The sequence below is a fragment of the Enterobacter sp. RHBSTW-01064 genome (assembly GCF_014103035.1).
Classification (GTDB): Bacteria; Pseudomonadota; Gammaproteobacteria; order Enterobacterales; family Enterobacteriaceae; genus Enterobacter; species Enterobacter mori.
In genome coordinates this window covers 1-55,732 of the sequence record NZ_JABXOU010000011.1, presented here as the reverse complement: position 1 = coordinate 55,732, position 55,732 = coordinate 1, and the positions used below count along the sequence as shown (strand labels likewise).

Genomic DNA, 55,732 nt, shown 5'->3' with positions numbered 1-55,732 from the left:
TAGTTGATATCCATCGAGCGAGAGATATTGATGAGCGGTAACGCGTCCCGGTTTAACTGCAGATCATCAGGCTTTCTCCCTTGCCCTGCATTAGCCCGGCGGATAGCTTTAAGGCATTCTATTACGCTATCGAAGCGGCCCACGTAAATCCGTTCCGCAGCTGGACGTGATAGGAATGACTGAAAACGTTTTTCAACCGGGCGTGGTTCCACCAGCAGCACATTATCGAATGCTTTGCTGATCAGAGTGGCCAGGGCATCGTCTACCGCGTCAAATCCCGTGGTCTGCTGCTTACCTGTTTTGCTGACCTTCCACTCACCGGTTCTGGATAGGAGCTTGCTTTTATCACTCATTGGACGTGACCCCCATTTGTGCTGTCGAAATTGCGGGCCGGGATACAGTAATACAGCGATCCTACGTGCTGAGTGCCATAGCTGAAGATACGATGCACATACCACCAGCGCCGGGCGGTACCGTTGGCCATTTCCTCATTCCATTCCAGAATGGAGCCTACGGGCACGTTATTGGCTGCTATACGCAATACCAGAACGTCATCCGTTAATCCGTCCTGTTCACCATCACCATCAACTGCGCGGAAAGACTCGCGTCCATCCGGGTTATCCAGCACGTACACGATGTCAGGTTCTTGGTATGTCAGCGGCCGTTGGTTATTGTCGATTTCGGTGAAGGACTCAGTGCCGCTTTCGTCGTCTATGACGCCATACGTCCCAACATCAGGGCGATAAATAAGTGCCTGGAATGAGTCCGGACTGCTTTCAATAACCAGCATCCAGTCTGCACGGATCTGATCATTAAACTGCTTGTGACCATTGAATCGGGTCTTGAGTTTGGTATTTTGCTCACGAGCTGCCAGAGAAGCGGGAAGAGATGCTACATCAGGCTCATTGTCATCTGTTTCGCCATAACCACCAGCGAGATCACCATTATCATCAGGAGCAACACCCAAGGAGGAGGTGGACGCTTCCAGGTTGCTGAACGAGATGGAGTGCTCAGGATTTTCTTCTGAGACACTTCCCGTATTTTCTTCTGTCGGCGTTGTCGTTTCTGCCTGGGTGCTGTCATTTGCTGGTTCCTCCTGCTTCTGGCTTAACTCGTCGGTTAGCCACGCATCAAAACGGCCCATATGCCCTCAAGGTCCACTCTATTCAGGTTGAGTAGGGATTTTGGCGAGGTTGTGAAATGCAAAGGTAGCGTTCACATATTGTAAACGGTAAAGGTCGATGCTATGATGTTCACATAATGTAAACGGATGGAACGACCGCAAGATGCACGTAATTTCAAAAGAGCCTTTTGAGGAAGCGGCAAAGCGATATCCCAACGATTCGTTAGCCATTCGGGCGCTGTACCGCTTAGTGCGCGAGACGGACTTCTCTTCTCCAGCTGAGATGCGAACTCTGATACCGAGCCTGGATAATTTTAAGTACAGGAATAAGTGGTGGGTTTTGGATGTAGGGGGCAACAACTTGAGGGTTATCGCCTATATCAATTTCGTGAATAAGCGCTTCTACGTGAAGCACATCGCAACCCACGCTGATTACGACAAGTTGACCCGCTATTACAGGGAGAACAAAGAATGATTACCGACACTGCAAAAGCCATTGAAGCAACCAAACAACTCGTAGCGGCTGTCCCCTTCCTGGGGGGCAGTTCTTCCGAGAGCGATTACCGCGAAGCGATGGAGCTGGTGGATTATCTGATCGAGAACGACGACGAGAACCCACTTATTGACTTCCTGGCGAGTAAGATTGCCGATTATGAAGATAACAGCCCTCGTTTCGCTGAGTTCAACAAAGCTATCGCTGAAATGCCAGTCGGCGTTGCACTTCTGCGTACCCTGATTGACCAGCACAAGCTGTCTTATTCAGACCTTAAGGATGAGATCGGATCTAAATCATTGGTCAGCCAAATCCTGTCAGGGCAGCGCTCTTTGACCATCACTCACATAAAAGCGCTTTCCGCGCGCTTCGGTGTAAAACCTGAGTGGTTCCTATAACCGAAAGATATAACTAAATCACCATCTGGTGATTTAGTTATTGCTAGATTTCATTTGTAAGGAAGCTTCCATGTCAGACGAAGTAGCAAAGCCAGGGAATGAAGAGGCTCTTAGTCCAAACCAGTCTCTGTCAGAGGCAATAAAAGATAAAATTTTCAATAAAATATATTTTTATATTTTAATTTCTTTCCTGTTAGTAAATTGGCAGGAGATATTAATTCTATTCAAATCAAGTGAAGATATTTTTTATACATTGTCTATTATCTTCACAAGCCAAATGTGGTTCGGTTACATGCTTCCGCCTTGGTTTGCACATTTCGGCTTGCCAATCCTATTTGGCACCCTTGCTTCAGCTTTAACTCCTTTTGTAACATATTGGATTTCAAGGGTTACGGCTAAAAGGTTTGCTAAAATTAGGCGTGCAGATAGAAAAGCTGATCTTGAGGTTGAAGATGAATTTCAAGACTTGCGAATCAGGCTTGTTACAAAAACAAATAAGGCGGATAGTCTTTTAAATAGAATCAAGCTTTTAGAAATGCAAAACGCTACCTTATCGGAGAAAAACACTCAACTTCAGGAACATAGAAAGCAGTTGTTTTTTGGCATTAAAGCATTTGTTGATTATTATGAAACAAAGGGGGCGTTGAAAACGCCAGAAGATTTTGCGGAATTTTTTATGTTGGTTGAAAAAACTGATTTTTACAAAGATGTAACAATAGTAGGTAAGGTAAATAAACTTCTCGAAAACATTAAGGATATTTACTTTGAAGAGCCAGAAGGTGAAATAACTACGACTGCAAATGAATAAGAATATGTGGCGTATCATGCGCCACCTTTTTTAATATATTCCATAAACATCTTTTCCGCTTGCGCCGGTGCTGTTCCAGCCATTACCAGAGCGTCAATAAACGACTGTTTCTTTAACGCGAACTGATCTGCTAATTGCTGCTTGAGCATCTTGTTCTTTTCTTTCTCTTTCTGCAATGCTGCCTCCTTCTCGGCGGCACGCTTTTTCTGAGTATCAGAGAGTTTTCTGGCTTTGGTGAGCTGCGTCCGGAGCTTTTCTATCTTCCCAGAGCCCTTAGCAAGCTTCGAGCTCAGCGCGGCCTGGCGCTTTTGGTAGATATCCCATTCGCGCTTAGCCGCGGCAACGTTCGTTTTGGCGTTACGGTTACGGCTAAATTCTTTCTCATCTGTTTTGCTGAAGTGCTGTGTGGTGCGGCGCTTATCATCGCCAAAGGCAATCTGTGTCGCCGCTTTCTGCATGGCACGGGCAATACTCAGTTGCCAGCTGGACGACTGCAACCGCGTGAGTGAGTGGATAACATGCTTACACGCTACACCCTGTAACTTGGGGTTTTTAATTTTGGGGTAGGCGTACTCTTTCGGCGGTGCCAGCGCGAAATTACCCGCCGTAGCAATATAGCGATACCAATATTGGTGGCGGCCGCAATCGCAGTCGAACGACACTCGACCAGCGCAAAGAGCCTTCGTAACCTTGATCCCGGCCTTCTCGTCTTCTGCGATGTCCTCCACCAGCTGATCCCATTCCTCAAAACGGAACTTGACCAAGTGGTGCTGGTGGGCCGATTTATCAGAAGCCTCAACGCGGATATTGATCACGTTGTGCTTGAGAGACAGCGGAACCGCACGCTTAATGCCTGATCCGTCGTCTACAGCGTTATTGGCACGCTTAATATCTATGGCCTGGCTGGAAGCCACCAGCTGCGCATAAGTGATACCAGCGGTTTTATTATCGAACTTCTCCCGAGTCTTGCCACGCTGCTTTTCAAATCCCTTCAGGTCATCGAGTGTGAAAAACGTGCCTTCTTTCTTTTTCCCCAGCTTCAGGATGTCGTCAATAGACCGGTTCTTGAGCCTGCCAGGGGTTAATGTCCGATGGGCAGAGCGACGCTTGCGCGTCTGCTCCTTGCGTATCAGGTCGAATACCTTATTGAATGCCTTTGGTGATAGCCCATCAGTGATATAGCGGCCATTGTCATTTTTGAGGAATTCAGCCATTGCTCAACTCCGGCGCGTTGCCTGCGAAGTCACGGATGCGGTTACGTATCCATGCCTGATCGGGAAGAATGAGCGTTTTACCCGCAGGCATTTCTTCCATTTCAGATTCATGACCCACTAGCACGCGGAATACCCAGCGTAGGTCTGCATTTCCATAGGCACGGTAGGCTGCCAAATCAGATCGGTAGATTTCATCAATCTTTATCGTGTACTCAAAATTGTCAGATCGACGTTGGCTGACGCGGGCAATCAGCTCCTGGTGGAGTAGGGCGCGGAGAACGTCATCTTCAACATATCGGTCATCGAGTCGGCTATAGCTCACTTATCCCCCTGAATGCAAAAAGACCGCAGAATGCGGCCTAATTGTCAGTGGTCTGTGATTTATAGGATGTACGTATCGTCATCTATGCGTCGGCCGGCAAGTGATTTTGGCTGCGATGTGGCGGCCTTTTTCTGTTCATGGCCAATGAGGGATAAGAAGGAAGCGACCAGCCCAGGCTCTTCTTGTTCAATGGTTACACCTGTCATCTGACTTACGTAATCCGCGCTGGCCACGTTGTGATACACGGTCGCGAAGCAACAAAGGATCATCAGGATGTGTTCTGGACGGATATCTTGCCAGTTGACGCGATAGACCTCTTCCCCATTGCCATTAAATTCGATATCGACGATGGAATCAGGTATTTCAAATGAGCCTTTGAGTCCTTTTGGTAGCGAGAGCATGCGCTGAAGCTTCAACTCCCTGTAACGCTCCATGCCAACGATGATTGCCGCTCTTCCGTCTAAATGCCGTGTTTTAAGCGTTACCTGGCTGGCACCGGTGCCCGCAGAAACTGTGGGAGTGATTTCATCCACCAGCACCTTGAATCTTTTTTCTCTTAACTTACGTATCGCCGCAGGAATTTTTTCTTTCTGCTCGCGCGCTGAGATAGCCAACGGCTTTACTTCGTTAATCAGCAGCGCACCTTCTTTAAATACTGCCGTCATCAGCTGTGGTTTGCTGGTGGTAAGGCTGAATATCGCGATCTGTTCCATAAACCCCCCGGTATCAGACACAAAAAAAGCCGCTCTAAGGCGGCTTGTTTCGGCGCTAGGGCTCCCAACCGCGCTTCGGCAGAAAGTTAGTCGTCAAAAGAACCCTCAACGGGAACCTTAGCGCGGGTGAAGTATTGTTAGTTTGTGAAATAGATATCAAATACTTTCGTTAGAAAAATTGTTTTATGTGCTTTTCCTGTTTCAGTTACATATGCGCCAAGGTACTGATATAACAAGAAATATTAGGGTGGGTTTATCTCTTTTTCTGCAATTGAATTGATACTATGCAGCCTTACATACAACGATAAGGCTCTAATAATGAGAATAAAACTTCTTGTTGCGCTTTCTGCATCGGTGCTTTTTGGTGCATTTTCAGCTACCTCTTTTGCTCAAGCGTTACCGGCAAACCCGCACGCCGGGAGGCTGGTTCTCAACAAAATCCCCGGCGACTATACACAGCCCCAGATTCTGGAATTCTGTTCATCAAATAACGTTCCATTAAAGCCGGTAGGGCCGCTGCAGGGCGCTAAGGAATTCTGCGTGATGGCGTTCTCCGCTCACTTAACGGATCAGGCGATCACAGCGATCGGCTATTCCACTCAGGACACCATTTCAAAGATTGCTAAGGACTACGGTATCGCATACCAGCGCGCTGGCCTGGGTGATGTTCTTCTGCCATTCAGTGGACTGGCGTCGTTCCCGGAGGGGCAGGATTTTCTTGTTAGCCAGAGCATGATGCGTACTGGCGACAGGTCATTATTTAATAAAGCGGCAGTTAAGGAGGATCACGCCGCCGTTGGGAGGAGTGTTCAGACAGCTGCAAACTTGGCCGTTGAATGCGGTAAATTCAACATCAAAATATACCCTGGCGCCATCTTCCTAAACGGCAACAAAATGGACTATCCCAAGAAGCAAACTGAATCCGATGTAAGTAATTACTTCTTCCAAGAGTTCGCTGAAATGGGGGGAACCTATACGCTTTATTCCCTCGATATTCCTGCTCAGGGTGGAATGACACTATCTCACCAATGGCAAGATGCTGACGGCAACGCGTTGCGAGATGTTAAAACAGAGAAGTGCGGCACCTTTAAATCATTCTCCGGGCAGCAACCCAACAAGCAATCTTCCCTAGAGCGTCAACAAGCCGAGTAAATGGATGTAAAAAAGCCGCCAGAGATGGCGGCTTATTTCGATAGTAGGGCCAGCGTCAGGCGGTCTTTCTCTCCCGGGTAGGGCGCTGCGCTAATTTGCAGGCATAGGCCATAACTTTCTGCTTCACTTCATTCAGTGCGCCGGACACATGATCTTTGCCCAACGTAGCCGTCCAGTCGTAGCAGCCACCAGTGCTGTTCTTAATGTCGAACGTGAGATATCTAACAACCATCAGCTTAACTCCATATGAGCTGGTGGAGCGCCACCAGCAACAAAATCAGTGACGAATACAGCCAGCGAAAAAACAGATGTGAGTAGGGGCCAGCAAGCGGCGCGCTTCACGCTCAGTTTCAGCTTCGATATGAAAGGTCTGGGGCTTGATCTCTTTCTGCATGCGCGGCTGCGCGGCGAAGATCCATGTCGGTGGACGCTTGTCCGATTGGGTATTTGCGAAGATATTCATTGTGGCTCCTGTTGTTCCAGAAGTCACACCTAACGTTCCAGGGCTAAGTGTGACATGCTTAAGGCTGGAACACCGGGAAGCCTACAACCGGGGGCTTTCGCCTCCTTAACCACGTCACGGCGCACATGATACGCAAGTGAATGGTTATTGTCTTCCCGATGTTCCTAATTTATTGGCAAAAACTTTATTGCATCGCCAATGTGCACAATGTACACACATAAAATATACAGGTCAATATTTTATGTTAGAAAATTGCATTGTTTATAAACAATAGCCAGCAATGCAGCTTCAGAAGCATTAAGGCGGGTAAACTCACTCTTGCCGCCGGTAATCCCATCTGCATGAACCGGGACAAGCCAAGGGTGTTTGTGCCTCATCTCTATTGGCGCGGCGTACTGGTGATGCCAATTACATAGAGGGAGCACCTTCTTATGTGCGTCTGGCGCGGTACGACCATCAATATGGTGTAGGACAATAACTGGGCTATATACTCCGTGCAGCGCACATGCAGCACATGGAAGCTTTGCGATCGCTTCCTGGTAGCGCTTCTCCTCTGCTGTGGGCGATCGACCTTTCAGACCTCGCGAAGAAGAGCGACGCGGGGGCGATATAGCTTGCGTCTGAATGGACGCCTTTTCCCTAGCTTTCTCGCGTGCCTTGTCTTGCTGTAGCTGCAACTTCTCCCGACACTTATCCCTGTATTCCGGGCTGGCAATTTTCTCCCTGTGTCTCTTCAAAGCTCTATCTGCAGCGGCTCGCTTTTTTTCTTGTTGCTGTGCCTGCCAGGCAGGATCTGAAAGCTTGAGTTTCATTTTCGCGCGCTGCTTTTCTCTCTGTTTTCCCCACTGCGTTTGCTCTGCCATTCCTTATCCCGGTTATCAATATTCAGACCGATATGATGGATCAGAATCCAAATATTAAAAATAGATTTTCTAACATAAAAGATAATTTGATATGATTTAGATCCGATTCGAACAGAGGGTTAGCCATGCTCATAGCAATCCATGCCTTTCTAAACAGTCTCGCAGGAGCCTCGCTGTATCAGCTGGAGTTGATCTATAGCCTGTCTGCGGTAGAGGCGTGTTTTGAGCTGTATGTATTGGTTATGGCCGCTCTCGCAATTAAAGGAAAACTACGATGAACACCCAGCAAACAGTTTTAACCACGAACTTAGTTAGTCGCGTTGAAGGTGAGGTGGCTTGTATCTGCCCTCATTGCAAGCGACCGGCCTTCTTATCTGCCTCCCGACTCAATGATGTTCGCGGCGAGCAGTTCAAACATAAAGATGTGGTTAATCTCAGGACACGGGCACGTTGCAATGGGGTGTTTGAGGTTAGTAGCACGGCAAAATACGACGGTTCTCTCTTCAACGTTGCTTAATAGGAGACTCATATATGGCAGATTTCGCGTCGACTAAATACACAGCCACCTTTGATGAATGGCACGAACAACTGATGAATTACGCTGATTTACGTGGTGGAAGCGCGGCTGATGCAGATGCCTGGCGAGAAGACTATGAGGCAGGAAAAACACCGGTAGTGGCTTACTGTGATGAGTGGGGTGAAGATTAATGTCCGACCTCCAGTTAGCCGTTAAGGGGGTTTATTTTGACGCAATGCAAACTGGGGAGAAGGTGGAAGAATACCGCCTTGTTAGTCCTTACTGGATTAATCGGTTGATGTCGGGATTTAAACAACGCAACTATGACCGCCTGATCATTACCCGGGGCTACCCAAAGCGTGATGACCTCAGCAAGCGGATTGTTGTTCCGTATAACGGTTATGAAATTAAGTTCATCACACATGAGCATTTCGGCCCCGACCCGGTGAAAGTTTTTGCGATTAAGATAAACCTACAACCTTAACTATCCGCCTAACAACCATCCGGGAGCTCCGGATGGCTCCTCCTGCGCACGTCGTGCATATTTATTTTACCCCAACTATTGAAAGTGATTTTCTAACACATTATATTTTTAACCGGAACAAATTGAAGCCGAGTTAAATATGAGTGCAATCATCACCCCCTTCGTACAAAAAGAAACCGGCGTTGCTGTGTTCTCGGTGGACTCAGCCACCAGCAACATGATCAAGAGCGCTGAAAGGTTTCTGTTAACCCCATTGCCAAAAGAGCAGGTAAAAGACACTCCTGACGGGTTTGTCGATCTGAACTACTCGCTGGTGGCCAATGAAACGCTAAAGCCATTTTTTGAAAGTGAACGCGTATTCGACTCCCTTGGCGGTCAACCCTCTGTTATGGACTGGGTGCAACGCAGTGTGCATACCTGCCAGGCAGAAAGCCCGGAGGATTGTGATAACAAACTAACTACGCATTTTCACAACGGCTCTGCTGTGCGTTTGTGCTGGTATCACGACAATGAATATTTGATGCGGGGTTATAACCGCCTCAATGAAGTTTTGCAGCGAAATAGAGCCAACTGGATCATGTCATGGGCGAACAGCGAAATGAGGCTGGAGCCCGGCCGTGACATTAGTCTTATCGAACTAACGTTTTGGGCACTGCGTCGCGGATTCAAAGACCAGCTACCCCAAGAAGCTGGACGCATCGCCCTATGCAAGCCAGTAGAAGAGTTCCCGACAGGCACCATGCGTGAATCCGATATCGTTTGGACCTATGGAGTCAATGAGCTGGTGGAACAGCTGGCGGACAAGATTACAGAAATCGAAGTTGATGAAGATTCCGGCTTGCTCTACATGGCCAGACCAAAAATCCAGTTGGGAAAAAGCGCAGCCTATCGCCGGTTTATCGTCTCTCGCCCCTGTGTAGGTTGCTCTGGTGAGGTTAATCGCCCCTTCATGTACCGCGCACGCGGTTTAAACGAACACGATCGTTGGTGTGTGCCCCTTTGCGATAAATGCGCCCACGACGCCGCTAAGGACGTCAGGGGATGGGAAGCCGCACACGGCAAGCGTCTGTATGTTCTCGCTAACCAGATATTCGACTTTGCCATCGAGCATGGCGTGATCAACTTCAATAACTGAGGGATCAGTATGCAGCAGCGTTTTTACATGATGTGCTTGCGTGAAACTGTGGGCACGAATGCTTCATTCCATCGCAAAGATGGCCATGGCTACAGTAGCGATATCGATGCCGCCCATGTCTACACACTGAGCGAAGCGCAAAACAACTGGGAGAAAGGAAGGAGTATCGATCAGCCTATCTCAGCTGAGTGCGTAGATGCTCTGGCCGTTTGGCACGTAGACCACCAGCTAATTCCGCATGAGACGGTGGAAGAAGAAGGCTGTAGTCAATACGTGGCCTTCCTGAAAGGGGAATGGGACGGAAATGATGTGTATTGGCTCGCCGGTACCGAGCGCCCTACTACCGACTTCAGTAAAGCCTACATTCATCCGTTCCCGGTGAAGTCTAGCGAGGGCGTTGTATGGCTCCCATATCACCTCGTAGCTGCAGTCAAACGCCGTACCTTCAACATCCACCTCCTCGACCGTCGGAAGATGATCCAAGCGCCTGGGCTTCGTATGCCTAAGTGGCTGAAGCTTCAAAACCGCCGCCGTAGCGCTTCAGGTAAGGTTCGTTGGAATTGCCCCAGCTGCGGCCGTATCTCATGGCAACTAAATCCCTATGACTTTGACGGTTGCTCAAACCTCAGCTGCAGGGGGACGTGATGGCCAGCGCCAATCTTTGGGCGATCGTCCGGGCTATTCAACGCGACGGGGAGATCACCCCACGTAAGGTGTGCCGTTTGCTGGGTTGCTCAAGCAAAAAGGCAAGCCGCATGCTTGAGCACTTGGAGTCAGCTGGTGCTGTTAAGAACGTTGGCCAACGCGGTCACCCAGTATTCAGGATGCGGCCAGGCGGGGAAACAAGAATTAAGCCAATGCTGGTGGCGCGCGAGCTACCCAGCATCACCGAGATTTGCCGCAAGAACTGGCGCGGCTACCAAATTCACAAAATCATCGGGAGTACGAGAACATGACACCCAATATACAGGCGTACCGCGCTGACGGTGGCGATATTGGCACTGACCGCATTAAAGAAATAGCCAATAACCCATACGGTGACGAAGAGAAATGCTGGCTAGCTAAACGCGTGCTGGCACTGCTGGATGAACTGGAAGCCAAAGACAAAGCATGGTCAGCACAGGACAACCACATCAACCAGCAGGCTGATCGAATTGAATCGCTGGAGAAGAAGAATGGTGAGCTGGGCAGGGCGCTTGGAGCAGCAGAGAAGCTGATTGCTGAGCTGCAGGCGCGGGATATCACCATCAAACAGCATGCACAGGCTTTATTTGAGGCAATAGCAAACCCGTCTGACCATTACGTACCTGCATACGCTCGGTGTTTAAGAGAAGCGTTGAATGGCACTAGCACCGGTAAAGGAGAGTGAGCATGGTTAAGTTGACCAAAAAAGAACAGGCGTGGGTCGATGAATTGCAAGAGGTCCTCGACCGTTGCCCATCACCGAAAAAAATCGGTTTTTACACCATCGGCGATCCGAATATTCACCTTTATGACCTGCGCAAATACAAAGAAGTTGAAGAGGCGCTGGACACGGGAAAAGCGTCTGACTGGTCTCCGGCTTGCCGTGTGGCAGGGGCGCATATTGAAGGGACGATCGATTTCCCATCGCCAGTTGAAAGCACAGCAGGATGAGGGCTAACCCATGAGCACTATTACCAGCGAATTCACCACAGAGCAGATAAAGGAGCTAATTTCAGAGGCTGAAGAATGGGCTGAAATTTATGAACATCCGATTCACGATAAGCCTCAAAGGGATTTCTTCGAAGGCATGGCGCGAGCAATGACTGCTTATCTTGCGGTATTAACCACCGAGCCTGCGAAATGTGGGCATATCGATCTTGATTGCGATGACGGCAAGGCTGTTTGTCTGCATTGCGGCAAAACTTGGGAGGTCTAAATGGAATTCACCAAAGAGCAGTTACAGCAAATCGAAGCCGCAGCGAAAGAAGTCTTGTGGCCTGTCGTGTGGTCGGAAAAGAAAGCGCGTGAGCACTTCAACGGAAAGATAACTCCTGAGGTGGTTCTGGGGCTGGCGCGTATTGCAATGGCAGCAACAGTTGAGCCCCTGTATCAATACCGAATTCGAAATGGCTACAACGGACAGGTAACAGAGTGGCAAACCATTAGACGTGACCAGGTTGATTTTGTTTTGAAAGCTCAGCCGCATAATATTGAGTTTCAAATTATCGCCCCGCCAGCTCCGATTCCTGATGTTTCCGCCGTCGCCCGCGCGGCGTTGGATTACATCGATGCACTTCCGGACGAAGTGGTAGCCAAGCTTCCTGCAATGCCTGGTTTCGATCGAGATTGGGCTGAAGAGATTCTGTCCACGGTCGCCGCACCGGCGCAGAGAACGCTAGCCCTTGCGAACGAGACGATCGACTTTGAACGCCTGTGTGAAATCGCAGAAGAGGACAAAGGAAGCGACGTGGCGTTTGAATCTTCAATAATGGCGCGCATGCTAATTGGCGTGGCCATGAACAGCGAGCCGGTGGCGTATACTGATGCAGAGGAATTGCGTTTCCCGCATGCCACCAGCGACATGTGGCCCGCACCTCTTGGGCACGGTAGGGATGTTCCTCTATACACTGTACAGCAGCTTAACGATAGGGATAGGGCTGAACTCACGTCATATCGTTGGCTGGTGGAGCGCCTTGAGGCAGCGCTCCGGCCTGATTGTCCCGCTTTTGATGCTGCATGCCGCGCATTATGGGAACGTGAACCACACAGGATTTTGGAAAAGGCCGGTTATCCGATTGATTACGACTCTCAGCCACCAGCGATTAAAGCTGGCTTAAAGCGGCAGGTGTTAACGGTTTTAAGGACCGTGGAAAAGGAGGTGAGGGGTGAAGGCTGAAATATCCATCGTTCGTCCGGGCGCATGCGATGACCATGAGATCAGGTTGATTATCCGGCTGGCACGCGGGAAAACGATCACTGCCATCATGACGCCGGAAAACCTGGCATTAGCGCTGACAGGGAAATCAGATCTACCGGCAGAAATTTCCCTACGTAATGTGGATATAGTGGTGAAGTGACCCATGTGACACGAGGAAAGGCCCAATATCTGGGCCTTTTTTTATTTGACGTAATCACCGCTTGTTAATGTAGTCGATGATCGTCGTGATGATGGCCACCAGCGGTGGCAGTATCTTCAGCAACAAACTAACCATTTTCAGCCTCCTTGGGCTTCGGGGTTATCGGTCTTTCCAGTAACCCAGCAGCGTCATAATGATGACCGCTACCGGATGCGCGAGTTTTAAAAACAACAGCAGCATTTGCATGTTGAATCCTTACTTGATTTTCTCGCGCCTGGCTGCAAACACCCTTGGGCTTGCCTTTGCAGTTGCTGTATCGATAGTCGCCAGATACATTCAGCACGATTTCATGTTTGGGTGAGGCCTTCGAATCACCAAAAAACCTGCGCAGAAATTTCGCTTTTAAATCATGTCCTAAACCCTTCTTAACCGTTAGGGAACCTTCAGAACGGTTCCAGCTGGCTTGAAGAATGCAGATCATTTGTTTAAGCTAACTTCAGTCGCCAGATACATTTGGCACGGTAAGCGGAGTTCGCACCTCCAGTTACCGATTGGAAGACCCGGTCTAATCAGCCGGGTTTTTTCATTTCCGGCAGACATAAAAAATAAATGGAATAAATACTACATATAGGGATTTCAAAAATTATTTCCGCTATATGGTGAGTATTCTAGTATCGAATCTTTTCAGCACAAGGGTTGATTTTGACGTTAAATTGAGGTTGTGAAAGGGTAAAAAAGGCTAAGTCCTCGTACCGTAAGGCCTGGAAGACATGTCAATAATTAAGAAAAAAAATTCAAAATTTGATCGAGTGTTGATTTATCTTTTGGTAGGTCATAATTGCGCAACATGACGTCGCGCAATCCCCTCAGTTTCATACCGAATTTTCGCTTTTTTACCTTGTTGTTTGTTCCATACATTTCCGCCAGGCACTCCCCTCAACACCATTATCCACATACGTTGATATTGCATACGGAATACTCCTTATTTCGGTTGAAACGACTGCTCCATCACGAGCTGAGGTCGCGCGAGGTACTGAGGTCAACTTGTATTGACCGCTGATTCCTTTCGCTGCTTGAGCCTTCGATTCCGCCAGGATGGTCTTTGCGCATTGCTCCGCTGCTGCGAACTGCGGATCTTTCTCCGATTTATCCCCGCTGCAGGCTGAGAGGGTGATAACCAAAGCAGAGATGAATAATTTTCTATTTATCATTTTTTCGACCTAACGCTAATAAAAACAATAGACTACATCAAAATGCAGTGACGTAGAAGCGACCGCTGCGCTTTGTCGTTTGCTTACATCGCTCACTACACGATTTGGCTCAGTGCCTAGTATTGAATATACTGTACATATATACAGTTAATTAGCGTGAGGCCGTTATGGGTAAGGATCTGAAATATGAAGTTATTCCGCGAGGGACTCATATCCCTTACATCACACCGGGCAAATGGACCTTCATACAACGTAAGCGTGAATATGGGGGAGGCTGGTGGTTCGGGAGGGCTTATGACGATCACTTTCTGCTTGAGTTTGAGCGCCCAGCATCGCTGAGCGAAGGAATCGACTACATCAATGCTTACGAAAAGGTCAGCAAGTTGCCTGACTGGGACGATGATTTTAATTTGGAGGGGTAGATGGGGTTTCCTTCACCAGCGACTGACTATATAGAGTCCAGGTTAACCATAGACAGGATCTGTCAGATAGACGGTAATTGCGTTGTCATTGAGACTACGACCGGTTACGCAGTTGTTAACCGGTCAATGAAAGCAAAGCAGGGTGATATGGTACTGATCTCGATGTTCGGGCGAAACCTATTTGCCAGGGTCCATGGAGCGACCTTGCGAGAAAAGGACGGGAAAATAATCGCGGGCGAGGAACTCAATGAAGTGCATGTTGAGGGCGTAGTAACCTTCACAATTCACAGAACTCCAGGTACCCGCACTTAGTCCTTTTTGTGGGCGTAGCGTTGTTCTTGAAGGTTTTCAAACGATTCGGTTATTGACCAAGGGACCGATTTAAACCGCTCGATCGCCTTCAACACCTCTACAGCGGTCGCCGTTGGCTCGATGGCCCCCTGAAGCCACGGGAGAAGGGCATCAATAATGCGATCTTTCATGTTCTCACCGTCCGCAAGCAGCTGGGCTTGGTACGCTTGAATGTCGGCCACCAGCGCCGACTCAGCCAGGCGTTGAAAAGGTTCTCCCTCTCCCGGTTCGTCAAGCAATTCCAGACGCTCTTTAATGCGTTGCGTATCCCGTGTTATAGCGTCGGAGGGAGTTGTGGCCAACCAGAGCTGGCAAAGATGATCGGGAATAACGATCGTCGTTCGCGTACCGGTGCTCTTCCTCACATAGTTCACTTTCATGGATTGAACCTCTTTTTTCAGAAAGCAACATAATACCGATCATCCGTTTTTGAGTAAATATTTACTCAATCCCATTGACCTAACTCCATAAATGAGTAAATATTTACTCGTCAGATGAGTTAGATAAAAATAAGGATGAACGCGATGAAACCGATACTCAACAAAGAGATCACCACACTTGCCGAGCTGGTGGCCGCAACTGAAAATCTTGAGCCAACAGACCCGAAATTACTCGCGGCGATTAACGAAGTGCCTGCTGCGGCAAACACTGACATAACCTCTCCACTGCGGATTATTTCCGATTACATGCTGCGCTTCCTCAGCAACAACAAGGATGCAAAATTGTATGAGGCAAAAGATCGGCTCGAACACAAGATCATCCAGTTTACCTTTGATGGATACGATGAGCAGTGCTTACGACAAGCACTCTCCACCGCCACCAGCTGCCACACACGGGAAGCGTTCGCCAGCGCCCTCGAATTGGAGGTAATCCAATGACCGTATATCGCAACTATGCCACCCGCACGCAAGCCGTTACTGCGTTGAATAAGCTGCCGCTGGGAGAGTCCATTCTGTTAGTGCCGTACAACCCTGGCGCGTATCAGCAGGAGTCTGGAAGTCTTAAAGCTGTAGCTTGTAAGCAGCGTATTAAAATTGAGCTGAAAAAGGTGCTGCTGGTGGTTGAGGACGAAATGCCGCAGTCCTTCTTGCGTGTGAGGAAGGTCGCCGGGGAGCCAGTTCCGCTGACCGAAAAAGAGCAGCGCACCGCCCTGCGTGATGAAGCTGCCGCGCTGCTGGAGCAGGCTGAAGCGCTGTTAACTGAGCTAACCGACGGATACACCGAAGAGAAGGACGGCACATTCAGCGCCTGCCACCCGCATAATGGCTTTGCTAGCGTGATTCGTCAGATCTCCAGCCTGCGTAAACCACTGGCGAGGGCGAAGGTATGACACTTCTTAAGCCGATCACGCACGCACAGATCATGACGCTGCGCCGCCTGGGCTCTGGAGTGCGTTTCTCGCTCCGTGGTGATGGCAAGAAGGTGATAGAACGCCGGGGGCAAGCCTTGGCTCACCATGACCATATTAACGTCTCCAGCCTCATAATAATGGCTTGCTCGGCGACAAAGGGCAGGGAGGCGGCCCCGGCTATGGACCTCTATAAAGGAGTTATGTATTCAACATTCCGCGCGAACGTACCCGCAACACATCCTGCAATTGTCATCTTGTCGGCAAAGCACGGCTTCATTGAAGCTGACCGTGTTATCGAACCTTATGAACAGTGCATGACAGAAGCGCGTGCAGATGAAATGATTGCGAAGTTGCCTGATCTTGACTCAATAAGATGGCCAACTGGCGTTCACTCAATACTGCTGGCTGGTGGTAAAACCTATCAGCGAGTCATGCGAGCAGCGATTAAACGCCGTATTGAACTTGGCTTGCTGGATAACGGCATCATTATCGAACAAACGAGTGGTGGCATTGGCTATCAACGGGCGCAGCTAGGCGCTTATCTGCGTAGCCTGCCTAACTCCAACGTGAACCATGATAAAGTAACCGCGGACACTACAATACACATAAAGGGGAGGGCCATGAGTAACCAACTCGACGCTCCGGCAGAGCAGGACATAGCAGCTGAAGGCTGCAATCCCAAAGAGGGATTGATCATCAACGGCTTGGGCCAGAAACCTGGTAATGGTAAATCAGTACCGTTTCAGATGCAGGAAATGAGCGACCGGGCGACGGCTGAAGGACAGGAGTAATGTTAGATCTACGAAGTTACGAAAGCCAGCTAGATGATCCAGCCTGGCGCAAACTTCACATATCCGGGCCGGTCGATGAATTGAAAGCTGTGGCCAATGTTGCCCGATTAATTTTTATCGCCATACTGGAAGACTGCCAACCTGGGGTTAGCACTGAGGGGACTTGTGCTTACTCAACTGTCCTCGTGAAGATGATGCTGGAAAGCCGCACAGGATACAAAGTCACCCAGAAAGGCGGCGATGGGCAAGGCGACGGCGGTTATTTCGATGCTGCTGGTGGTCACGGCCATTACTGGCTTGAGGTTGATACGGCTGCAGGCGCATATGTTGTGGACATTACTGCAGATCAGTTTGGTGCCGATCCCGTGGTGGTAGTGCCCGCCAGCAACCCTCAATACGTACCAGGTGATCAGCAGCTGGTGGACGAGCAATTTATTGGATTCATCCAGGGCATTGTCAGTTGAACGGGCGGGCGAAATGCCCACCGCTCTTATCACTCAGTGTGAGCGATCGCCGCGAGACACTGTAAACGCGCTTTTTCAACGGCGGCCGCCTTAACATCCGGGGGGATTTTTTCCGCCGTGCCCAATGTGGCGTACATATCGAGCGAAGGGGCATGGAACAGGCTATGGCCAATGTATTCGGCAATCTCCCCCACCAGCTCAAAGTCACACGCCAGCAACTCTGCTTCTCCATCTGGGCCATTCGGGAACTGGATAAAAATCTGCTTACCTAACCCCATTACCCGGCAAGCTGTTGCATACACCGCATGCAGGAGGTTTGGCGATTCCGTGGCCACCGGCTGACTCACGCCGCTGAGTATGCCGTTACGCTCTTTATTAAGTGGGTCATAGGAAGATAAACGTTCTACACGCCAGCACCCAGCCAGTGAGCCCTTTTGGAAAATTATGGGGCTAATGTGAAGGTTCAGGGCATTGATAAGATCCTGAGCGATGCCATAGTCGGTCATTATACTCAACGATCTGCAGCCGAAAGATTGCGCGTGCTCGATCAGCTCTGCGTTCGTCATATCGTCTCTGCGAGCAGTAATGTAATTGCGCCCGCCGCCGCCCACTTCTGACCAGACGGCGACGCCATTCTCTTGATCTTCCTCTTCCCTGTAACCGAAATAGCTCATTACGGCGCGCTCAATAGTGATGAAAGGGAAGGACTTGTCTGCGCCTATTTCAACCAGTAACCCGTTGCGCAAAAGATAATGATTGGAGGTGTTTTCTTTCATGATTATCTCTCTTAAAAACCCAGCATGTTGGCTGGCCGTGTTTCAGGCATATCTATACCGGCGGCCTCCAGTTTCCGACGTAATCGGTAAATTGTGTGGGAATCCTCGCGGCGCAGCTTTTCCAGCTCGTTGATTTTGGTGGCCTGCTGGTGGTTCTCACGGAGATATGAGCGTTGCTCTTGCAAAAGAGCGTCCGGATCACCTACCCGATGAAGTAAATAAGACAGCAGCCCGCGCTCGGCATCCTTATCGGAATCATGCGCCCAGAAGCATGCCAGATCACGATTACCGCCCCAGCTATTACCAACCAGACAACAGATATGTCCTGCCATTAGTTTTACGTGCCCGCGCTTATTCACCCACAACAGCCCCCAGCGGTCAGGAAGGTCTGCGATGTTTATGATCCCCTCCGGGCACATGTAGTAGCGGTAATCACCCAGCCCGCCCGCTTGCCGATGGGGTTTGTGTTTGTCCCTGAGGAAATCAGAACGTGACACCTTCACTTCCACCAGCACGCTACCGCCATGGTATCCCCAGTGATAGCCCCATGCGTCAGCTCGCTCTGAATTACCGACGGCCCCCACCTCATTGAGAGCGATCTTACAGCCCGGGCCACGCCCTGATTCGGCTCGAAGAAGCCAGCGGCGCGCTATATCATTAAGCTCGTTATGTGTCATGCAACAACCACCCAATCGCAAGCCAATACATCCCCTACGGATGGTTGCCAGGGGACGACCATGTTTTGGGCGTTCAAAAGGGCAAAATGATCTTCATATGGAGAATCATCAGCTGCATGCACCATCCAGCAGTGTTGGCCACCAGCATTCCAGCCCTTACGAGAGACTTTTTTCCCTTCTTTAAGCCACATAAGGGCGTCTGAGAAATCGGCCGCTTCGAGATCAATTTCAGCAGCTACAGTTTCACCTACGCTGGGACCACTAAATATTGAGTTGCATATCGAGTCCATCTTTTCAGCACTGGTTAAAGTGTGGTTGATAGCGTATTGCGCCAGTTCACCCCAGCAGGGCTCCTGTTTAACCAGTGAATGACCGTCATGGAATCGTTTCGAGGGGCAATATGAAAGCGAGCCAGCCCGATCGGAAATAAGCCATCCTCCAGATTTTACGGATAGTAGCTCTATGAACTCTTTTTCTACGTCAACATACATCCCGGCAGGCTCAAGGAGCATGATTCGTGCAAGATCCGAGCTGGGACACGACAGAACGTCAATGATTTGCGAAGCGTGAACCACCTTAAGGCCAAGGAATTTGGGCATCTGAAAGAGCTTTTTCTTGCTTACAGTGACATTAACCATTCCGCTTCGCCTTCTCAGTGAAGGTGTATATCCGGCGCTTAATGTGCCCCACACGCGGAGCTGGCACCAAATCACTCTGTATGACTCCCTGAGCCACCAGCGCGCGTGCGGCGCGTAGAAACTGGGTAGCATCGGCCTTGCCTGCCAGTTGGAACTGACGAGCGTAAACAAATCCTTTATGGAGTATTTCGGCCATCATCAACCGCTGAGTAGCCGTTTCTTTGTAAGCAAAAATCGCCCGGGCTTCTTCAACGGGCATGGCCAGCTGATAGCCGCGCGCGTCCTTGCGCAAGATTCCTTGCTGGCAGAGGTTGCGTAACTCATTGCGGGCGCGAAACTCACCATCAGCCAAAAAGAAAGGGTAGATATTGCACGGAGGCACCCATTCACCAGAGGCATCAATGAAGAACGCCACCAACTGCTTAGATAGCTCTGGGTAAGAGGATGGGTAACAGTTGAGTGTTGGATAAATCACTTACACCCCCGGGAAGGGAATCGTCCCTTGTTGGTGTCCGGGGCAATAAAGCCGGTATGCTCGCGCGCAAAAACGCGGTTAACCTGTTCAGTCATAGCCTGGTAATGTTCCTGATAGTGGGCCAGGAATTTTTCGGCAGCTACGACAGACACATGCTGGACGTAATGGATCGCGCCTTCAATGGTCTGCCATTCTTTATCGAGAGAAAATACAGGGACCGCTTCAAGACCGGTATAAATGCCGAAAACGACTACGGGCTTTTGGCGTTTAATTCCGGCGGCGAATGTTACAACAACGCCGTCAACTTCGAAGCGGCTGGTGCTCTGAATTGAGTCCTGCAATTCACCCTCCTGTGGTTCGAGGGTAATTTACAGGAAAATACACTGCTTACAAGTTATTATTAGAAAATGCCACTTAGGAATCCATTAACTTGCTGTTTGCACTAACAGTCTTTGAAGATTTTCTTAAATAACGCATTAGAGTTTCCGGTTTACTCCAGGTGCCTTCGCGCATTATTTCGACGATAGAAACTTGTTTATCTGCCATATCCATTGCAGCACCGACACGTGCACTATGTCCGGTCCAGGTCCTATAACGACCTTTATTTGCCGCTACGTCACGCTTGCCCGCAAGTTGCCATGCGTCACTAAATATTTTTTCAAGCGCCGGTGCCGTCAAAGGCTTATCTGTTACTTTTGCCTTATTAGAGCGATGCACCGGCGGAAAGAGAACGGCATTGGGATGTTCGGTCAACCCAGAGGCTTTGAGCCAGTCTTCAAGAACGGACGTGGTACAGCGGGCCAAGCGCTTCTCTATGCCTGCAGCCGTAACACTCGTTTTGGTGTGGCCCACATGAACCGTTACAGTGTCACCTATCATTTCTAAATCACGCACCCGAATACGGGCCATTTCACTCATTCGCAGCAGTGAGTTATATGCTACGTAAAGAAAAGCTCGGTTGCGGAGGTCCACCAGCCGACCGGAACGGGAAAGTAAAACATCAAGCAGCCTGAGGTCATCCCAATGCAACGGTACCGCCTGGCCGGTTTGCTCATTGTTTTCCGTTACTGCTTCACGCCTGATCCTCCTCATCAGAAGTGATACGCTTTTGCTGGTGGCCAGAGACGGCTGGCCACACTGTGCAAGAAACATGTTGAGCATGGCGTAATGTTTGTCCGTTGTGGTCGAGGCGCGGCCGGAATTATAGAGCTGCAGTAGATATTCCCTCACAGCTTCTGGATCTATCGGGTACCAAGTCAACCCGCGCGCAGAGCACCAGCGCACCCATGCTTCAAAGACCAGGCGCAGATCGCGAAGCGTGTTCTTTGAGTAAGCTCCTTGGTCGCGCAGAAAATGAAGGAGATTTTGCGCTGCCTCTTTGTGCTGACTACCGACATTTCGGAGGAAGCCAGCGTTATCACTTTTTAGGATTAGATCACCCATGAAACTATTACCTTTCTATATACTGGTGACGCTACGTGAAAAATAGAAAAATGACAGGGTAGTTATAAGTAATTATAAAAATTGTAACGCCTCGTCTTTGAAGCGATTTCTGTCACGCGCATCAGGTTTGCTCATTTCCTCTACATTATAACCTAACTTTAAATAATGCTAATTATTTAAAGTTAGGAATTCCTCTAAGCGCCGGATATTTATACGGGTTTCAAAACACCCCGCATTTATTGGCTGATAGGCCATAACGATCAATAGCAATGTGATTGATCAGTGAGGGCGGTTGATATTTTCTAACGAATATACAGCTACATCCTATTTACGAATCTGAGCGAAGCGGATACATTTGCCGTTAATGATTTATATTAGAAAACCCCTACAACATTTTGAGGGCTTATGAAGAAAACTGCACTTGAAAAGGAATACCGAAATTTCATCGCCGTTGCTGAGCGCTGGCGGGCTATTTTGGCGGAGCATGAAGTGTTCCATGACACCAATGGTAATGGTGATGCCTTCCGTTTCATTGCTGTGACCTCAGACGGTGCGGTTCTGGACGAAGCGAAAGAGTGTTTACGGAAATGGCAGGAGTTTGCTGACTTATGCCAGGCAGAAGAGGGCGCAGCAACGCTCGCCATCCCTGAACCAACTTTCCTACCAGTACCATTTATTGTCGAGGATACAGCACAGGCCACCCAGATTTATCATCGCCGTGCGACGCCTTCTACTACACTTACGCGCGAGCAGATCCTGAAAAAGTACGATTCCATTATCAAAAAAGGACGTGCTTCTCCGGTGCTGGCACCAGTGATTCGCCCTATGCTTGCCGAGAGAAAAATCTTTGAAAATGAACCTGCTGGTTCAAAGTTTCGCGTTAGAAAAACTTCCTTTACCGAGGCGGTAATCGGCACTGCGAAATCTAAAGGTGGGGCTCTTACTCGTTACCGTGTCGGCTCCCACGGGGCGCTGATTTTTGCACAAATACCGGGCTTACACGTACCAGTAGTTGATCAATCGGAACGCCGTAGCGCAACAATGTACGATGACGTGTTGCCTGTACCATGCGCCCCACTTGGTGAATACAAGCTATACCGAGTCAGTGATCTCGATATGGCACAACGCACCAGCATGACCAGATCGTACATTCAGAAGTGCATCGAGGCCCGCACAGCTAAATTTTCTAAGCTGGAAGCCGAGCGTCTGCGCGATGCACCACCAGCGCTTAGACCTGTCATGGTGGCAAAGTTCAAGAATGCCCGCGTGATGCTTGAAAAGGTGAACACTATGGACGCTGAATTGATTGATGCCATTGCGGCCGCCGGTGATGATATTGGAAAAATCAAACTTCGCAGCGCCCGTGCCCTGTATGGAAAAGAGATAGAGGCGCGTCATGGCATCTCTTTCGAGAAGGCACAAGGCGAAGCGAAGGTTTACACCCCTCGCGCGGCCAAACTTAAAAAATAAACACTTATAAATTCCTGCGCTTGCAGGTAGAGATTTCTAAGCCATAACTATTCACAGCAAAAGGAATAAAAATGACGATTCAGCGTCGTGAAGTCTATCTGCTTGTAAAAGAAACGTACTCTGGCAAGGTCACATACGTTGAAGGATTGCAGAGTGTCAGCAATTACTTTTTCGATGGGCATGCACGAGTAAATGACGATCCTAATGGTAAAGCAACGCATGAAGAGTTCATGGACGGCATGCGGCCAGCTCAGGTTTTTTACGTGCCTAGCAATACCTCTGGAAAATGGCAGGCTGCTTTCCATAGTTTTGGCTGCTACCCGGAAATGGGCGCGCCTCAATTGGAATTCATCATTTTTGTAGGTGCATATTCTAACGACCACGATCGAACGTTGGAGCTTATGCGTGAAGGGATGGACCGTGCCTATGAAGTGATTGAAGGCACTCGCCAATTACGTGATGGTGAATTCACAGACTAATGCTAAGGCCCCAAGGAAGGGGCTTACAAATCCAGGTCTACCACATCCATACTGGATAGCGCTTCCTCCCTGAATGCTTCCATCTCTCCCCCAACATCTTCATCTGCAGGCACGTAATCCACGATAAAGGTGAAGCAGTAAGTGTCCCAGCGATCGGGGGATTTGATATTTAGCTTTTGGCGCATGTGCTCCTTACGCATCATCACAAGACGCCCTTCCTCGTTCATCATGTATGGGATTTTAGAGGCTTGCTCAGCTGTTTTCGGACTCGCGTCAATGCGCATTCTGCCTGACTTAATAGCGTCACGGGCCATAATATTCGCGTAGGCACGCTGGTTTACGAAGCGATCCTTATCTTTCTGCGCAAACATAGGCTTACCCCAGCGTATGCGCACAGGATTAGCGCCGCGGCGAACCAACTGAGCACACGTATCCGAACCGAAGCCGTCAGCATCTACGGCAATAGTTATGTTCGGGTATTTATCCGGTGTGCACTCATTGAAAATGAAGTCCCCAAATGCAAGCGGGTCCATAGTACCTGGCATCTCCAGTATCTTGAAGCTAACGACACGTCGTTTCTCCCGATGCCCGGATACCTTCTGTATGTTGAGGACAGATTTATCGCGTCCATTGCCGACGTCGGCGGTCGCCACCCATCCCCAACCTTTTTCCAGCAGAACGCGTCGGCGAGCAGCTCGATCGCACTCATCACGTCCCAGCAGATAACCAGCAATCTCGCGCGGGAACTGACCCAATACCTTAACCATGTATTCGAGAGAGTCACGCCCGCCGTACTCCAACAGCTTTTGCTTGATGAACTGTGTGGTAACGAAGGGAGATTCTTCGGAATTGAGGACAATGGATGTCCATATACCGTTTGGGTTATCCGGGTTTTTTGCGAGGGTATGGTGTGAATCGTAAAAATATCCGCTTGGACGTGTCGGCTGGGACAGCATCAGCATGCGGTTATCGAGCTCTGTCAGTGCACCGGTCATTACCCCGATCGCTTTGTCGGAGATACCAGAGGCTTCATCGAGAATTAGTAACAAGTGCGCTGCGTGCTCACCTGCCAGCGCTTCTTCGTTACCGAGGCGGTAGCCCTTGCAGAGGACTTCCCAGATACCTTTGCGCGAGCGTTCATAGAACATGGTATCCGACAAAACAAAGTAGTTTTGTAGCCATCCGTGACGTTTAATGGCATTGGCCCAATACGTTTTCACGTACTTGAATACGCCAGTTTTAACCTGTGCGATTTTGTTGGCCACGATAACCACACGGGCATCGGGGTACAGAATCATATAGATCAGTAGTAGCATAGCCGTAAGCGACGACTTACCCGTACCATGCCCGGATGTTACCGTTGTGCGGCTGCCGACGCCCTGAACGGATTCAATGATTTCCTGCTGCTGGGGTGATGGCATCATCCCGAAGAGCTCTACAACGGCGCGGGCATAGTCATAGCGGTACTTAACCGCCATATCGCGCCAGCGAGGGTCGGTAGTGACACACTTAAGCTTCCTTGCGCCGGACATTAAACCTCCTCCGGCGGGTCAATCGCTATCTCTTCATCATCGTCATACGCATCATTTGGAACATCATAAATGTCGCTGGTGGCCGACGGGTCCAGATCCAAATCTTCATCACCAGCGTCAAACTCACCGGCCTTGCGGTCGCCGGTGGCATCGATATCACCACAACCTAACTCTTCAACCACTTTCGCCACTTCAGCACGGCGGTTGGCTAGCCATTCTGGGTGCTCTCTCTGCTGCTGATGATATGCCTGTGCGTCTTTTTCAAGCTGCTCTTCATCTACAGTGTTATCGGCAACTGGTGGTTCAATAGCGGCAATAGCTCGTAAAGCCTGGGCGGCCAACATTGCCGGAACGGATACGCCTTGACGCTCAATATATTCAGCGACACCAATATCATCCAGTTCCTCGCGCTCACGCATACGTAGAGCTGTGGCGATGACCCGAGCCGCGCGTGCGTCTGCCCCTATGCGGTGCTCTAATTCCCTGCGCTTCATCTCCATCTGCTCACGAGCTAGCCCCAGCTTCTCTTGAGCTTCTGCCTCTTTGAATTGCTGTTGCCGCGCAGCCTGCCTGAGCTTCTCTGCACCCTGCTGTAGCTTACTTTCGCCCTGATAGATGGCGGCCAGGCGACTGGTGAAGTCATTCATGAAGTAAGCGGAATCTTCTAACAACCCACGCAACTTAATTGAGGGATGCACGCCCTCTATCTCATCACCAGGTTGAATATCATCTATTTCCTCCTGAAGCCTCGCTGCCTCCTGATCAACCGCTGCCCGGTATCGAAGCGCTGACTCGTTAGCCATCTCAATGACAAGGCGCAGATGGTGCTCTGGCCCCTGTTCGAGCATCTTTTTGGTAGCTTCGCTAGAAGGTAATGCAACGACGTTAGAACCAAGCAAGGGGATCATTTTCCCCTTTGTTGCTTTCGCCGTTTTCTTGATCCCTTTTTTAGCTGCCTTTTCGGGGATCATTTGCGGATCATTGGCATCGAGTGATCCGGCCCTTCTATCTCCTATCCTATTGTTTTTATTTGATTGTAACTTGGAATCAGATGTGCGCTTTTTTGGGGGTGCACGGAATGATTTATCACCCACCAATTTGTCAGCTTTTGTAAGTTTTGAGTTATTATTAGTCGTATTTTGTTTGTTATTTGCTCTTGTGTGGCGTGTTTTTTTTACCGCTTTCCCGGAATGATCCCCTAAATGATCTCCTGCCTGATCAGCATTCATTGCCGAGTTCTTTTTCAGGTTCAGGTGTTTTCTGGCCGTGTTGAAACTCAGGCCGTTTTGCTCGCTGTACTCTTTGATAGTAATGCCGGTGTCCGCACGTTGCGCCGCGAACCTTTCACGGTGCTCATCCCAGCTAATGCCGCTCATGCAGTGGCCTTACGTGAGCGAACGGCGCTGTTCCAGATACGGTTAGCCATATTGACCACTTCCCGGCGATTTCGCTCCGAGCTCTCCACCAGCGCTTTTGACGTGTTTTCCACCATTAGGCTGCCGTAATCAGGAATCCGGCCACGGACCTTGAACTGATAGCCATAAAGGCCGTGCAAACGGTAGCGATGCGGGTAGACCCCCTCCTCTCGCTCACATTGAGCGCGTTTGGAGCGAGCGAAGTGACGAATGATGTTAGTAACGCGATCGCGAGTGACTAATAGTGTGGGGTATTCAGATGCGGCAAGACGTGTAACTTCCGTCACCGTGAGAAAATCACCATGCCTTAACATGATGTCTGCTATTTCAGCGCTACTAATCTGGCCCATTCATCCCTCCGGGGAAAACTTCACGGGAGGGATGTTACGGGGTTAATGAATCGCAGGTAGACTAGCTAAATGTTGAAATTCGTTAGAAAATTAATGCGCGGATAATCACATTCGTGCATATCAGAAATTAGTTTTCGTTTTGTTTTTTGTAAACCGGTCATCAGAATGCCTCCCAATCAGTAGCCATGATGTCAACACCAATCGCGCACCAATCATATCGCGCCTGCTGTTCGCCATCAGTCATCACCAGTCGTGGCATCATTGGTAAGGACGTACCTGATACCACTTGGAATAATTCGTCCGGCATAAAGCTCGCTACGCTGCTTTGATCCCCCACCAGCCCCATGATCAGCGAGACATATTTCCCTTTCGGCCAGTTGGCCCGTCTTATATCCAATCCCCGGAGAAGCCAATGGTAAGCTGTGGCAAACGTAACGCTCTCTTTGGCCAGCTGAATATCCCCATTCGTGGTGGCTTCATGGAATCGTATCGTTCTCACTGCAGCTTCTGCCAATGCCTTAAATGGCTCTTCGTCTACAGCGGATAGAGTGAACCCAAATGCCGTAACTGACACCCTTGTGCGCGCTCCCTCAAACTGAGTGTCTACGCTGAACTTTTTACGCACCAGGGCTGTGTAAAAATCATGTTTTTGATTGCTCCAGTCCCAACGGCGACCAAGGAAATCACTGAGCACCTGATCCTGTTCCGATAGCACCATTTCTACAGCTTTTGCCACGTCATTCCCCTTACTGCAGATATGCCGAAAGCCGGTCATACCGGCTCGGCTTCATCACGTCTTACTTGAGTGGCCTATTGGCCGTGAAAGTCTTCGAATGGTTCAAAATGGGGAGGATGTTATTTGCTCGTCCAGGCAATGTTTCACCAACGCTATTCCGAGAGCAAGGACGCTGAATGAATAACACCCTCTCGATTTTGCGCCAGTCTCTACCTGGCCGTCACACCGAACCGTCGCGATGGTGAATCGCCGCACCCAGGACAGTGGGAGACATTGCACATTCCAGCTACCCGAAAAGCAGTAAGACAGCGGTTAAAGGTCCCGCTACTGATCCGGACTGCTTAATGGGTGCATGTGCCATACACCCAGCCTGCATCGTTACAACCAAAGTGGTGGCCCCTGCCGGGTTTGAACCGGCGACCTATCGGTTATGAGCCGACAGCTCTAACCGCTGAGCTAAAGGGCCTTTTTCAATTGCGTTTGGGTTTAGTCTTAGGTTTGCGCAGCGCCTTAGCTGTTTGCTCAACGCAATATGCACCCACCAGTAGCGCCAGAATCGTCCAACCTGGATTCTTATCGAAGAACTCCCAGAAATTCATCTAAACACCCAATGCGTTAAAATTTTTCCGTGACAAGGCTGCTATGACAAACCAGATCGCAGTATTGAGCAGGTTGTAGTAGAGCAATGTCTTACCTGTGGCCATGTCAGGCTCGGCGAACAGAGCGACCATCAGGGTAATACCTATGAGAGTTATCGAACCTAGCCCGAACACCCTCAAAATAGCTCTTTGCATAACCGTTCCTACATGTTTGATAGCGCTGTGGCGCTGGGACTCGAACCCAGATAACGTCCGGCCGGACCGCATGAGATACCCTGGGTTATGATCCTTAGGTAGCGCTCAACTCCCCCTTCAGGAGGCGCTCTGTTCCAATTGAGCTACATCCACAACAGGGTGAACCATCCCCCCGGGGCTTCACTCCCCCGATAAGGTTCTCCTCGCTTAACTCCACTCGGGCCGTAGCGCGATACGGCTTGCGTGGCTACCCGCCCCCACCAGTCGCGATGCCGGACCAGAGGCAAGAATGATTCACTCTGTTGTGTGCTGTGGCGCCAGGCGCTTATCTTCTGGTTGCTTCATAGAGCTGCAATTCACCACAACGGAAAGGACACTTACTGCGAGGCAATGCACTCCTTCAAATTGAATGCAAAGTAGACAACCCATAGCACTAAATGACCTTACCTGTTGTGTTCTAAAAAAATGCCCACCGTGGGAGATGGGCAAAGACTACACACAGCAATAATTTGTTGCGGCGGGGGTGCCTCCCCCTGCTGGTTCGGTCAGTGAACAACCACCAGCGGCCTCATAAGGAAATGGTGATATCTAATGGCAAAATGACTTCACTAATTACCGCGTGCGCTGAGCCGCATTACCGCAACATGAAAACACACTGCCCTGCAAAAACCCTGTCCCCACAGAGGTAGAAAGCAGTGCGCTTTCATGTTGAGAATGTTTACCGGCGCTTATCCCGGCACGGCCACTCAGGCGTCTGGTCAACCTGGCCGCTGGCGTCTTTTCGAGGCTAAAGATAAAAAACCTCGCCAGTCTTGCGTCACGTTTGCACCGTGTTTTAGCCCCTTACGAGGGCCAGGCGGACGGGGTTTGAGCCTCACGGGGCATTCTATGCGCGGGATTACGTCGTCAACCGCGTTCACTGCCGTGACAGGGAGGGCTACATGCCGTTCACCTTCTCCAATTCACTCCACCAGCGTAAAGGTAATAAAACGCATCAGGAGCGGCCCGAATCGAACTGTTTGTGGAGCTTTGCAGTTCACACAAAGAGGATGACCCGTAACAGCCCGAACCTGGCCCACAGATTTATGACTACTGCCAGACCATCCTCTTTGCGTGCTGCGGCGCTTATGGAACGGCGCATCAGTACAATTTTCTAACACTTTAATTTGTCGGTGCTGTTTGTTAGCGAAAGTAGCAAGCAAATAAGTTTAACCACCAGCACCGACAACAGAATGGATTGTATGTAAGCTAAGCTACCTAATCAACCCTTGTGCGCAAATAAATTATCATTTTCTAACAGTGTTGAACTTGGGAGCCTTCTTCGTTTTGGCTTCAACGTATAATTGCTCCACCCCACCGTTAGCGCTATCCCACTGATCCGCCCAAACGCGGCAAGCATTAATAACTTCGTTACGCTGCTCCCCCTGCATAAACGGGATGTGTTCGTGGAAAGCAGACGGGATACAAGCGACGCTATGTACTGTGTCAAATTTTGAATTTCTGATAGCAGCCAAAGTCTCAGGACGCATCTTAAGCTCGTCCACTGAAGCTGATTTAGAGGCAACGATACGTGAATGCAGCTTTGGAAACGCATCTTTGAGATAGGTCATTATCTTATCGGCCAAGCATTCGTCTATCTCGTTGTTCCACTCTTCAGCAAAACCATCCATTCGAACATAAATCGGCACTCCCCAGATGGAAGGCAGGACATCCATTGAAAGAAGAACGGTAGTGCGAATCTGATAATGGATATTGGCCATTGTCAGGATTTCGGTTTTAAGTGCGCTGGTGGCCGTCAATCCGTATGGATGGGTATGAATATAACCAACTGCATCATGGCCATTAAAAATCATTGAGAACGATTCAGGAGTCGTACCAAATCCAGCGGCCACATTTAACTCTTCCCCGATCTGATGGCATTGTGCGCGCAGCTCTTCGACTTTGGTTTCGGCTAGGGTTAACCGCTTATTCGCCTGTGTTAAGTTCGCTGTTTGTTTTATGAATTTCTGGTTTAGCTGAGTATTCGCTTCTCTTAGCTCGCGGCGCTCTCTTTTGAGGCTCCGATTGTCCTTTTCGAGAGAATCGATCCGCTCAGTGAGAGTTGTCGGATAAGCTTTCTTGTACTGCTTAAGCTCTGTTTCAGTTGCTACGGATCGAGCCTTCAGCTGGTCGAGCTTAAGTGCTACCTGCTCAAGGGTGTCAGTATTTATCTTGCGGAGGTCAAGAATAGATTGTTCGAGAGTGTCGATGTCTACCGGCGCGTTAAGGACCAAGGAAAGCGTATTCATCGCCTGGCGGGTTTTTTCGTGGAAAGCTTCAAAACGATCCGCAAGGGCGTTGTAATCCTCAGCCTCTGCGTTCAGCCTTTCATCGAAACGCTCTAACAGGCTATCAATGGTCATTAAAGCTGTATCAAACAGTCGGGAAGTCAGATCATCACCAGTAGTCCTTTTCTGGATAAGGACGATCTGGCTACGCATTGATTCAATTTCAGCAATGAGTAAGTCTTCTTTAGTGGTTTGCGCTGCAGTTGGTTGTAACATTTCGCCGTTCCCAAGTTTTATTTTCTAACGAATTATATTAGAAATTAACTATTAGTAAATAGCGAATTTTAACCAAAAAGAAACCGCCATTTGGCGGTTATGTTCAGAAGAAGCGCGCTAGGACAGCGGCGAGTGCCACTATCAGAAATGGCGTGAGCGCATACGTCGCGTATTTTGCAATCCGAACCTTCGAAATGGGCTTAACCCCTTCGGCATACTCTTTATCAGTCATCTTGCCCAGCCAACAGGCCGCAAGTAGCGCTGCGTTCTCACTCATACCGAGTGCCATTTGTCCTTCTCGCAGCATTTTGTCCGTAATAACCTTAGTTGGCGTTTTCATTGTAGTGCTTTGCACACGGCCGCCGTCATCAGCGAACGACAATGAGCAATAATATAATCGCGTCATGATATAGCCTCCCAATCCCCAGCGGCGTATTCAGCTGGATGGATAAACTCATGCTCACCGGTGATCGGGCATCGAACATCCGGCGTGCCATTTTTCAACTTAAAGATCTCAATAAAACGAGCACCTACCCAATTCTCACGACGAGCGAGAATGACAGCACCAACAGGTAAAACATCCATGATATTCATCAAATACAAAGCCCTAACCCCACTCATCAAGACTGACATATTCTTTAATCGCCTCTATAGCCTCTTCAGGACTACGGGCTTCAAAACAGTAATATCCGGCATCAGAAAGACGCGACATCCAATCAATCTGCTCTGTCGTCAACCGATTAAAACCATGTTTCATTTCAATTCGCATACCGTGATAGCCCCCGCGAGCAAGATCTATGCTAAGGTCCGGATAGCCCTTCTTCTGGCCTTCGGCAACCATCTTAATCGCGGTAATTTTGCTTCTTAACCCACCATTGGGGGTTGCATGGGTATAGCGGTAAACATCTTTCATGTTGCGTTCCAGCCAATCCAAAACGCGTACTTGATCGTAATGTTCACCGTTGCCCTTAATCAGGTCTGGATTCTTTTCCAGTAAACGCAGAGCGATGGCATGAGGGGAAAGAAATTCACGCTCTTCCAGGCGCTTTAGTGCTTTGGACCTCGCTGGTCGCCGCTTCCCTACCATCGCTCACCTGAAGCCTTTGAAAATTTCATTTAAGATGCTACTTCACATTAAACGTATTATCTTTGCGCTGTGACAATTGGCGATATTTAGAACTATTCTCGGCAATAAATTCAATATATTAGACCACTAAACTTCCGTAATAGTCTTTTCAATACGTTCGATGGTTAAATCAACAGCCACTCGCCAGCCAGCCTGATCTAGGTCATTAACCTTTGCGACCAACTTCTCCTCAGTGTGAGGAAAGAAGACCCATCCCCATTTTTTTGGCTGCATTTTATTAGTAAGGGTGAATACCTTGTGATAGCGCTTAAATTCCAGGTTGTAGCCCTTGCTCTCAGCGTAAGCTTTTACATCTTCAATCGTAAATGCACGATTTTTATACATCACGCCCCCATTAACTTGAACTTTTCTAATGACTCATCGTATGAAGTGTAAATATATGGCTCAGTGTCGTTAGCATAACTGGCAGTTTCTAACATGTGAACTGGATTGTTCACCGAGTTAGATGCAAAACGTTCATCTGCATAGAGTTGTGCCGCCAAAATGGTTAGCGCCGGTCGGCTCATTTGGTAAATCTGAGCTACATCACTATCAACGATTTGCCCTAAATCAGTGAGCCCGCGAGTTAATAGCATTGTTTTGAGAGCTGGCCACCACGGGCCATATAGGTGGTAAAGCCCCGCATTGGTAGATATACGCTTAAACATGTTTTCTAAGTACAGCGTAACGAATTCCTCTTCTTTACGATCCACCAGCGCCTGCGGCAGGATTTCTTCAAGGTAGGCTTCAGTTGGTTTAACAGTGTCAATCAGTGTGGTCATTCTTTTATCGGCCCCTCGCGGGGCCGCTCCATAATTAAGCTGCTTCAGCTATGATTTTGCGCACTTCGTCAATTGAATAGCGAGTCGAAACCATCCATGCCGGACGATCTAAATCGATGTCAGCTACTGGGTTAACCTCAAAGTTCCAAAACTTCCCACCAATTCCTTTGATGGCATCCTTCGCTTTGCGGATTGTTGAGGAACCAGGAACGTCAGCAATAAGGTAAACCGCTCCAGCGTCCTCGCTTACACTCCACCAGCGGCCACGAACTCGGGCCCGCCCACGGATAGGGTTTTCATTTACGGTGATTGTAAAGTCCGCTTCTGCAGCTGCATCAGCTGTGTCTGACGCATCGATAGCTTGCTGTTCGCGAGCCGATTCCTGAGCCTCTAAAACTGCCCTTATCTCGCCCTCGTTGGCACCGCCATTTTTTAGGGATACGTAATCCTCCCAACTGGCCCCCTGCAGTGTTGCAGGAAGATCATTTACGTACTCACCAGCTTTAAGGCGTTTGGCGTGACCTATCGCCATGCCAACAAGTCGGTTGACAGCAACTGAATCAGCAAAATCATCAGCAGTTATGTATTTCTCCTCAAACGCATGGACCAGCGCGCCGATCTTAATCCATACGGTAGCCGGTGATTCCAGTGGGTTATCAGCATTGGTGACAGTGCTTTGGGCACCATGAACCTCTTGCTTAGCCGCACTATCGAGTTGAGCCCAGGCCTCCGAATCACTAAGGGCTAGGTATTGCTGATATAGTGCGTTTCGCCACTCCACCAGCCCTAATTTCGTTTGCTGAATTTTGCGGGTTATGCGGGAATCCCTTACCTGCTCAAACATCCGATCAATGTCGAACGAGTTACTGAAGTCCTTCATTTGTGCGCGGAACTGCCGATTTGTGATAATCCCTTTCCAGAATGCTTCCAGGCCTTCTCCGGAAGGTTTGCGGAACAGGCTGCGCAGGTCTTCAATTGTGACACTGTTCAGGCTTCGGCCATCGAGCTCGCGCGAAGCCATCCAAGAATCAAAGATCGACGTAACATCATCCATGCTGGCCTGATTGCCATAAGGCTCCATCGCGCGGTCGTATTGCATGCCGAACAATGCTCGAAGGAAACCTTCAATTTCATTTGCCTGAAACGCGTCATCTCCACTCTGGTGCTGAGTAATTTCACGTTTGAGAGCTTCGTCATTGACGTTAGGGTAGATCCACTGTTCGGCCTCAATAGCATCCTCATCCTTGCGACGGCGGCCAGAGTTGCTGAATTTACCATCAGGGATATACGCGATTGCTAACGCCCCGCTCTTCTCCCGGAATGGCCAGTAGTGAATTTTCTCTGGACCACTCCAGCCCCCTCGGCTCGGCCCTGTTACCGTCATGACATCGTTGCGGATCGCATCATAGAACTGGTCGACATTGAGAGTGGCAGATAGGTGCTGGCTCTCTACACCGCTTGCAGCTCTTTCGCGTGATTCTGCTACTCCTTCTTCGAAGGTCACTGGCTCTAGAACTGAGCTAAACAGCAGTTTCACAGTAGAGCCCGGGGAGCGCGACGAGTAGGTGTCCTTATCCAACCACGCAATACGGCACTGGTACTCTTCTGACTCAGCCTCTATAGCAGTGATACGCACAATAGCCGTCAGGTCGCGGGATTCATCAATAACTGCGCGGTAATAACTACCCTTATGCAAAAGCACGTTTTTAGCCGTTCGTACATAATCATGCGGGTTTTGAACCACATCGATATCGATATCCAACACACCGAATTTTATCGCTCGCTCAATATCACCACGGGACCGCTTCATCGTGGTATCCGCATCTTTTGCCCGAGATATAGCAAAACGCAACTCACGAACCCTTTTTTTCTGGTCGCGGAGAACATCGACAGTAGACTTTTGCCCGTTGCGATTAGTCCCAGAAGCAATCAAACGATCAAGTGATAGCTGAGTCTTTTCTACCCTTTCTTGTAGACTGACCAGCTCCGCTTCCATCTGTGAGACATCTTTACCGGCGGCGTTGGCCGCTTTTAGATAGGAGTCGAGCGCGTTATTAGCCTCTCGGACGGCTTTAGCTTTAATGCGGTCATCGCGCTCGCGGGCCTGGCGCTCCATAATGGCTCGGCGCTCATCCGGGTTTGCGGCCAGCATTACCGCTCGCTCATCGGCATCATCTGCATCTCCGTTCGTCACTTCGGACAGATCAGACGTCATTACCATCTTGATCCAGTCTTTCTTGCGCTTGAGCGTATCAAGGCGGAAATCATCGAAGGTACCTTTCCCGCAATAGTAGTGGACGTTAACCTTCTCCTGAGGCGAACCAACACGAGCACCTCGACCATTACGCTGATCAATACTGGCTGGCGTCCATGGAAGCGTCAGATGATGAATGTCCGTTGTGCCTATATGCAGATTTATTCCGACTTCAGCCTTTTTATTGCAGATAATGATCCGGGTGCGTCCCTCGTTATAATCCGCAGCTATCCCTTCCATCCCTTCAAGGCCAGCATCATTTTTTGCGGATACGTAATCTTCGTACAGTGCTAATTTGCTGTAATACGACTCCCAGGCTCCGTCTTTATATTCACCGTCTTTGTTGGCCGTCGGTTCGCTCGGGCGCTTTACCTTTTTCAGCTTCACTCCACCGGCTTGGCTAACGGTCGTCGCGTTGATAATGCCAATTTCAGCTTCCGGCAGCTGCAGCGCGCCAGCAATGATTCTGCGTAGCTTCTGGTGCTGGGCTTTTTCATCGATAAACACGATCTGTTTACCACGCGTTAGCCCCTCCCGGAGGTTCTCAATCAGAGCGGCATATTTTGGCGGAACCGGGTGGGATACCAGCTGCATAGAGATGCCCGCAGCGGCGATAGCCTTCAGAATATCCGACTCAAGTGAGATGCTGGCACGCAGTTCAACGTGATTAGGGTAAGTAGTTACAGCGGTTTTAACCACCTTGCTGGTGCGGGTGCTGACCAGGCCACCAACCTCATCTTCTTCAGCCTCTTCAGCGTCATCAGCCTCTTTGCCACCAGCTACAGCAGGGAGTGAAGCTGCAATTGAATTAACAGCCCCCTCATTATCCAGCGGAAACTGGAACGTAATGGCACCGGCGTATAGGTCCGGATCAATGGCGACCTTATCCATATCCCTTATGATCGAGAATATAAAATCGTCCGGCTTCTCATTCGGCCCCTTGATGCGCATCATTTGGGTTGTCGTGCCGTCCGCAGCTGTGACATCTATCGTTTCTGTTTGGCTACTGAGTTCCTGAGCACGCTTACGCAGTTCCTCATAAGCTTCCTGCTGAGCCTGCGTCATAGGGATCTGAATCGTGCGCTCTTCTATATCCGGTATTTTTACCGTAGCACCAACATCTGCAGCTGTTTTAAGCGTGGTCCATCTGTGGAAAATACCGCGCAAGCCATCAAGGTTCTGGAAACCTACCAGCCCCTGCTTCTCTTCAACTTCACCAGAGATTTTTTGTACCTGAACCGTCTCAGTCTTACCGAACACACGTACAAAGTCATCCGGGGTAATGATCCCCATTTTCAGCCAATCGGCCTGTGGAATGACGGTCGACAACATGTTGAAAGCATCGATAGGGCTATTAACCAGGGGAGTGGCGGTAAGCATCACAACACCACGCCCGTTGTTTCGATCCATCATGTACGCAGCTTTAACGGCCATATCGCGGGCCATTTTGGAAACAGCTGGACTTGGTAAGTATGCAAGCTGGCCTGCTTCGCGCCCGGCACCAAAGGAATTGCGGTAATTGTGGCCCTCATCAGCGATTACGCTGTCGAAGTTCATATCTTCAAAATATGGAACGTTTTGCTTTTTGGTCGTGCCGGTATCAGCTGCACGGTCCTTGATTTTATTCTTCTTTTGCGCGTCACGGTGCTTGCCAGAAGCAAGATCTAAACGCCCCATCTCAGCGGCATTAAAAACGGCCTGCTGCGAGTTTTTTTCTATGGTGTCATCACGTAACGGAATTGAGGCAAATTGCTCTTTAGTCATCACAACCATTCGCAAGTTTGAGGACGGGATGATGTTGAGTCGCTGTGCGATAGTGGTGCTGCTTGACTCTTTGACGACGTTGCGGAACAGCTGCTGGCCTTTGCTATTTACTTTAGGCTGACCATCTTCATCGAGCACCGGCGCAGTAAGTGCTTTACCATCACCATCCAACACCTCATCCAAACCGACGAACATCATGCCGTTAAAGGCTTCAGCACTGTAGAAGCTGCGCGCTTCGTGGTACCAGTTTTGATAAACAGCCTTAGGTACTACAATGCAGGTTCGTTTGGTGCGGCCCGTTTCGAAGTTATATGCTTCCAACGCTAGCGCTGTCGTTGTTTTACCCAGCCCGGTACCGAACCCCATGATCCCACGCCCATCTTCAGAAAGGCGGCGTACCTCCTCGTTCTGATACGTCAGTGGCAGCCTTTCACCGCTAATGCCTTCCAGACCCAAAGGCGCGCTGGAATGCGCAAACGGAATATAACCATTGAAGGCATTGTTATAATCGCGAGCTATCTCATCAGCTTGCGGGTGGGTGCGTAACCAGTCATTAAAAGAGGTTTCCAGTTGGCCGATTTTATCGAGGTATTCATTGGCGTTCTGGCCACGTGGTTTGACGCCGTTCAGATAGTTTTCGAGTTGGTTCAGGAATCCGTCTTTATTGTTAGCCTTTTTGAACTCGTTACCTGACCGGCCTGTAACGGTACGCATCTGATAGCCGGTAAATACTCCGTCTTTTCCTTCGTAGTCATCCGGCGATATCAGAATTCCGTCTTCAACTTCGAGATCTGAGGATGTGTATTTAAACTCGTCGTAACCCTGTGTCGCGAGGAATTCTTTAATCAGACGGCGATCCAGCCAGCGCGCGTTAAGATTTACAGTCACCTTATTTAACGGTGTAAATTCACGCTTTTCTTCGATCAAAGCTAATTGACGTTCGAAGTTGGCTTTTTGCTCGCCAGTGGCACTGTCACGCCAAGCAATAAGCGCGGCGACCTTGGTAGTGATATCGCCGCTGGTGGCGCGCCCGATAGGAAGTAAGCAACCATACCCATCGAGAGCAATATCGGGGAATCTCGCCAAATACTCCAGCGCGTCCTCGTCTGAAGCAGGTAATACACCGGCGAAGACTTCGCGGAAGTGCTCAAGGGTGATCGGCATGAGTGCCACATCACTGAATAAATGCGCTACGACCTGTTCTGGCTTGGTGAAATCGATACCCGCAGCGCCTTCGGTAACATCAAGGCGGCCTGCCAGGAGATCAGAGTTCGTACCGTCTTTCTTGACGTTCCCCGCGAAGGTCATCCAGTTTTTTGCTCCGGCATCGGTAATGTCATCTAATTTCACCGCATGTGGAGGGCCATACTTCGCAACTTCATCGGCAGTCAGCCGGGCCGCATCGGCTAATTCCTCATCACTGCTCACGCCCAAATTGCGCAGATCAAGCGCCCGGTTTATTAACTGGCCAATCAGAGCGCCTCGCATAATTCGCTCACGATCACCTTCTCGTTGCTTCTTGGCAAAGCGAATCATCGCGCTAACGTCATCATCAATAGCACGCGGATAATCTGCTGCGACGGCAGAGATTTGCGCCCAAGACAGCGACAAGATACCCTTCGCTGATTTGAAGGCGGTCTGCAGATCACCAAAACTGCCAGCACCGTACATTTGTGCGTCCAGGCGGGAATTGCTAGTGGTGGAATCTTTATGCCAGTGGATACCGTCAAACTCATGCCAGACGTCTCCGACTAGGCGCTTATCACCGGGCTTTGCTCCTTGCCAAGCAAGAGTTACTACCCCCAGTGAATCCCAGTCGATACGGCTATCAAAACGGCGGGACAACGCAGTTTTCATCGACTCGTTTGATACCCTGCCGTCCTTCTTGACCACCAGCGTATTACGGAAGCTGGCGCGATCCATATCGCCATAAACAAATCGGCTACCTTCCGGCGAAATAAACCACTTCCCTTTTACGAAAGTGTCCCAAAGCACGTTAGCGGATTGCAACTGCGCATCGCTGCTGTCAATTATGAGCTCGGCAAATTCCTCCGGATGTTTTCGTAAGACCCAGACGTCAACAACCGTGTCGGTACCGGATTCGGAGAACGTGCCAGATGGCATTCGGTGGGCACCCAAGAATTCCGCTTTTCGACTGACTTTTTCGCGTAGCTTTTTGTATTTATTCCCATCTGTCATGCCGTTGGGCACCACCAGCACCACGAGCCCGCCTGGCTTCACCTTATCGATGGTGCGCAGTACGAAATAGTTCCCCACGTTCTTTTCATTTGCATAAGCCGGATCAAGACCAGCCACCCCAGAGCGACCATCACCGAAAGGTACGTTACCGACAGCATGATCGTACATAGCGTCTTTTGCCGCTAACGCTTCGAATGGACCGATATTCACCGCATCTTCCGGGTGCAGCAACTGATTGATTCGGCCAGATATAGGAGAGAGTTCGGCACTGGTCATTACCATGCCTTGCTTTTTTGTTTCCTGGAAAATTCCGGTACCAGCAGACGATTCCAGCACATGCCCGCCACCAATCCCATAATCAGAGAACAAGTCCCAGATGCCCTCAGCCATAAACTGAGGTGTGTAATATTCGTATTGGCTGCCTTCGCCATCGTTAAGGCCACCTTCCCCGGTATAGCCTGCAAGTATCTGCCTTTGCTCATCAGTCAATTGACTGCCGTCAAAACCGGGAGGAAGCGAATGAAGAAGAGCTACGGCTGCGCTGTTCGCGGCGCGGCGGGTTGTTTGAATACTAACGCCATCAACCTTAGTGACGCCGAAGCTGGCTTTTAAGCGCGGTTTATGTAATCGACTGACGATCTCGATAAGCCGGTCAACGCTTTTGGCATCGTTAATCGTTTCGAGTAAATGATCCAAAGGTAATATCCCTCACATCCAGATATGCCGCGTGGTGCGGCGTGAATGTGAAGGGTATTGAGTGTGTTATTTCGGTAGGGTGGGAACCACACTTTTACGGCGAAATCACAACCTCGGCAACATGACAGCTCCATTTAATAGATTGGAGTTTTTTCATGTCAAACATCGAACCTCGTTGGCTGATTGAAGGTCGCAAGCACATTGGCCTTGCCGAAATCCACGGGCCGAAACATAACCCTGAAATTTTGCAATTCTGGCGCGACATTAAGCGCGGCGGGATTAAGGATGACGAAACGCCATGGTGTGCCGCTTTCACCGGTGCAATGTTGGAGCGAGTTGGTATTACCTCAACTCGTTTTGAGTCTGCAAAGTCTTACCTCGACTGGGGCGAAAAGCTTGACGCGCCTATCTATGGGTGTGTTGTTGTGTTCACCCGCAGCGGCGGCGGTCATGTCGGCTTTGTAGTAGGCAAACGTCCGAATGGAGATCTCCTGGTTCTCGGTGGAAATCAGTCAGATGCAGTCAACATCCGTGCATTTTCGACTGAACGCGTTACCGGTTATCGCTGGCCAACTGGCGAACCACGCACCACTCAAGCGCTACCAACAGGTGATGCAGCATTATCCATTAACGAAGCCTAGCCCTTATTCCCCCTGAACCCAGGGGGAATACTCCAGTTTCTTTCTTCAAACTCCGACCGCATACCACGCTTCTTGGCGTATTCCATAGCCTCATGGATAGTGCACGACGAAGGCATGCCGTCAAATTCACCTATCGACATTGGATCGTGTGACATCCGCGACCTGCGAGCAGGAGCACCCTTTAGCCAGGCGAATTTCTTTGCCAACTTCTCAGCTTGCGTATGTATTAGTTTCTGCGCAGCATGGCGTTTATCAAGACGGTGTTTGTCAGATCGGGCTTTTGCTGCAGCCATCTCGGCGAACACCTCGTCTTCCGGAACAGCGGAATTCCCTTCTGGTAGAACCTTATTAATTTTATCCACAGCTGGAGAGGCCGAAGGCTTCTCCAAGCATGGTCTTTTTATTCTTTTATCAGATGGTTTAGTCTTCTTTTCTTTTGTCCGATCAGCATGATCAGACCGTGACTGATCATGCTGATCGGACCGGAAATCCTTACAAGGAAGCCCGGAAAAGACCATTTTAGCAATCGTCCTTAACCGTGGTGACTCGTTAAAAATGGAGACAGATTTCTCTTTGCATGCAATAGCGATTTGCTTCGCCATTTCAAGGAATGAATTCGAGAACTGGTATCGATTGCTGCCGTTCATGCGCGCTGAATCATACGTGCGCGTCTTTACCAAAATTCCGCACTTAACAGCAGCAGAAATCGCCCTCCTCACCGTGCCTTCGCTGGTATTTGTCATTCGAGCGATGTAAGGGTAGGAATTTTTGAACATATAGAGATCAGTTGACGCGGCAAGATTGCCCATCGCACTGATGATGTTGCAATGAGTCTGACTTAAAAGTGGGCAGCAGCGAATGATTTTTTCAAAACCAAAACCTGAGAAAAAATCTGAATAATTATTCTTAACCATTGTTTTTCCCCACAATCAGCACGTAACTGGTGAAGAAAAACGCAGAATTTGATGAGCGGATATTGCGCGATGATCGGGGGATGGTATAATTGCACATGTTTTATTTTGATACTTCCGTGGTGGTTTGTTCGAAATGAAACAGTTCAGTTCCTTCTTACCTTTCGCCGGGTATGGAACTGTTCAGTATTATGTTGTTTGACATTAGTTGAATGACTCCCGGTTTAGGCTGCAACCCTTATCCGGTACCGAAAAGTCGCCCTGCAAGGCGACTTTTTTGTTTTTGTCCACCGCTAATGCCTCACCTGATCCAGGTGATCAACGTGGCCGATCCTACCCTATTTCTTTTCGATTAATCAACAGTGCATCTTTATACAGTACATTAGAAAATGACCATTTGATTACTTACTAATGAACATAAGCGGTGTGCCTTTAGGTTTTTCTGCAGTTACCAGCTTATCCCTTTGGGCAGAAGGTATAGGAAGGCCATAGGTTGCGCTTGCACCCAGCGATTCCAGCATTGCTGCTACGATCGTTGCATCCTCTTCAGTTTCCATCCGACAAAGAGCCTGGCGCTGTTCAGCACTAATAAACAACGGCATGGATTGTATGGCGTCTCGTAAAATACGACGGCATTTGCGTGCGTTCTCACCCTGGCTTTCTAACATTAAGTTGTTGTCGGCCAGCTGGTTCTTCAGGCGCTCAACCTCCATATCGCGCAACATCAAGGATGTCTCAAGGGCAGAGTTATATTCAACCGCTTCAAACATGGCCTGATTCGAACGCATTGAATCGAAATGATGGATCAAGTCTGTTGCGGCGTTTTCACTAAAGCCCTGCTCCACCAGCTCAGCGTGCATAAGCAACCGGCTCTCTTCCGATGATTCAAGCATCAGAGATTTTTTATCCAAGCTGATGTAGTTCGGAACTGTTACATAATCGAATCCATGGAAAGAATTAACGAGAGAAACCGCACCATCCGGTCCGTGCGTTGCCCACGACCAACCACCGGCATTGGAGTTGATCATCCCCTGCACAATTCGTCCAGGGTCTGTGTCTAAAATCTCCTGGGTGTGAGTAATGATGCCGTTATCATCAATGCTCACCTCTACTGTTCGGTTGGAAGGAACGTTATCTAGCACCACGGGCTTTCCGTCCACCATCACTACTGTAACCTCCGGTAAATTGAGGCTTTTCGACTTTTTGTAGTGCATCGCGCGGCGACCATGCCCGTAATACCCAAACATTTCCCCAAGCGCCATACGTTCCTGAGTTTCCGCCGCATTGAATGTCTTTCTGACAGATTCAATGACGTAATTGCGCTCATTTTGTGGGGTGTGTTTACGGATTTTCTCAACGAGGGAGAATCGATCCGTAACCGTTTTAAGTGACTGCATGTTTCCCTCCGGTTAGTTGCTGCTCATCACAAATTTTGCAAAATTAATTAACTGCTCTGTCGTCCATTTTGTTGGATCATCCCCAACTGCCTCAGGGGCGGATTCATACATCCCGTGCTCATCTTCTGCTGGTTCGTTCGAGGCGAACTCTTTGATCATGATATTAAGCCTGTCAGCATCAATACGAAGCTGATCAGTGAACAGGTACCGCATGAACTCTTCGCTGCCAGCCAGTTTGGGATTGTTTTGAACCTGATCCATGATCTGTGCGATTATCGAAACGAAGTTAGCGCGGGCATCAAGCTCACGATTTTCTTCTTCTTGGATCGCGGTATTCATTGAGTTGAATTGTATTTCGAAAGGACGGTCTGCAGGCGTGTAGGTTTTGCCGTACTTGTAAGCTAGATGTATATCAATGAGACGGTATATTGCTCGCGCTGAACCTTGTCGAATCCAGTTCGCACGCAGTGCTGCCTGAATAGCTGTTTGCTGCCAACCTCCCTCTCCAAGCCCGCCACTCATCATGTCAGCCCATCCCAGCATTGTCGCGTCAATCCCCAAACTGGCTGCCAATTGGCGCAGGTGAAACATGACGTCCTCAATGCCGGTGATATCTGCAGGGATTGACTGCGTGTCGACCACCATGCCGTTTTTACCATCTGCCATTAATGGGACAATGTGGTTTAAAACTGTTGGCATAGCATTGGCATTGATTGAACGACTCGCGACCATTTCGGCATTTCGTTTAAGCGACTGGGTTACATTTCGTGTGTAGTTAGCAGCGTTAACTGGGTCGAGAGTGTTCGTGGTAAGACCAATCAGACGATCAATTTTAGCTGCGTTATTACGAGTCGCCTTTAGCGCGGTCAAAGCAGCGCAGAGATTCAGGAAAGGCTCGTAGCTATATTCAAGAAACGACGTCCCATAATTCTGCGTTTCTGTTAAAGGGGCATTTTTTTCAGCATCCAGCAGCGAGTATCCCTTTGTGCCGTAAGCAACCGGCATAAGCTTATGCTGGGGCATCCAATAGGGGTTTTTGATTGAAACTAGGCTCCATGGCTCAGCGACAACACGGCTCATCTTCTCAGTATCGAGTAGATAGTCACCGCCGTAGCCCACCAGCTGGCTACCACGGGTAAACTCCTGCACAAAATGAGGCAAGGTGTAATAACTGGAATCAATACCTGTAATACCAAGGCCCGGCTCACCGTATGGCCGAACATAAGAAACGCCAAAGATGGCCATAATCATTGCCCATGACGGCAAGCCATCGTTAATCATCGTCCCAAGGTCTGCCGTGAGCTCCTCGCAACGCTTAACTGCTTCTGGGTCGCCACCGTTTTTGGGGGCAATCTGAAATGACATACCTGTTTTCTTTGACGGTGCGAGGGCCTGCGCGATGTGAATATTAAGCGCGGTTGAAACGGTAGGACTCTTCGCCATTTCTTCAAGAACGTTGTAGCGCTGTAGCCGCTCTGCAGGCAGTTCAGCAGTGAGTTTTACCGAATCGGATGCGCTTACCATTCCGTCTGCATTTTGCTTAACACCAGGCCGCAATGAAGCCAAGCCAGACCGTGCTACTACGCTATGGCCACTCATGAATACAACTGGGTCAGCAGCGGTCACATCACCGCCGGTGAAAACTTTTCTCAGTGCACTACGAAAGCCCTGTTTTTTTTCTTTCTCTGCCATGTTTCGCCGCTAGGTGCTGGTTTTTCGGTATCACGGCATCGTAGTTAGTCTGTGATTTATACAGGTGCAGAAAGTCATTGCTAATTACGCACAACGTGCATATAGTAAATGTATATTTGAACAATATGTAATTTAGAAATGAACGAAATTATAAAAACTCTTCAGAGCTCTCTTCCCAAAGGGAGCATTACCCGTGAGCAAGCGCGCCAGGCGATGGACGCACATCCGAACCTGAAAATGGAACGCGAGAGCGCTTCATTCTTCGCCCTCGTACTGAGAGACAAGACAGGGTTCCCTGTCTGGCAGTGCTTGAATTACCTGCCCACCAGCAATGGGTAAAGAACTAAAGTCATAGTGTTATAATGGGCCCTAACTGGCCTGTTTTAGAATTGAGGAAGAAATTGAGCGATTTACCTCCAAACACACCTGAGACAATACGTGCTATCCGAAGCCGTATGAATCTTACCCAAACAGAATTGGCCGACATTATGGGTTACAAGCTTCGCGCTTGGCAGCTGAAAGAGAACACTGACCCTGAACGAACCAGGTTCCTTGTGGCCGGAGAGTTCCAGTACCTCCTGCTGCTGGCAGGCGAACACCCAGATTACGAACTTATACCTCGAAACAAAAAGCCCGCATAAAGCGGGCTTTTGCTCAATTCACGTTAAAGTCACCAGGTTCGTCTTCCTCGCTCTGATCGCCAACTTCAGCACCCGCTACCTCTGGCCACTCAACCAACCAACCGACATACTCCAGGCTCCGAAGAACAAACTCAGGCCTTGAGTTGACAGTATTAACGAGGCCAGTCGCAGAGTTCGGACGAACAATGCGAAGCTCTTCTGCCATCTGCTCTATAGTAATTTGACCTTCGGCAATGATGAATGAACCATCTTCATGGCACTCAATCACGCCGTCCTGTTTCTCCGGCGATGCGATCTTAATCCGCATGATGTATCTCCTTCATGCATCCCAGGAAGAACTCTACCAAACCATCACCGTTCAAAACTGATTTTGCGGCTGCTTCCGGGTCGGCATACAGTTGCATGCCCATAGAAAAAATCTCTGTGCTGCGGCAATTGTTTAAAGCCGGTGGTTTAGATAGCGGCTTACCGCTCTTAGCACTGAAGTTTAGTTCCATATAAATTTTAGACATGTACCGGTCACTTAAGGCAGACCTTACCATATATTCAGCATCTCCCCTGGTGCCGGTGTTGTAATATGTCAGTCGATCACCGGCTTTGGATTTGAGGAAGGCCTTCGCACGTTCAAGCAGGTGTGGATTAGAATATTCAATGTGATGCCCTATCTCATGCCAAAGCACATGCTCACCGTCAGTATTGCCCTCTATAGCGATTACCCCATTACGGTTAGCGTACGCCCTAACGCCATCGCTATGATAAATGTGGTCTAACGAAGCAAGATTGCCACCCACCAGCTCGTAGGCTTTTGCGGCTACCCCTTTTATACTAAAACCCTTGCGGCCGTAGTCAGGCTGGTCTTGTGCGGTCAGCTTGTCTACTTGATCAGACAGCCTAATGCCTTCACTCCACTCACTCGCCTGTTCTGCAGTGACGCCACCGGTTTCAAGAAGAGTATCGAAGGCAGCTTTTACCTTCTTGTGAATCATGGTCGTTATAGCCGGAGGATACGCAGCGCGATCACTAAATAACCTCGACAGGTCATCCATTTCAAGCTCTAAACGGTCTCGCTCAGGATGAGCCCGCAGAATCATTTTTAAATGACGCACATCAAGCGCTAACCCGGAATTTTTGTCAAAAACAGCTTTCAAATACGGCTTCAGCTTTTCCGGGTTATCCTGCACTTTATTTATTTGTTCAATATAAAAATCTACCGTGCTCTGGAATCCAATATTTCCAGGGTCCACATCAGTGCCAATCTGCTTTAGACTGTTCAGGGCGGATATATAGCCGTCTGCGATAACATTGATATCGATATCTCTACTCAGCCCCACTCTTTCCAGTACAGCCTTACCGGATTCCATTACTCCGCTAATGTCAGAAAGCATTTTCTTGGCTAACTTCTCTGCATTTTGGATCGCTGCTACCAGTTGTTGCACTGTTTTGGCACTACTCATTTTTTTCGTGAAGCTGGCCAACAATGATTTTTTAAGGTTTGGGGGTAATTTTTGGTTCGTCGCGAACCATTTAATGCAAGCTTCTTGTACTTCTGGCCAGCTAATTTCACTAGGGACAAGGTTCTCAAGTTGATGCAAATTCCTTATTACCCTTTCAGTATTGCCTCCATTTTGTGCTGCATCATTAAGATGCTCTATCGCGTAGTGGATGTTTCGCGGGTCAACCAAAGAAGGGGCCGCATGACCATCTTCGATCGCTGTTTTCAGCGCGCTGCTGTAAAACATGCTGTTATCAACTGAATTGATCATTGCCCGCACTACACCATCGCTATAGCCGTTGTTACTTATCCATTCTCGGACGGTGTTGTAATTGAAGAAACGAAGCTTGAAACCAAGGTCTTTGACGTTTTGCTCGCCACTGTGCACATTACTTTTAATCTGCTCGCTGAGCCGCACAATCCTGACCAGCTCACTAACATCGGAAGCACGGGAAATAAGATCCGAAATATAAGGGTCCACTTCCCCGGGGGCGCTTTCAAACATAGCGAAGTTCAGTCCCTTTCCCTCCCCGAACTCTGACTCAATTTCCTCGGAAACCGCCGCCAGCACGCTTCGCAGATCAACCTCACCGCCGCCAAACATATCACCCAAAGCCTGCAGCTGGTGCGTCAACTCGTCATTAATTTTCTGCGCGAGTGTTTTGAACGCAGCTCCCATGCGTTTTGCACTTCGGTTATTGGTGACAATGAAAAGCGCCAGCGCCTCAGCTTCGAGAGTGCTTTCACCAAACAATCCTCGCTGGGCAATAACCTCTTCGAGCGCTTGGCCATTATCCTTGGCCTCTCTGACCAGATTTATTGCTTCCTGTAGCGCGGCGATAGCTTGCTTGTCCAGGCCATCAATGGTTTCGATGCCGTCCACCAGCCCGGTCACAGCGCCATGGTGGATGTCACCAGATAATGACTGCATTTGTGCAAAATCGCTGGCCGCCGTGTTTAGCGCGGTCAGAATATTACGCATCTCCGGATCGGGTTCTTCAGCAATAAGTCGAACAAGGCGCTCATCTTTGTAGGCTTTGGCAAAAATCGCGTTTTGCACACGGTCAATAAGTTGCTTCGTCGGGCGCCCATCGGTAGTTAGAAGGCCTGCCGTCGCCGTGTCACCTATTTCACGTAAAAATGCCCGGATAAAACCATCATTTGAGCGCGCCAGAAGGTTTCCATCTTCTGAAGGATTAAACAGCGCCATCACGCTTTCTGAAAGGAATTGAGCATCTGCATAAGCTTTCTCGCTTGCGGCCATTTCCTGGAGATCTGAGATATTGGAGTCCCGCGCGAACTGGGCGCGGTCAACTTCGGTCACACGCTCACGCACCAGTACCGGCATTTTCATTGCAGATATGTCGGACGCTTTTAAGCCAAATTCCGCGGCGTGATCGATCAGGTACTGGCGATAGTCATTTGCCTGGTCTTGCTGATATGCACGCCAAATCCCCATAGACCGGCCATTACCCGATTCAACCACGTTATCAGGACCGACAATAGGCGCGCCATGGCTACTCATCCCGGAGTCGGTAAGTTGCGCAGGACGCAAGCTGGAGGCGATCTTGCTCACTTGGAGCTTGCTTGATAGGCGGGTTCGGTCCCGTGGCTGAAGATCTGCAGGAAAATAAGGGTTAATAGTGCCATCTAGATTGTTCGAGATGGTCAATGCTGTCGCCTCAACGACTTTGAAAGCGGTCTTAACCTCAGCCCCTTTGCTCGTTACGACGTAACTAGCCCGGCCGGTGCGGGTTTCTTGGATGGATAAAGACGCCAACACAGCAATAACGTCTTCGATGTCTGTCGCCGCTGACAACGCGGTTTGTACGGAAATGGTCATAAAATCCCCCTTGTCAGAGGGATTGTGGGGAGTTTGGTATTTCTGCGTGACGATGCATTTTGACTGTGAGAAAATTACGTGCATCATAAATTTTATGTTGATTAACATCTGTATAATGTGTCAAGAGGCTAAAGAGATATGAAGGTTGTTTTTTTAAGGCGTGCAATGCTCGCCATTAATTCCCTAAAAAATGAAGATAAAAAAATGGTCACAAAATTAGTTAATGATATGTCAACTGATTTTGAAAGTATCAAACCAAATCAAATAAAGAAAATAGAAAGAAACCCTCGCGTAAGAATCATAAGCGAAGGCCATACCAATAAAATTTATGCGTACCAAGGAGATTATCCAATAAGGGCACTTTTCTCTATAACAAAAGGTGTTGCAGAAAATATTTTGATAGTTGATATCGCTTTACCCGATCAATTGGTGGCTGAATGAAAAACTTACAAAAGCACACATATTCAAAATCTGCCGCTATTTCTCAACTCGCTGATTATTCGAATTTACTAGCTCAAAAGCCCACTCTATCAGAGAGAAGGGATATACTGCCATTTTTCAAAAGAAGCCCTGACCTTAATCTTCTGATAAGTTATCATTTACCTAAAATGAGACAGGCTGATTGTTATGCTTCTGAGTTCGACATCTATAGTGATTTCAAAGCAGATATGATTGTAGGTGATAGTAAGAACCATCAATATTTATTAATTGAGTTTGAGGATGGTCGGCCTGACAGCATCTTCAAATCAAAAGGTAATAAAGCTACTCCAGACTGGTCTCCAAGGTTTGAAGGTGCTCATTCGCAATTAATGGACTGGTTATGGAAGATAGAGGATATGCGTGGCACAGGTGACTTCCTTAATACCTTCGGAAGTAGAAGAGCAAAGTTTTCTGGCATTATAATTACTGGTAAAAACATGAATTTATCCAATCAGGAATTAGACCGCTTAGAATGGCGAACCTCTAAAACAATAGTTGAAAGTACGCATGTAATGTGTGTTTCATTCGATGAGTTATTAGAAAACTTCCAACATTATATTTCAATTTATAAATAAGCCCCTATAGAGGGGCTGTGATTTACAAAGCATATATACGGTGCTTACCGTACTGAAGTCCGATTGTTGCAAATGGAATATCATCATCAAAATCTATCGGTGGATCATTGCTTGGAGCCGGGGACGCCTGGCCGCCGCTGCGAGGTTGGTTCGATTGCCCCCACCCGCCCTGCTGGCCACCGCCGTTCTGCGCTCCACCAGCTTGCCGTCCACCAAGCATCTGCATGGTACCGCCAACATTTACCACGACTTCGGTTGTGTACTTTTCCGCGCCAGATTGATCTGTCCATTTGCGGGTACGCAGCTGCCCTTCAATAAAGACTTGTGAGCCTTTACGCAGGTATTCACCGGCTACCTCTGCCAGCTTTCCAAACAGTACAACACGATGCCACTCCGTCTGTTCCTTCATCTCCCCGGTCTGCTTATCACGCCAGCTCTCAGAGGTGGCCAAAGTGAAGTTGGCAACCGCACCACCATTCGGCATATAACGCATCTCAGGATCGGAGCCCAAATTTCCGACCAAAATTACCTTGTTAACTCCACGACTAGCCATGCTAATTCACTCGTTTTAAGAGGGCATTAAGCCCTCTATGTTCAGTCTGTATACCCGTTTTGGGCCACCCATAAGGCCGTTTGCTCTTTGGCCTGATCCAGCGTTAAGTGCTGGCCGATGTATTCTGCAATTGCGCGCAGCGTATCGATGAACTCCATCTGCGACACTTTTGTGAACACTCCCGCCAAGAAGTCTTTAACGACCTGAGGAGCATCTTCAGGTTCCGGAGGCAGTTCCGGGGCGGGCACTTCTTCGGGCCTGGGTTCTGCTGCTGCACCCAGGCCAAGCTTGATCATCACTTCAACAATATGCTTGCCGATCGTCATGCGCTGCATAACTGACGCGGATTTTTGCTCCTGCATTAATCCGGACAGCTCTTTACCCAGTGCCAGGCGTTCCATGATAGACAATGCCATTAAGCAACTCCCTGCTGAACTTCAGCCAATATCTTAATCAGGTGATCCACAGCTGCTTCGACTAACGTCTCGTTTTCATCGAAACGACTTGCTGCTATGAGCGCGTTAGCAGCCTCCTGGACGTGATCCAACTCTGCGCTGATTTCCGCCAGGTTACGGGAATTAAACTGTGATGGTACGGACTTGATATAGTCCAGTGCCTTGTTGGCTTCCTGATCGGCTTCGCTCACTTTTTCCGTACCTGTTGTGGTTGTTTCCGCTGGCCCATTTTCCACCGGGGGTTGCTCCGGTGGCACATCTTCACTGGTGCCATTGTTCACATCAGCTTCAGCAACTTTTTTCAGCTCGGCCAGTACGTTCAGTAGGAAGAAATTCTGCTCATTCCCAAGCGGATATGCAACGGTCGGGAAGGCTTTGCGGAAAAACAGCTTAACTTGGGCTTTGAAGGTTGCAGGGTCTTCTTCCGACTGTTCCAGATATTGCGCCGCGTACTCTTTCATGCGGCCATTGGCGATCTGCTCCGCGAGAGACTGCAGTTCATCACCGCCGGGAAGATACAGGAGATCAAACCCTTTGACCTCTTCATCGGTCAGCTTGCGGTTATACGTAACAGCACCATGACGCATGTAATCGTAATATGGATCGTCAACGTTTTCCGGGCGAGGCAGGATGGCAGTATTACCATCGGGTATAGTGCCAAGCGAAGCGGGGCGCAGCTGCAACGCGTATTTGAATTGTCCAATGCCGTCAGGTTCCGGTTGTGGTTGCGGTTCCGGTTGCGGTTGCGGTTCCTGCTCAGGCTCAGGCTCAGGCTCAGAAAGAGGTTCGACCGGCTGCGCCACCACTTTATATTTTTCAGCGTTATGTTCGCGATACGCTTTTAAAAGCTTGGTAGCGGCATCTGCCATACTTTTCCCCTGCATATCTTTAGCTTGAAGACTGTAGCTTTCATCACCGCTATCGATGGTGACAAAACTTTCTGGCCCACCAGCCGCATCAACAGTTTTGTATTTCACAACGGCTCCATTACTGAGCGTGTACACACCATCCATACTTAAGCCGTTTTTGATAGAACGGAGCTGATTGGTGAAGGCACGATCAGGAGTCGGATTTTCTTTTGCAGCAAGCAGCTTATTACGCTTATCTTCGAGCTCTGCATTAAGATTCTTTTGGCTTAGCAGACGCTCTTGTAAAGACGCCAGGGCGTCACGTTTTTCTGCCAGGCCATTTTGAGCGTTCTCCACCTGTTCTATTAGGGTAGAACGCTCATCTCCCAGCTTATCGGCCTCACTTAGATAGCCTTCAATATCGGCCTTTATTTGAGCCTGCCGTTCTTTAGCCTTCTGAAATTTTGCGCTGTTACGCTCAATGAGGTTCGAAAGTACCTGGCATACCTGATTAAGGGTTACATCGCGGCCGCCAATGGGCGCAACAACATGAGTGACGTCCCTTTTATTCAGCAGAAACTGGAAGGCTACAAGCGTATCGTCGTTTTTAACCCGTCCGTTATCAGCTGTAGGGGAATGGAAAATAATGCTGGTGGTTTGCCCGTCGGTGAGGGGGATCTGCGCAGTCATAACAGGAATATTAGCAACACGTCTTACTTTGCCAATAATAGCACCACCTATCGTTGGCAAACCATTGTCATCCTCTCCCGCTTCATCGGTACCAGCTTTGATGTCCGTCCCATTGAGTCCACGATTAAGTACACGAATAAACGCGCGCATGGTAGCAGCGAGTTTTAAGCGCTTCGTTGTGATCGCTTCAAACATCGCGCCATCGCTCTCTGCCAGGATTTCATTACCCAAATAGGCAAGTTCAATATCCTCAAGCGTAGCGGCCTCTAATAACAGATCATCTTCGCTTAACGGTTCAGCGCTCCAACGCGCCGGTAAATTCGTGGATAATGACTCAGCGAACGTGGTCTGAGTGTTTATATGGATTGGCTTCTTGATCACGCGACTTCCTCCAGTTGGGCAATTTCTTCTTTCAGTTGCCGAGTACGGGCCGTTTCCTGGTTCAGAGCAGCTTTAACCTTTTCAGCTTCGGTCATCGCATTATCGGTATTGGTCTGTACCACCCCCAAGCGAGTCTTAACCTGCTGGATATCGTCGCTTACAGCATCTCGCGTTGACTTGGCGTCTGCCAGTTGCTGCGCGTTGGATTTAATGCCTGGTGACTTCTTATCGCTACCATTGAGGTTTTTCTTGGCTGCGCGAGCCATTTTTCGAGCAAGTGCTTTTTGAAAAGCGGTAGCGCCACGTTTGAATAGCGCTGAAAGGGATTGTGCCAGGGCAGAAATCGATTTTACTGGCTGATAGGGCGATGTTTTGCCGTTTACTTTGATGCCGGAAATATCGCCTGTGTCGTTAACCTGGACATCCATCACCTGTTCATCTAGGCCGATCAATGTAAATGTTCGCGTAGCGATACCATCTTTCTTTCGCGATTTTCCCGCTGGTATAACCTTAGCGACTTCATAGCCAGCCTTCGCCATCGCTTTAGTCAGCTTGGTCAGGCCTTTCTCGTTGAGCTCTTCAAATTTGAGCTGGACGTATTCACCCTTCGACATTCAGGCGGCCCTCTGGATCGATGTTAATTGTGTACTGTTTTTCCATCACATGTGACAGTGGAAATATGCGATATAACGGATTTAAACGGCAGTTACCGTTGAAAATACGTACCTTCAGATCCCACCGACCGCTTTCAAGGTAACGAGTGTTTATCAATAAAAACTCCTCCCTACTCCCCCGGCGCGAGACATCGAGAGGGCGCGTTTTTCCAGTGATAACAACCATTGGATTGTTTAAATCTTGAAGGCTGTATTCAATATGGGCATCGCTTATCCAACTGCGCCTAATATCCAATAGGATCGGGAAGGCTAGTGCATACGGTTTAACAGCTGCGGCCCCAATGCTGATAATCAAGGCGCTTTTACGACGTATAGCGAATCGGTCAAAAAGAGCCAAACCACACATAAAGATTAAAAAATAATGCTCACTTCCCATGAGTTTCCCCACCTTTGTTACTGCCCATCATTGCCGTAAGAACAGTGATGAACTTCGTTTTTATTGCGGTTGATACCTCCCGGCCATTGTTGCTGGCAACCAGCACTGCAATGAACATAAGGCTATCTTCCCACCCCTGATTTCTGGCGACGTAAAAACCTGTTACGCCAGCGATAAGCGCCATCACCCACTCCGTTATCAGATTGAAAAACGAAGCCGGTATGCGCTTTTCACGCACTCCATGAAGGAACACGCCAGTGCCGCTTAACAGGGACAGGAGTAAAGCCAGAAACAGAGTTTCGTAGTTGGCGAACACGTACCCTCCTGAAATGACGTTAGAACGCAGAAGGGAACTTATTTAGTCTGTAATTTGTATGGGTAGGAAATGATTCATGGGTAGAAGAATAAGGGCTATCAATCGCTTGAAGACAGGGACTTATGAGCATCAAAAAATGGGCCCTAGCGCGGAGCTAAAGGCCCTGGCAATGGGCTTCATAGTTAAGGAAAGTTAACTGAACGGCCTAGGCTCTAACTCAAGGGCCTTCTCCCAATCAGTTTTTTCTTCAAAATAGGCCTGATCAGCTTCATTATCATCATCCATAACCTGTTCCATCATAGATGCAGGAAATTTCCTATAGAGGGTCGATACACCAACGTCATAGATGATTGCCACTTGGTTCCTGGTTAATCCATTACGGATTAAGCGCCCCATTTGCTGCCATTCATCGTAAGAGTATTTTGGAGGCCTCCCGCCAATACGCCCTTTTTTTCTTGCTGCAGCCAAGCCTGCTCGGGTTCGCTCAATGATGATTTCCCTTTCCATTTCAGCAAGTGCTGACATGATATGGAAAGTAAACCGCCCCATACTCGTATTGGTGTTAATCCCCTCCGTTATGGAGAGAAATTTCACATCCATTTTTTTAAATGTTTGCAATAGATCGGCCAGATTGATCAAGGAGCGCCCCAAGCGATCAAGTTTCCAAACTACAACCGTGTCACCGGGTTTAAGGGTTTTGAGTAATTTGTTCAGGCCCGGGCGTTTTGCTTTAACTCCGGTCATTTTATCTTCAAAAATTAGTTCACATTTTGCTCGTTCAATTGCATCACGCTGCAATTCAGGATTTTGGTCATTTGTTGACACCCTAACATAGCCAATTCGCATAACTTTTAACCAATTAAATACCCTTTAAAAAGTGACTGATTGTAAACAAGAATCGGCTAGCATTTCATTCAAAACGTTGGTTTAGGGGAAGGCGCAAAACTGCCAGCTACAACCGGATATGCTTCTTCATCGGGCTGGGTCAAGCTACCTTTATCAGATGGAACAGCAATCATTTTTCAATGGGGCACTGTATCTGTAGGTGCACCCCTGAATAGCGGATCACAGGTTAAGGGGTATGATGGAGTAACGTCTTTCACTTATCCGATTGCTTTCCCCAACGCAGCACTGACAGTAAATGCGACTCCTTCTGACTCAGGGGAAACTCTTGTTGAAACCGCAACCGCAAATATTAATGGCAAAGTAACAGCCACGATTCGTGTCGGGGGGATAGCAATAAAATCAGATCCTGCAACCACTGCTGAAATGAGGGCATTTGTCTTTGCGATAGGATATTAAAGGTTATTTAAAAGCACCATGTCATATGGTGCTTTATATTATGATTTTACTCTTCAGGCCAGCTGTAAACTCTGTACCCATTATTAACCGCCTCAACCAATAACCATTGAGGAATGTCTGGTAATGCTATACCAGGCCAGCCATCAATTGTAGGCCATTTCTTGAAGGTGAGCCTGACGCTCATTAGCTCCTCCCTTTCATCCTCGGTGAGCTCGGTATCGTTTATGGTGTAGTCTGAAACGAGCATGCTATCTGTTGCGGATATGAAGCTATCACGCAACTTTCTTGCTTTACTTTTTATCTCGTCCTGAGTCAGCACCACTGCAGGTATGGCCTCCCACATGGGGAACCCCTCCTGATTAGGCACTCGTCGCATACCTAATTGTGTTGCGGTAAATTCCATGAAAACATCCTCCCCTACTGATTGGATGTCATCAGGTAGAGTTCCGGCCTGTTTGTAACTGTCCAACAAAGCCGCTGGATAAAAAGCATTTGTCGAAGCGCTGTAAAAGTATTCCATATTTGCCCTCTCACATGAAGATTCAATGCTATGAACTATGTGAAATAGGTGCATAAAATTCGTTGTTTGCCTATTCGCTATCTACCTAACGCAAACAGGCGCGTCCCACCATTATTTACTGTTGAAACATTCCTTATCATGATTGTTTTTTTTGGGTCGGTTACAGATGCTGCGTCTATCGCAATTGAAATGGGTGTTGTTCCATTAGCAGCGATCGCCGGTGCTGCAATTACAAACATCATTAGGTTAGGAAAAGGGATCGGATAGGTGACTTCAAGCGAACCGCCAGCAGGAATGCCACTAATGGCGGCACTTTGCAATATTACGCCATTAGGTAGCTTGCAGTAACCGCTTGCGCCACTAAATGCGCTAGCGAACATACTCATCTCCGGGAGTTGATTTGACCCCGTGCCGATATCACGTCGCGCAGCTTCTCCCAAACCAACGTTAAGCGCGTGTGTTTTTTAAGCACTGCATACG

Annotated in this window: 64 protein-coding genes, 2 tRNA genes and 2 pseudogenes (1 of these 68 cut by a window edge); 24 read left to right on the top strand and 44 right to left on the bottom strand. The window is 48.9% G+C overall.

Going from position 1 to position 55,732, the window contains the following annotated elements; genetic code table 11:
• A protein-coding gene (locus HV355_RS23075) for a baseplate (protein ID WP_182403680.1) crosses the window boundary here: on the bottom strand, positions 1–353 show its 5' end (the start). Its footprint begins 415 nt before the window's first position; only the first 353 of its 768 coding nucleotides appear in the window; the start codon lies at positions 351–353; its stop codon lies beyond the left edge, outside the window.
• Positions 350–1,144: a phage tail protein gene (locus tag HV355_RS23070; protein WP_182403678.1), complete on the bottom strand. Its 795-nt coding sequence runs from the start codon at positions 1,142–1,144 to the stop codon at positions 350–352. The genes HV355_RS23075 and HV355_RS23070 overlap by 4 nt, the downstream gene beginning before the upstream one ends.
• Before the next feature lie 142 nt (positions 1,145–1,286).
• Between HV355_RS23070 and HV355_RS23065 the strand changes: the two genes are divergently transcribed.
• The 3 genes from HV355_RS23065 (at position 1,287) to HV355_RS23055 (ending at position 2,822) form a co-directional block, all read left to right on the top strand.
• A complete protein-coding gene (locus HV355_RS23065; protein WP_079899846.1) occupies positions 1,287–1,598 on the top strand; it encodes a type II toxin-antitoxin system HigB family toxin in 312 nt (103 codons plus the stop codon).
• A complete protein-coding gene (locus HV355_RS23060; protein WP_079899847.1) occupies positions 1,595–2,014 on the top strand; it encodes a helix-turn-helix domain-containing protein in 420 nt (139 codons plus the stop codon). The genes HV355_RS23065 and HV355_RS23060 overlap by 4 nt, the downstream gene beginning before the upstream one ends.
• A gap of 70 nt (positions 2,015–2,084) precedes the next feature.
• Positions 2,085–2,822 (top strand): hypothetical protein, encoded by a 738-nt coding sequence (locus HV355_RS23055; RefSeq protein WP_182403676.1) that lies wholly within the window; start codon positions 2,085–2,087, stop codon positions 2,820–2,822.
• Between the two features lie 14 nt (positions 2,823–2,836).
• On the opposite strand, the gene HV355_RS23050 is transcribed toward HV355_RS23055, so the two are convergent.
• The 3 genes from HV355_RS23050 to HV355_RS23040 are packed head-to-tail and all read right to left on the bottom strand — an operon-like array spanning position 2,837 to position 5,071.
• On the bottom strand, positions 2,837–4,036 hold the full coding sequence (locus HV355_RS23050; RefSeq protein WP_182403674.1) for a phage tail protein: 1,200 nt from the start codon (positions 4,034–4,036) through the stop codon (positions 2,837–2,839).
• Positions 4,029–4,358 (bottom strand): baseplate protein, encoded by a 330-nt coding sequence (locus HV355_RS23045; RefSeq protein WP_126336314.1) that lies wholly within the window; start codon positions 4,356–4,358, stop codon positions 4,029–4,031. The genes HV355_RS23050 and HV355_RS23045 overlap by 8 nt, the downstream gene beginning before the upstream one ends.
• Before the next feature lie 59 nt (positions 4,359–4,417).
• Positions 4,418–5,071: a maturation control protein gene (locus tag HV355_RS23040; RefSeq protein WP_182403672.1), complete on the bottom strand. Its 654-nt coding sequence runs from the start codon at positions 5,069–5,071 to the stop codon at positions 4,418–4,420.
• 318 nt (positions 5,072–5,389) lie between these two features.
• Here HV355_RS23040 and HV355_RS24360 point away from each other — a divergent pair, with 318 nt between their 5' ends.
• Positions 5,390–6,223 carry a hypothetical protein gene (locus HV355_RS24360; protein WP_249420899.1) on the top strand — a complete coding sequence of 278 codons (834 nt, stop codon included), beginning with the start codon at positions 5,390–5,392 and terminating at the stop codon, positions 6,221–6,223.
• A gap of 55 nt (positions 6,224–6,278) precedes the next feature.
• Here the strand turns inward: HV355_RS24360 and HV355_RS23030 are convergent, their stop codons facing one another.
• The 3 genes from HV355_RS23030 to HV355_RS23020 all read right to left on the bottom strand — a co-directional run bounded on the left by HV355_RS23030 (position 6,279) and on the right by HV355_RS23020 (position 7,498).
• Entirely contained in the window at positions 6,279–6,455 is a 177-nt protein-coding gene (locus HV355_RS23030; protein WP_182403670.1) for a hypothetical protein, read from the bottom strand.
• A gap of 45 nt (positions 6,456–6,500) precedes the next feature.
• Positions 6,501–6,686: a host cell division inhibitor Icd-like protein gene (locus HV355_RS24430; RefSeq protein ID WP_126336318.1), complete on the bottom strand. Its 186-nt coding sequence runs from the start codon at positions 6,684–6,686 to the stop codon at positions 6,501–6,503.
• Between the two features lie 239 nt (positions 6,687–6,925).
• Positions 6,926–7,498 (bottom strand): Ref family recombination enhancement nuclease, encoded by a 573-nt coding sequence (locus tag HV355_RS23020; RefSeq protein WP_249420902.1) that lies wholly within the window; start codon positions 7,496–7,498, stop codon positions 6,926–6,928.
• A gap of 325 nt (positions 7,499–7,823) precedes the next feature.
• Between HV355_RS23020 and HV355_RS23015 the strand changes: the two genes are divergently transcribed.
• From HV355_RS23015 to HV355_RS22965, 10 genes are all read left to right on the top strand, one after another.
• Positions 7,824–8,066: a hypothetical protein gene (locus HV355_RS23015; RefSeq protein ID WP_126336322.1), complete on the top strand. Its 243-nt coding sequence runs from the start codon at positions 7,824–7,826 to the stop codon at positions 8,064–8,066.
• 14 nt (positions 8,067–8,080) lie between these two features.
• The gene (locus HV355_RS23010; protein ID WP_182403667.1) at positions 8,081–8,257 is read left to right on the top strand and encodes a hypothetical protein; all 177 of its coding nucleotides are present in this window, start codon (positions 8,081–8,083) and stop codon (positions 8,255–8,257) included.
• Positions 8,257–8,550, top strand: a complete 294-nt coding sequence (locus tag HV355_RS23005; RefSeq protein ID WP_182403665.1) for an ASCH domain-containing protein — start codon at positions 8,257–8,259, stop codon at positions 8,548–8,550. The genes HV355_RS23010 and HV355_RS23005 overlap by 1 nt, the downstream gene beginning before the upstream one ends.
• A gap of 139 nt (positions 8,551–8,689) precedes the next feature.
• Positions 8,690–9,685, top strand: a complete 996-nt coding sequence (locus HV355_RS23000; protein WP_182403663.1) for a DUF968 domain-containing protein — start codon at positions 8,690–8,692, stop codon at positions 9,683–9,685.
• Positions 9,686–9,694: 9 nt separating this feature from the next.
• Positions 9,695–10,330: a hypothetical protein gene (locus HV355_RS22995; RefSeq protein ID WP_182403661.1), complete on the top strand. Its 636-nt coding sequence runs from the start codon at positions 9,695–9,697 to the stop codon at positions 10,328–10,330.
• Between the two features lie 307 nt (positions 10,331–10,637).
• Entirely contained in the window at positions 10,638–11,054 is a 417-nt protein-coding gene (locus HV355_RS22985) for a hypothetical protein (RefSeq protein WP_182403657.1), read from the top strand.
• Positions 11,055–11,056: 2 nt separating this feature from the next.
• Positions 11,057–11,320 carry a hypothetical protein gene (locus tag HV355_RS22980; RefSeq protein WP_182403655.1) on the top strand — a complete coding sequence of 88 codons (264 nt, stop codon included), beginning with the start codon at positions 11,057–11,059 and terminating at the stop codon, positions 11,318–11,320.
• A gap of 10 nt (positions 11,321–11,330) precedes the next feature.
• Positions 11,331–11,585: a hypothetical protein gene (locus HV355_RS22975; protein ID WP_182403653.1), complete on the top strand. Its 255-nt coding sequence runs from the start codon at positions 11,331–11,333 to the stop codon at positions 11,583–11,585.
• Entirely contained in the window at positions 11,586–12,545 is a 960-nt protein-coding gene (locus HV355_RS22970; protein WP_182403725.1) for a hypothetical protein, read from the top strand. It begins immediately after the preceding gene.
• Positions 12,535–12,726 carry a hypothetical protein gene (locus HV355_RS22965; protein ID WP_182403651.1) on the top strand — a complete coding sequence of 64 codons (192 nt, stop codon included), beginning with the start codon at positions 12,535–12,537 and terminating at the stop codon, positions 12,724–12,726. Before HV355_RS22970 ends, HV355_RS22965 begins: the two co-directional genes overlap by 11 nt.
• A 127-nt stretch (positions 12,727–12,853) precedes the next feature.
• Here HV355_RS22965 and HV355_RS22960 read toward each other — a convergent pair whose 3' ends face one another.
• A complete protein-coding gene (locus HV355_RS22960) occupies positions 12,854–13,207 on the bottom strand; it encodes a hypothetical protein (RefSeq protein WP_182403649.1) in 354 nt (117 codons plus the stop codon).
• A 351-nt stretch (positions 13,208–13,558) separates the two neighbouring features.
• Positions 13,559–13,696, bottom strand: coding sequence for a hypothetical protein (locus HV355_RS22955; protein ID WP_182403647.1), 138 nt, complete (start codon positions 13,694–13,696; stop codon positions 13,559–13,561).
• A gap of 408 nt (positions 13,697–14,104) precedes the next feature.
• Between HV355_RS22955 and HV355_RS22950 the strand changes: the two genes are divergently transcribed.
• Complete coding sequence (locus tag HV355_RS22950; protein WP_182403645.1) at positions 14,105–14,359, top strand: lF-82; 255 nt, start codon at positions 14,105–14,107, stop codon at positions 14,357–14,359.
• 308 nt (positions 14,360–14,667) lie between these two features.
• Here the strand turns inward: HV355_RS22950 and HV355_RS22945 are convergent, their stop codons facing one another.
• Positions 14,668–15,090, bottom strand: coding sequence for a hypothetical protein (locus tag HV355_RS22945; RefSeq protein WP_182403643.1), 423 nt, complete (start codon positions 15,088–15,090; stop codon positions 14,668–14,670).
• 144 nt (positions 15,091–15,234) lie between these two features.
• Between HV355_RS22945 and HV355_RS24345 the strand changes: the two genes are divergently transcribed.
• From HV355_RS24345 to HV355_RS22925, 4 genes are read left to right on the top strand one after another with little or no spacing between them, the layout of a single operon-like run.
• Positions 15,235–15,588 (top strand): hypothetical protein, encoded by a 354-nt coding sequence (locus HV355_RS24345; RefSeq protein ID WP_249420897.1) that lies wholly within the window; start codon positions 15,235–15,237, stop codon positions 15,586–15,588.
• On the top strand, positions 15,585–16,040 hold the full coding sequence (locus tag HV355_RS24340) for a hypothetical protein (RefSeq protein ID WP_249420896.1): 456 nt from the start codon (positions 15,585–15,587) through the stop codon (positions 16,038–16,040). The genes HV355_RS24345 and HV355_RS24340 overlap by 4 nt, the downstream gene beginning before the upstream one ends.
• Positions 16,037–16,852 carry a DUF6884 domain-containing protein gene (locus HV355_RS22930; RefSeq protein WP_182403641.1) on the top strand — a complete coding sequence of 272 codons (816 nt, stop codon included), beginning with the start codon at positions 16,037–16,039 and terminating at the stop codon, positions 16,850–16,852. The genes HV355_RS24340 and HV355_RS22930 overlap by 4 nt, the downstream gene beginning before the upstream one ends.
• Complete coding sequence (locus HV355_RS22925; protein ID WP_182403639.1) at positions 16,852–17,316, top strand: hypothetical protein; 465 nt, start codon at positions 16,852–16,854, stop codon at positions 17,314–17,316. Before HV355_RS22930 ends, HV355_RS22925 begins: the two co-directional genes overlap by 1 nt.
• A gap of 29 nt (positions 17,317–17,345) precedes the next feature.
• Here HV355_RS22925 and HV355_RS22920 read toward each other — a convergent pair whose 3' ends face one another.
• The 6 genes from HV355_RS22920 to HV355_RS22895 form a co-directional block, all read right to left on the bottom strand.
• Positions 17,346–18,092, bottom strand: a complete 747-nt coding sequence (locus HV355_RS22920; RefSeq protein ID WP_182403637.1) for a hypothetical protein — start codon at positions 18,090–18,092, stop codon at positions 17,346–17,348.
• A gap of 11 nt (positions 18,093–18,103) precedes the next feature.
• Positions 18,104–18,769, bottom strand: coding sequence for an adenylosuccinate synthase (locus HV355_RS22915; RefSeq protein ID WP_182403635.1), 666 nt, complete (start codon positions 18,767–18,769; stop codon positions 18,104–18,106).
• The gene (locus tag HV355_RS22910; protein ID WP_249420895.1) at positions 18,766–19,407 is read right to left on the bottom strand and encodes a DUF2829 domain-containing protein; all 642 of its coding nucleotides are present in this window, start codon (positions 19,405–19,407) and stop codon (positions 18,766–18,768) included. The genes HV355_RS22915 and HV355_RS22910 overlap by 4 nt, the downstream gene beginning before the upstream one ends.
• Positions 19,400–19,882: a hypothetical protein gene (locus tag HV355_RS22905; protein ID WP_182403633.1), complete on the bottom strand. Its 483-nt coding sequence runs from the start codon at positions 19,880–19,882 to the stop codon at positions 19,400–19,402. The genes HV355_RS22910 and HV355_RS22905 overlap by 8 nt, the downstream gene beginning before the upstream one ends.
• Positions 19,879–20,223: a hypothetical protein gene (locus tag HV355_RS22900; protein ID WP_220470794.1), complete on the bottom strand. Its 345-nt coding sequence runs from the start codon at positions 20,221–20,223 to the stop codon at positions 19,879–19,881. Before HV355_RS22900 ends, HV355_RS22905 begins: the two co-directional genes overlap by 4 nt.
• 73 nt (positions 20,224–20,296) lie before the next feature.
• Positions 20,297–21,325: a tyrosine-type recombinase/integrase gene (locus HV355_RS22895; protein WP_182403632.1), complete on the bottom strand. Its 1,029-nt coding sequence runs from the start codon at positions 21,323–21,325 to the stop codon at positions 20,297–20,299.
• A gap of 405 nt (positions 21,326–21,730) precedes the next feature.
• On the opposite strand from HV355_RS22895, the gene HV355_RS22890 reads away from it, so the two are divergent.
• A complete protein-coding gene (locus HV355_RS22890) occupies positions 21,731–22,795 on the top strand; it encodes a phage repressor protein (protein ID WP_126336358.1) in 1,065 nt (354 codons plus the stop codon).
• 71 nt (positions 22,796–22,866) lie between these two features.
• Positions 22,867–23,274 (top strand): hypothetical protein, encoded by a 408-nt coding sequence (locus HV355_RS22885; protein WP_182403630.1) that lies wholly within the window; start codon positions 22,867–22,869, stop codon positions 23,272–23,274.
• Between the two features lie 23 nt (positions 23,275–23,297).
• Here the strand turns inward: HV355_RS22885 and HV355_RS22880 are convergent, their stop codons facing one another.
• From HV355_RS22880 to HV355_RS22820, 13 genes are all read right to left on the bottom strand, one after another.
• Complete coding sequence (locus HV355_RS22880; RefSeq protein WP_126336362.1) at positions 23,298–24,806, bottom strand: terminase; 1,509 nt, start codon at positions 24,804–24,806, stop codon at positions 23,298–23,300.
• Complete coding sequence (locus tag HV355_RS22875; protein WP_182403628.1) at positions 24,806–26,182, bottom strand: DNA pacase A subunit; 1,377 nt, start codon at positions 26,180–26,182, stop codon at positions 24,806–24,808. The genes HV355_RS22880 and HV355_RS22875 overlap by 1 nt, the downstream gene beginning before the upstream one ends.
• Positions 26,179–26,571 carry a late promoter activating protein gene (locus tag HV355_RS22870; protein WP_126336366.1) on the bottom strand — a complete coding sequence of 131 codons (393 nt, stop codon included), beginning with the start codon at positions 26,569–26,571 and terminating at the stop codon, positions 26,179–26,181. The genes HV355_RS22875 and HV355_RS22870 overlap by 4 nt, the downstream gene beginning before the upstream one ends.
• Before the next feature lie 160 nt (positions 26,572–26,731).
• Positions 26,732–27,307, bottom strand: a complete 576-nt coding sequence (locus tag HV355_RS24335; protein WP_223563617.1) for an MW1434 family type I TA system toxin — start codon at positions 27,305–27,307, stop codon at positions 26,732–26,734.
• A 390-nt stretch (positions 27,308–27,697) separates the two neighbouring features.
• A tRNA-Ile gene (locus HV355_RS22860) sits at positions 27,698–27,773 on the bottom strand.
• Positions 27,774–28,126: 353 nt separating this feature from the next.
• Positions 28,127–28,255: transfer RNA gene (locus HV355_RS22855), tRNA-Met, on the bottom strand.
• Between the two features lie 1,132 nt (positions 28,256–29,387).
• Positions 29,388–30,644, bottom strand: a complete 1,257-nt coding sequence (locus tag HV355_RS22850) for a hypothetical protein (RefSeq protein WP_126336370.1) — start codon at positions 30,642–30,644, stop codon at positions 29,388–29,390.
• A gap of 103 nt (positions 30,645–30,747) precedes the next feature.
• Positions 30,748–31,050, bottom strand: a complete 303-nt coding sequence (locus HV355_RS22845) for a hypothetical protein (RefSeq protein WP_126336372.1) — start codon at positions 31,048–31,050, stop codon at positions 30,748–30,750.
• Positions 31,047–31,238, bottom strand: coding sequence for a hypothetical protein (locus HV355_RS22840; protein ID WP_182403626.1), 192 nt, complete (start codon positions 31,236–31,238; stop codon positions 31,047–31,049). The genes HV355_RS22845 and HV355_RS22840 overlap by 4 nt, the downstream gene beginning before the upstream one ends.
• Positions 31,239–31,251: 13 nt before the next feature.
• Complete coding sequence (locus tag HV355_RS22835; protein WP_126336376.1) at positions 31,252–31,731, bottom strand: VRR-NUC domain-containing protein; 480 nt, start codon at positions 31,729–31,731, stop codon at positions 31,252–31,254.
• A gap of 126 nt (positions 31,732–31,857) precedes the next feature.
• A complete protein-coding gene (locus HV355_RS22830) occupies positions 31,858–32,115 on the bottom strand; it encodes a hypothetical protein (RefSeq protein WP_126336378.1) in 258 nt (85 codons plus the stop codon).
• Entirely contained in the window at positions 32,115–32,552 is a 438-nt protein-coding gene (locus tag HV355_RS22825) for an olxA (RefSeq protein WP_126336380.1), read from the bottom strand. Before HV355_RS22825 ends, HV355_RS22830 begins: the two co-directional genes overlap by 1 nt.
• 34 nt (positions 32,553–32,586) lie before the next feature.
• Positions 32,587–39,465: an SNF2-related protein gene (locus HV355_RS22820; protein ID WP_182403624.1), complete on the bottom strand. Its 6,879-nt coding sequence runs from the start codon at positions 39,463–39,465 to the stop codon at positions 32,587–32,589.
• Positions 39,466–39,620: 155 nt separating this feature from the next.
• Here HV355_RS22820 and HV355_RS22815 point away from each other — a divergent pair, with 155 nt between their 5' ends.
• Positions 39,621–40,106: a TIGR02594 family protein gene (locus tag HV355_RS22815; RefSeq protein ID WP_182403623.1), complete on the top strand. Its 486-nt coding sequence runs from the start codon at positions 39,621–39,623 to the stop codon at positions 40,104–40,106.
• Here the strand turns inward: HV355_RS22815 and HV355_RS22810 are convergent.
• The 5 genes and pseudogenes from HV355_RS22810 to HV355_RS24480 all read right to left on the bottom strand — a co-directional run.
• A complete protein-coding gene (locus tag HV355_RS22810) occupies positions 40,103–41,020 on the bottom strand; it encodes a hypothetical protein (protein WP_182403621.1) in 918 nt (305 codons plus the stop codon). The two genes, HV355_RS22815 and HV355_RS22810, sit on opposite strands and share 4 nt — an antisense overlap.
• Positions 41,021–41,418: 398 nt before the next feature.
• Entirely contained in the window at positions 41,419–42,414 is a 996-nt protein-coding gene (locus HV355_RS22805; protein ID WP_182403618.1) for a head processing protein, read from the bottom strand.
• A 12-nt stretch (positions 42,415–42,426) separates the two neighbouring features.
• Entirely contained in the window at positions 42,427–44,106 is a 1,680-nt protein-coding gene (locus HV355_RS22800; RefSeq protein ID WP_182403617.1) for a portal protein, read from the bottom strand.
• Between the two features lie 654 nt (positions 44,107–44,760).
• Complete coding sequence (locus HV355_RS22790; RefSeq protein WP_182403613.1) at positions 44,761–45,054, bottom strand: hypothetical protein; 294 nt, start codon at positions 45,052–45,054, stop codon at positions 44,761–44,763.
• A 1,675-nt stretch (positions 45,055–46,729) separates the two neighbouring features.
• Positions 46,730–48,082 (bottom strand): annotated as a pseudogene (locus HV355_RS24480) (hypothetical protein); the annotation flags it as partial.
• A 138-nt stretch (positions 48,083–48,220) separates the two neighbouring features.
• Here HV355_RS24480 and HV355_RS22780 point away from each other — a divergent pair.
• Both HV355_RS22780 and HV355_RS22775 read left to right on the top strand, forming a co-directional pair.
• Positions 48,221–48,523, top strand: coding sequence for a hypothetical protein (locus tag HV355_RS22780; protein ID WP_126336397.1), 303 nt, complete (start codon positions 48,221–48,223; stop codon positions 48,521–48,523).
• Positions 48,520–49,137 carry a Shedu immune nuclease family protein gene (locus tag HV355_RS22775; RefSeq protein WP_182403611.1) on the top strand — a complete coding sequence of 206 codons (618 nt, stop codon included), beginning with the start codon at positions 48,520–48,522 and terminating at the stop codon, positions 49,135–49,137. The genes HV355_RS22780 and HV355_RS22775 overlap by 4 nt, the downstream gene beginning before the upstream one ends.
• A 22-nt stretch (positions 49,138–49,159) precedes the next feature.
• On the opposite strand, the gene HV355_RS22770 is transcribed toward HV355_RS22775, so the two are convergent.
• The 9 genes and pseudogenes from HV355_RS22770 to HV355_RS22730 form a co-directional block, all read right to left on the bottom strand.
• The gene (locus tag HV355_RS22770) at positions 49,160–49,690 is read right to left on the bottom strand and encodes a single-stranded DNA-binding protein (protein WP_126336401.1); all 531 of its coding nucleotides are present in this window, start codon (positions 49,688–49,690) and stop codon (positions 49,160–49,162) included.
• Between the two features lie 41 nt (positions 49,691–49,731).
• Positions 49,732–50,106 carry a hypothetical protein gene (locus HV355_RS22765; protein WP_182403609.1) on the bottom strand — a complete coding sequence of 125 codons (375 nt, stop codon included), beginning with the start codon at positions 50,104–50,106 and terminating at the stop codon, positions 49,732–49,734.
• Positions 50,106–52,064 carry a head protein gene (locus HV355_RS22760; protein ID WP_182403607.1) on the bottom strand — a complete coding sequence of 653 codons (1,959 nt, stop codon included), beginning with the start codon at positions 52,062–52,064 and terminating at the stop codon, positions 50,106–50,108. The genes HV355_RS22765 and HV355_RS22760 overlap by 1 nt, the downstream gene beginning before the upstream one ends.
• Positions 52,061–52,678 carry a hypothetical protein gene (locus HV355_RS22755; protein ID WP_182403605.1) on the bottom strand — a complete coding sequence of 206 codons (618 nt, stop codon included), beginning with the start codon at positions 52,676–52,678 and terminating at the stop codon, positions 52,061–52,063. Before HV355_RS22755 ends, HV355_RS22760 begins: the two co-directional genes overlap by 4 nt.
• Entirely contained in the window at positions 52,665–53,114 is a 450-nt protein-coding gene (locus HV355_RS22750) for a lysis protein (protein ID WP_126336410.1), read from the bottom strand. Before HV355_RS22750 ends, HV355_RS22755 begins: the two co-directional genes overlap by 14 nt.
• Complete coding sequence (locus tag HV355_RS22745) at positions 53,104–53,430, bottom strand: holin (RefSeq protein WP_126336412.1); 327 nt, start codon at positions 53,428–53,430, stop codon at positions 53,104–53,106. The genes HV355_RS22750 and HV355_RS22745 overlap by 11 nt, the downstream gene beginning before the upstream one ends.
• A gap of 300 nt (positions 53,431–53,730) precedes the next feature.
• Positions 53,731–54,276: pseudogene (locus tag HV355_RS22740) on the bottom strand (recombinase family protein); the annotation flags it as partial.
• 502 nt (positions 54,277–54,778) lie between these two features.
• Positions 54,779–55,252 (bottom strand): tail fiber assembly protein, encoded by a 474-nt coding sequence (locus HV355_RS22735; protein WP_126336422.1) that lies wholly within the window; start codon positions 55,250–55,252, stop codon positions 54,779–54,781.
• Between the two features lie 77 nt (positions 55,253–55,329).
• Positions 55,330–55,632, bottom strand: a complete 303-nt coding sequence (locus HV355_RS22730) for a hypothetical protein (RefSeq protein WP_182403603.1) — start codon at positions 55,630–55,632, stop codon at positions 55,330–55,332.
• Positions 55,633–55,732 lie beyond the last annotated feature (100 nt).

Bases quoted from the DNA above. Each gene is read 5' to 3' on its own strand.
- HV355_RS23070 (WP_182403678.1), bottom strand. From the start codon at position 1,144: ATGGGCCGTTTTGATGCGTGGCTAACCGACGAGTTAAGCCAGAAGCAG.
- HV355_RS23065 (WP_079899846.1), top strand. From the start codon at position 1,287: ATGCACGTAATTTCAAAAGAGCCTTTTGAGGAAGCGGCAAAGCGATAT.
- HV355_RS23060 (WP_079899847.1), top strand. From the start codon at position 1,595: ATGATTACCGACACTGCAAAAGCCATTGAAGCAACCAAACAACTCGTA.
- HV355_RS23055 (WP_182403676.1), top strand. From the start codon at position 2,085: ATGTCAGACGAAGTAGCAAAGCCAGGGAATGAAGAGGCTCTTAGTCCA.
- HV355_RS23050 (WP_182403674.1), bottom strand. From the start codon at position 4,036: ATGGCTGAATTCCTCAAAAATGACAATGGCCGCTATATCACTGATGGG.
- HV355_RS23040 (WP_182403672.1), bottom strand. From the start codon at position 5,071: ATGGAACAGATCGCGATATTCAGCCTTACCACCAGCAAACCACAGCTG.
- HV355_RS24360 (WP_249420899.1), top strand. From the start codon at position 5,390: ATGAGAATAAAACTTCTTGTTGCGCTTTCTGCATCGGTGCTTTTTGGT.
- HV355_RS23030 (WP_182403670.1), bottom strand. From the start codon at position 6,455: ATGGTTGTTAGATATCTCACGTTCGACATTAAGAACAGCACTGGTGGC.
- HV355_RS24430 (WP_126336318.1), bottom strand. From the start codon at position 6,686: ATGAATATCTTCGCAAATACCCAATCGGACAAGCGTCCACCGACATGG.
- HV355_RS23020 (WP_249420902.1), bottom strand. From the start codon at position 7,498: ATGAAACTCAAGCTTTCAGATCCTGCCTGGCAGGCACAGCAACAAGAA.
- HV355_RS23015 (WP_126336322.1), top strand. From the start codon at position 7,824: ATGAACACCCAGCAAACAGTTTTAACCACGAACTTAGTTAGTCGCGTT.
- HV355_RS23010 (WP_182403667.1), top strand. From the start codon at position 8,081: ATGGCAGATTTCGCGTCGACTAAATACACAGCCACCTTTGATGAATGG.
- HV355_RS23005 (WP_182403665.1), top strand. From the start codon at position 8,257: ATGTCCGACCTCCAGTTAGCCGTTAAGGGGGTTTATTTTGACGCAATG.
- HV355_RS23000 (WP_182403663.1), top strand. From the start codon at position 8,690: ATGAGTGCAATCATCACCCCCTTCGTACAAAAAGAAACCGGCGTTGCT.
- HV355_RS22995 (WP_182403661.1), top strand. From the start codon at position 9,695: ATGCAGCAGCGTTTTTACATGATGTGCTTGCGTGAAACTGTGGGCACG.
- HV355_RS22985 (WP_182403657.1), top strand. From the start codon at position 10,638: ATGACACCCAATATACAGGCGTACCGCGCTGACGGTGGCGATATTGGC.
- HV355_RS22980 (WP_182403655.1), top strand. From the start codon at position 11,057: ATGGTTAAGTTGACCAAAAAAGAACAGGCGTGGGTCGATGAATTGCAA.
- HV355_RS22975 (WP_182403653.1), top strand. From the start codon at position 11,331: ATGAGCACTATTACCAGCGAATTCACCACAGAGCAGATAAAGGAGCTA.
- HV355_RS22970 (WP_182403725.1), top strand. From the start codon at position 11,586: ATGGAATTCACCAAAGAGCAGTTACAGCAAATCGAAGCCGCAGCGAAA.
- HV355_RS22960 (WP_182403649.1), bottom strand. From the start codon at position 13,207: ATGATCTGCATTCTTCAAGCCAGCTGGAACCGTTCTGAAGGTTCCCTA.
- HV355_RS22955 (WP_182403647.1), bottom strand. From the start codon at position 13,696: ATGCAATATCAACGTATGTGGATAATGGTGTTGAGGGGAGTGCCTGGC.
- HV355_RS22950 (WP_182403645.1), top strand. From the start codon at position 14,105: ATGGGTAAGGATCTGAAATATGAAGTTATTCCGCGAGGGACTCATATC.
- HV355_RS22945 (WP_182403643.1), bottom strand. From the start codon at position 15,090: ATGAAAGTGAACTATGTGAGGAAGAGCACCGGTACGCGAACGACGATC.
- HV355_RS24345 (WP_249420897.1), top strand. From the start codon at position 15,235: ATGAAACCGATACTCAACAAAGAGATCACCACACTTGCCGAGCTGGTG.
- HV355_RS24340 (WP_249420896.1), top strand. From the start codon at position 15,585: ATGACCGTATATCGCAACTATGCCACCCGCACGCAAGCCGTTACTGCG.
- HV355_RS22930 (WP_182403641.1), top strand. From the start codon at position 16,037: ATGACACTTCTTAAGCCGATCACGCACGCACAGATCATGACGCTGCGC.
- HV355_RS22925 (WP_182403639.1), top strand. From the start codon at position 16,852: ATGTTAGATCTACGAAGTTACGAAAGCCAGCTAGATGATCCAGCCTGG.
- HV355_RS22920 (WP_182403637.1), bottom strand. From the start codon at position 18,092: ATGAAAGAAAACACCTCCAATCATTATCTTTTGCGCAACGGGTTACTG.
- HV355_RS22915 (WP_182403635.1), bottom strand. From the start codon at position 18,769: ATGACACATAACGAGCTTAATGATATAGCGCGCCGCTGGCTTCTTCGA.
- HV355_RS22910 (WP_249420895.1), bottom strand. From the start codon at position 19,407: ATGGTTAATGTCACTGTAAGCAAGAAAAAGCTCTTTCAGATGCCCAAA.
- HV355_RS22895 (WP_182403632.1), bottom strand. From the start codon at position 21,325: ATGGGTGATCTAATCCTAAAAAGTGATAACGCTGGCTTCCTCCGAAAT.
- HV355_RS22890 (WP_126336358.1), top strand. From the start codon at position 21,731: ATGAAGAAAACTGCACTTGAAAAGGAATACCGAAATTTCATCGCCGTT.
- HV355_RS22885 (WP_182403630.1), top strand. From the start codon at position 22,867: ATGACGATTCAGCGTCGTGAAGTCTATCTGCTTGTAAAAGAAACGTAC.
- HV355_RS22880 (WP_126336362.1), bottom strand. From the start codon at position 24,806: ATGTCCGGCGCAAGGAAGCTTAAGTGTGTCACTACCGACCCTCGCTGG.
- HV355_RS22875 (WP_182403628.1), bottom strand. From the start codon at position 26,182: ATGAGCGGCATTAGCTGGGATGAGCACCGTGAAAGGTTCGCGGCGCAA.
- HV355_RS22870 (WP_126336366.1), bottom strand. From the start codon at position 26,571: ATGGGCCAGATTAGTAGCGCTGAAATAGCAGACATCATGTTAAGGCAT.
- HV355_RS22850 (WP_126336370.1), bottom strand. From the start codon at position 30,644: ATGTTACAACCAACTGCAGCGCAAACCACTAAAGAAGACTTACTCATT.
- HV355_RS22845 (WP_126336372.1), bottom strand. From the start codon at position 31,050: ATGACGCGATTATATTATTGCTCATTGTCGTTCGCTGATGACGGCGGC.
- HV355_RS22840 (WP_182403626.1), bottom strand. From the start codon at position 31,238: ATGAATATCATGGATGTTTTACCTGTTGGTGCTGTCATTCTCGCTCGT.
- HV355_RS22835 (WP_126336376.1), bottom strand. From the start codon at position 31,731: ATGGTAGGGAAGCGGCGACCAGCGAGGTCCAAAGCACTAAAGCGCCTG.
- HV355_RS22830 (WP_126336378.1), bottom strand. From the start codon at position 32,115: ATGTATAAAAATCGTGCATTTACGATTGAAGATGTAAAAGCTTACGCT.
- HV355_RS22825 (WP_126336380.1), bottom strand. From the start codon at position 32,552: ATGACCACACTGATTGACACTGTTAAACCAACTGAAGCCTACCTTGAA.
- HV355_RS22815 (WP_182403623.1), top strand. From the start codon at position 39,621: ATGTCAAACATCGAACCTCGTTGGCTGATTGAAGGTCGCAAGCACATT.
- HV355_RS22810 (WP_182403621.1), bottom strand. From the start codon at position 41,020: ATGGTTAAGAATAATTATTCAGATTTTTTCTCAGGTTTTGGTTTTGAA.
- HV355_RS22805 (WP_182403618.1), bottom strand. From the start codon at position 42,414: ATGCAGTCACTTAAAACGGTTACGGATCGATTCTCCCTCGTTGAGAAA.
- HV355_RS22800 (WP_182403617.1), bottom strand. From the start codon at position 44,106: ATGGCAGAGAAAGAAAAAAAACAGGGCTTTCGTAGTGCACTGAGAAAA.
- HV355_RS22790 (WP_182403613.1), bottom strand. From the start codon at position 45,054: ATGCGGATTAAGATCGCATCGCCGGAGAAACAGGACGGCGTGATTGAG.
- HV355_RS22780 (WP_126336397.1), top strand. From the start codon at position 48,221: ATGAAGGTTGTTTTTTTAAGGCGTGCAATGCTCGCCATTAATTCCCTA.
- HV355_RS22775 (WP_182403611.1), top strand. From the start codon at position 48,520: ATGAAAAACTTACAAAAGCACACATATTCAAAATCTGCCGCTATTTCT.
- HV355_RS22770 (WP_126336401.1), bottom strand. From the start codon at position 49,690: ATGGCTAGTCGTGGAGTTAACAAGGTAATTTTGGTCGGAAATTTGGGC.
- HV355_RS22765 (WP_182403609.1), bottom strand. From the start codon at position 50,106: ATGGCATTGTCTATCATGGAACGCCTGGCACTGGGTAAAGAGCTGTCC.
- HV355_RS22755 (WP_182403605.1), bottom strand. From the start codon at position 52,678: ATGTCGAAGGGTGAATACGTCCAGCTCAAATTTGAAGAGCTCAACGAG.
- HV355_RS22750 (WP_126336410.1), bottom strand. From the start codon at position 53,114: ATGGGAAGTGAGCATTATTTTTTAATCTTTATGTGTGGTTTGGCTCTT.
- HV355_RS22735 (WP_126336422.1), bottom strand. From the start codon at position 55,252: ATGGAATACTTTTACAGCGCTTCGACAAATGCTTTTTATCCAGCGGCT.
- HV355_RS22730 (WP_182403603.1), bottom strand. From the start codon at position 55,632: ATGTTCGCTAGCGCATTTAGTGGCGCAAGCGGTTACTGCAAGCTACCT.